Consider the following 56,352-nt stretch of genomic DNA (forward strand, 5'->3'; position numbering starts at 1 on the left):
ACATGGACCTTGGGACGCAACCCGATACCCTGCACGTAGAAAGTGCCCTCCGCCTGGACCGACAGAACCCCTCAGCAAGGTTCATCGTCCCAGGTCAGGAAGGCACTTTCGCGTTTCCGCCCCAAAGTCAGGCGTACCCAAGTGAAACGGCGAGGTTAGTCCTCGACCCAGATGTAGAGCGCATACTTGCTACCGTTCGGGGTGCAGTAGGCGGGTCCGGCGTAGGAGGCCGCCAGCGAGTAGCACGCCGCTTCGGAGTAGCTGCCGTCATACACCCAACGGCCCGCGGCCGCGGCAGTCGATGACGCGATGGTCTCGGAGGTCGCCGGAGCCGCCTGTGCAGTGGCGGCGCCGCCCGCCAGCACGGTGGCCCCCAGAGCTATGCCAGTGAGCAAGATACGAACGCGCATGTGCGTCCTTCCTTCGTCGTTTTCGGCGGGCCCGAGTGCCCATGTTCGGGTGTTGACATTCAGAATGCCGAGGACAACAGCATGCGTCCTTGTCATTCCCCGCAGGAGTGTTGCCGATTCACGCACGACTTGGACGGCAGTTTCCTGTAGTTCTGCGGCGATACCCCGTACGCAGTCCGGAAGAGGCAGCTGAAGTGTGTGGGGTTGGAGAAGCCACAGCGGGCGGCGATGGCCTGGATCGGGCGGGCGTTCAGTTGGGGATTGGCCAGGTCGAGGCGGCAGCGTTCCAATCGGCGGTGGCGTATCCAGACTGCCGGCGACGTATCGTTCTTGGCGAGCAGTCGCTGAAGGTGGCGCAGGGAGATGTGGTGGGCGTCCGCGATCGCCTGGGGAGTCATGGCCGGGTCGGCGAGGTGCTGCTCGACGAACGCACTGATCTGACCCCGCAGGGCACTCCGGCGGCCTCCGGGCTCAGCGCCTCCTCAGCCTCCAGACAGCGGCGAAGACGGACGCCAGGAGGTCTAGGTGAACCGCTCTGGGTTCGATGGAGGCTCTATGTGCTTGATGAGGCCAGCCGTCCGGATCACAAGATCGTCGACAGAAGCGACCGTTTGGTCAGCTGCAGGCCCTCGGCCTGGGCACGGCCCACCAGCACGTCGATCAGCTGATGGTCCACGGCCTTCGCCGACACAGCCTTCGCGGGCTCAACGGCCTCGGGCTCCTACACGTTCTCACTGGTCATCGATGCATCCTCCACGATCGGGAGTTACACCGAGCGATTTACAGTCTCCACTCATCGTCGCTGCCCTCCGGATGGCGACGGTGATCAAGTGGGGGTACTGGCGCAGACCCGCCGACGTGAAGCAGCTCCCCACGTCGACCCAGGGTGGGGAGCTGCTTCATGCCAGGGTGGCGGGGCCACCCCCGAGTACGCGGCGTTCGGCGGCCGGACGCGGCTCCGGTTCGCCAGGGTTGTCGGCGGGAGTGGGTCCGGTGCCCAGCGGGCGGCGGTCGGTCATCTACCCCGGCCGGGCGGTCCCCGGTCCGGTCCGGCCCAAGGTGCACGCGTAAACACGCGTGCGAGGGAGGCAAGCCTCGCCTCCCAGCGGTCCTGGCGGGGCGGGCGGTGGAGGGGTTCGGTCAGCCGGTCGGCTCAGCCCCCGCAGCCGCCGTACTCAAGGGAGCTCACTGCGTTGTCGTAGAGGAACAGTAGTTCCTGCTTCTCACCCGGCGGGATGGTGTAGTGGTAGCCGCGGTAGTCGGCATCAGTGTAGATGCAGACGAACCCCTCGCCACGGTTCCACACCGAGCTGGCTCGGTCGTTCCACGCCCAGCCGACGTTGGGGATGTCCACCCGATACTGGAGCTGCAGGTTGTCCCCGGTGAGGTTGTGGCCGTCGTAGAGGCAGATCTGGCCTTCTTCACAGCGGGTCACGGGTTCATCAGCCGATGCGATTCCCGGAGCCGCCAGTACGGCGGTGGAGGCGAGGACTGCTCCTACTGCCGAGGTCTTGAAAGCCAGGTTCATGACTACCCTTTCCCATTGTTGCGCGTTGGTATCTGTGGAAGCGCGGCCATGGTCCCGCCTCCTACTGCCCAGGGCTTGACCCGAGATCGTGGACACCGGTTCATGCGGCGGTAGTCAGCGTAACTGATCGTTGTTCGAAGGCGTTCGGGCTGATCTGGCCGATGCTGGAGTGCCTCCTCCTGGTGTTGTAGCGGGTGGCCCATCGGAAGACCGCGAGGCCGGCCGCACGGGAGTCTGGCCAGCGTTTCCTTCCCTGAAGCGTCTCGCGTTTCATGGTCGCGTTGAACGGCTCGGCGGCGGCGTTGTCCGCGCTCGTGCCCACCGCGCCGCGCGATCTGACCACGCCGAGGTCGGTGCAGACCTGGGCGAGCTCCTTCGAGGCGTATTGCGCCCCGTTGTCGCTGTGGAAGATCACTCCGCGCAGGCCGCCGGTACCCCGGGCCGCCGCCGCAGCCTTGATCGCGTCGGTGACCAGCCCGGTCCACATGTGGTCGGCGATCGACCAGCCCGCCAGGCGTTTCGAGCACAGGTCCAACACCGTCGACAAGTAGAGGAACTGGCCGTTCCCGTCGGGGAGATACGTGATGTCGCCCACGTACTTCGTGTTCGGCGTCTTCGCGGTGAAGTCACGCCGTAGCAGGTCGCGAACCGGCTTCGCCGATGGCTCGGGGATAGCAGTGCGGTCCTTCTTGCACAGGGGGAAGCCGACGATGCCTCGCGCACGCACGACCCGTGCGACGCGTTTGTGATGGACGCGTCCTCCGGCGTCGCGAAGCTCGGCGGTGACCCGCGGGGCGCCGTAAGTCCCGTCGGACTCGGCGTGGATGGCGGTGATCCGCTCGGCGAGGTCAGCATCCGCCCGGACCCGCCCGACCCGCGCGTCCGCACCGGTGATCCACCGGTAGAACCCGGACCGCGAGACGGCCAGGCTCCGGCACAGCCGCTTGACGCGGAAGGCGCCACGATGATCGTGACGAACTGCAGGCGCGTGGAGTGTTCGGAATTCACCCGTTGACGGACCCGGCACCACGGCGGACTCTCGGAACTGGCGGCCCACGCCGACGAGAAACCGCTTGGCCAGCGGCTGCAGCAGCCGCCACACGGTCGGTTCGTCGAGCGTTCGCCGGAGAGCCGACGAGACCCCAGCCGGCCCTCTCCGCCGTGGTGGCGAAAGCGAGCTCTCACCGATGCCGACCCTCCGGGACCGGTGAGAGGTGTTCGTCTAGGACGTCGGCAGAGAGAATCGATGCTCAATCAGCGTGCGTCCGGAGAGTTCAGGACAACCAGAGGTCACTTATTGTCCTTGATACTGCTGTTGGATTTCTTCTTCTTGAGCTTCTTCTGCTGGTCCTCGCTCATGAGCCAAACCTCCAATGGAAGTTGAGAAACCGGCGTGCGACCCGCTCAGCACATGTCCCCGTCGACCGAGTCGCGTAGATTTCACGGTAAGACGCGGGTTCGGCTTAGGGAAGGCCGACCCGTCAACGGGTGCCAGCCCCGGCGGCCTGCGGCCAAGGCCGCTGAGTGGAGCCTCGGGCCGGCGGGTAGAACCAAAGGAGCGTCAGTCCGAGATCTGATCGCCGCCCCGGGGAGGGCCTGCATGCTCGATGAAGCAGCACAGACCGCGCAGGAGATCACCCCTTTCGTCTTGGCCGCCATCACCGCCTACGGCAGCGCGGTGCTGACGCGGGCCGAGGAGCATGCGACGGATGCGACGCTCTCGTTCGGGCGCAGGCTCCTGCGCCGTCTCACTAGGCGCGACGGAGAGGAGGACGGGGACTCTGGTCCCGCACGGGAGGACTTCATCCGGGCGGTGATCGACGCTGCCGGGGCCCCTCAGAGTGCGGAGATGGCCTCCGTGGTGCGGACGCGCATCGAGCGCCTGCTACACGACGCCCCGGCCCTCGCGGCTGAGATCGCCACCTGGGAACTCCCCGTGGCCCCCGCGACGGTCGCCGTAACCTCGTCTGGCGAACGCTCCCCCGCCGTGCAGTACAACTTCGGCACCATCCACACCGGCGACACCCGCCCGTAATGGCACCGCAACCCCCGCTCCCCGGGGGCGAGGGACCGAGTACATCGGGCGCGCGCTCCCCCGCCGTGCAGTACAACTTCGGTGTCATCCACACCGGCGACGCGGTCGCCCCGCCCACTCCGACGCTCCCGCTACCGGAGTCCGTGCCGCCCAGGCCCGGTCTGCGCAATCTGCCACGTCCCGTGCCCCACACCTTCGTCGGGCGCGAGGAAGAATTGGAGCTGCTGGACGAGGCGGTGCGGCAGCACAGCGGGGGAAGCGCCCAGGTGGTTACCCAGGCCGTGTCAGGGCTGGGCGGCGTGGGCAAGTCCACGCTCGCGCTGCGCTGGGCCCACCGACGCCGCGCCAGCCATCCGGCGGTGTGGTGGATCAATGCCGAGACCCCGGACTCCCTAACCGAGTCCTTCGCCCAACTCACCCGGCGGCTCAACCCTGGCACCGAGCTGGGTGCCCTCTCCTCGCCCGTGCTCGCCGAGTGGGGCCTGGCCTGGGCCGAGACCCACCCCGGCGCTCTGCTGATCTTCGACAACGCCACAGGACCGGAGGAGCTGGCCGGTTCTCTGGCCCGCTTGGAGCGCAGCAACTGCCTCATCACCAGCCGCCGTACGCACGGCTGGCATGCGGTCACGGGCGTCTCGCCGCTCCATCTCGGTGTCCTCGCCCCCTGGGCGTCAGCCGAGCTGTTGCGTCGTGTCAGCGGGAGCGAGGATCCCGTCGTCGAGACCCTGGCCGAGGTGCTGGGGCACCTCCCCTTGGCGCTGGAGCACGCGGGTGCCCACATCCGACGCACCGCGATCTCGCACTCAACCTATATGGAGCGCTTCCACGCCCAGGCGGAGCACCTGCTCGACGTCAACGGGCACGGTGACCCGCACGGCATCACCGTCGCGCGTACCTGGCGCCTGACCCTCGACACCCTCGCAGACCGCTGTGCCGCGGCCCTCCCGCTGCTGCGGATGCTGGCCTGGCTCGCTCCCGTCGGTATCCCGCGTACACTCCCCGCCGCCGCGGTGCGAAACCCCGGCGAGGCGGACGAGGCGCTGGCGGCGCTGGCCGACTTCAGCATGATCACACTCACGGGTGAGAGTATCGCCGTACACCGGCTCGTCCAGGCGCTCTCCCGTACCCCCGGGCCCGGCGATCCCCACCGCTCGCCGACGGCCATCGCCGATGCCCGGAACAGGGCCGTCGCCACCCTCGTCGAGTCCTTCCCCGAGGGGGATCCCGTGGTGGACGTCGCCATCTGGCCGCGCTGTCGAGCCCTGGCACCGCACATTGAGGCGTTCATCGCGCACTGTGCTCCGGAGCGGGGCTCTCTGGCCGTCGCGGACCTGTGCTCGGTCGCCGCGCAATTCTTCCGCGGGCAGGGACAGTTCTCCCGGGCCGTAGCTCTGACCACGTGGGCGTACACGTCGTGCTTGGGCAACTTGGGGAGCGTTCACCCCGCCACCCTCGACGCCCGCCACGACCTGGCCAGGGCCCACCGGGAGGCCGGGGACCTGGAACACGCGGTGGCGCTGTACGAACGCAATCTCGCCGATCGCGAACGGGTCCTTGGCCCACACCACCCCGACACGATCTCCGCACGGCGCAATCTGGCCGGCGCCTACCGGGAGAACGGGGACCTCGCCCAAGCCATTCCCCTCAACGAACAAGTCCTCGCGGACCGCGAACGGCTCCTGGGGCCTGAACACGCACAGACGCTCGTCGCCCGGAATAGCCTGGCCCTGGCCTACCAGGCGGCCGGGGAGCCGCTCCGCGCCGTCCCGCTCCACGAACGGAACCTCACCGTCTGCGAGCGGTCCTTCGGGCCGCGTCATCCCGAGACCCTCAACTCTCTCAGCAACCTCGCCGACGCCTACCAGGAAGCCGGGGATCCGGAACGCGCCCTCCCCCTTCATGAACAGACCCTCGCAGCCAGCGAGGAGGTCCTCGGCCCTCGCCACCCCCGCACCATCCTCTACCGCAGTAGCCTTGCCCTCGCCTACCAGGCGGCGGGGGACCTGGAACGCGCCCTCCCCCTGTTCGAAAGGACACTCACCGACCGTGAACAGGTCCTGGGCCCTGACCATCCCCGCACGGCCATCGCCCGCGCCAACCTGGCGACCGCCTGCCGCGACGCGGTTACAGGTGAGACACCGTCACCTCGAACGCCTTAGCTTGGCGGTTATCCTCGGCGCGCTTGGTGTTCCTTGACAGACCCGGCGCGTTTGACCGTCTTGCCGACGTCGTGGCGTGTGGCCCGGTGCTTGTTCTTCGAGCCGGGAGGCCGTCCCGGACCCGGCTTGGAGGGTTTCGGTGCGGCCACCGGACGGTCCGTGGTCGCGCCTACGTTGCGAAGCCCCCGGCGGACGCGGGCCGGGGTGAGGCGCCGGGGTGCGGCGGGTCGCTCCCTGGCGATCAATAACCGACCCCGCAAGATCCTCGGCTGGAAGACCCCGACCGAGGTCTTCGAGGAGCAGCTACGCTCACTACTGCAGCCCGGTGTTGCAACGACCGGTTGAACTCGCCCCATACACATCCATCAAGCTCACAACGTGCCTGGTCAGAGCAGGGTTACAAGCGTCCATGGGCTCGGTCGGCGACTCTTTCGACAATGCCCTGGCGGAGAACCTGTGGATGCTGATCAAGACCGAGTGGATCCGCGGCCGCGTCTTGCAACCCGGGCCGAGGCGAATCTCGCGCTCTTCGAGCACATCGACGGCTTCTGCAATCCCCGCCGCATCCACAAGCGGCTCGGCTACCTCAGCCCCATCGAGCTCGAAGAAAAGCACTACGCCGACCAGGCAATGGCCGAACGAGTGAACCTGAAACGACGTCAACCCACCCTGGGCCGGATCGGAATACACGTAAGCTCTCGATCACAGACAGAGCGGGGGTGCGAGATGTCGTGGAAGCGGCACCAAGACGAGAGCCCGGCGATGCCGTTGCCGACGGCATGGAATGAACCTGGCCTGCTGCCGCCGGAGCAGCGGGTCCGGGCTGTAGTCGACGCGATCACCGACGGCACCACAGCCCGCCTCGATCAGCTTCATGGTCTGCCGGCCGAGGCCGTCCTGGCGGTAGAGCGTGATCAACAGGCTCCGTTGGCAGATGCCTACCGAGAGTTCCTTTCCCTGATCGGCGGTGGTGCGGGGCGCTTCATGCAGGGGACGGACGTTTACCACCCTCGCATTCTTGGCCTGGGGACGGCTGCCCGCGAGCTTCTCGAAGAGAACGAATCACCCTTCCACTTCGAGGTCACCGACCGCGTCTTCTCCATGCACCAGGGCTATCAGTTCGACTTCATGCGAGGCTCCGGCCCCGATCCCGAGGTCTGGTCGTACTCCGAAGGCGAGCACGCAGACACTCCCGTCCGCAGTTGCGCATCCTTCACGGACTGGCTCCGCGTGACTGCCGAGCGAGAGATGCCAGTCTGGAAGCATCACGCCGAGACGGTCCGCGAGGAGACCGCCGCCGACGGCGGCATTACGTGGCACTGGTAGCCATTCCCTGAATCAGGTGCTCGTCGCTTCCCTGACTTGGTCGCTCGGCTGGGGTTTGCCAGCCGAGCGTGCTGGACCGGCGGGTGATCGCGCGGGAGGAACTGATCGAGGCCCTGGCAGTCTCTGCGGCCGGGTCCACTGCCGTGACCACGACCGAGGCGGGGGAGGAGGCTGTGCCGTCGCTCGCGCCGGTGCCGGGCTCGACGGTGCTGCCCCGGCGGGAAGGGCTGCGGGTGACGGCTTTGGCGCCGGACTGTCAGCGGATTGTGGGCGTGCTGGAACAGCAGCGCTCTATGGGTCACGGGCCGCCGCTTCGAGCCAAGGAGATCGCGGTGGAGCTGGGCCTGGGGGCGACGCCGGCGAAGGTCGAGGGGTTGCGGTCGAAAGCCCGGCGCCTGGCGGAGCGCGGGTGGCTCGCCCTGGATGCGTCGGGGGTCTTCAGTGCCGGCCGGCGGCCCGTGGCCGTGCCAGACACCGGCTCATCCGCGTGACCATCGACCACAGGGTCAGCGCCTCGCTGGTGGCGGGCAGGGTCTCGTAGTTTCGGGCCAGACGGCGGAAGTTCATCAACCAGGCGAACGTGCGCTCTGCCACCCACCGCCTCGGCAGCACCACGAACCCTGTCATGTCGTCGGTGCTCTTGACGATCTCCAACGTCAGGGCGAGTTTGTTCCGGCACCAGCCGACGAGGGAGCCGGTGTAGCCGCCTGCGGCCCAGACGAGGGTGATATCGCGGTGCAGGCGGCGCAGCCGGGCCAGCAGGTCCGCCGCGGCGTCCCGGTCGCCGATGTTCGCGGCAGTGACCGCGACGACCAGGAGCCGACCGAGGGTGTCGGTCACAGTGTGCCGCTTGCGGCCCGGCACCTTCTTTCCGCCGTCGTAGCCGCGTGAGGCGGTCGGCACCATCGCGGCGGCACGCACCGACTGCGCGTCGGTGATCCCCGCCGTGGGCTCGGCCTCGCGGCCCTCGCGTATGACCTATGTGGAGCTGATTGGCTTCGACACGGCCAAGGCCCTGCTCGACGCTCCGGACACAACGCCACAGCGGCCGCCGCCCTGTCGGGCTTCTCCAGCTACGAGAGCCTGCACCGGTCTTTCGCACGTCATCTCGGCATCTCTCCCACCCGGTACCAGCACCGTTTCTCCACCACCTCACCGGTCGGTCGCGCGCCAGCCACCACCGACTGAGACGGCCACACAGATTCATGGCCGCTTTCGACGCACTGATGGCCATCCAGTACCGGACGTCGGCGATCCGTTGCACGCAGAGTGGAAGGACACACGACGAACACCCTCCGGGAGGCAGTCATGGCAGAAGAAATCGCCGGCATCGAGATCCCCGACAGCAAGCTGGCGCGCGAGGCCACCGACCTCATTCGCGACACGACCCCGCCCTTGCTCTTCCACCACTCGCGCCGGGTCTACCTCTTCGGCAGTCTTCAGGCTGTCACTCTGGGCATCCGTCCCGACCGAGAGCTGCTGTACGTCGCCGCGCTCTTCCACGACACCGGTCTGGTGCCGCCCTACCGCAGCGACGACCAGCGCTTCGAGATGGACGGCGCCGACCAGGCGCGGGCGTTCCTGCTCACCCACGGTATCGCCGAGGCCGACGCGGACACCGTGTGGACGGCCATCGCCCTGCACACCACGCCGGAGGTGCCGTACAAGATGGCGCCCGAAGTCGCGGCCACCACGGCCGGTGTCGAGACGGATGTGCTTGGTCTGAATCTGGCCAACATCACCCAGGCACAGATCGATGCGGTCACCGCCGCGCATCCCCGCCCCGACTTCAAGAAGCAGATCCTCCAGGCGTTCACGGACGGCTTCAAGCACCGTCCGGACACCACCTTCGGCACGGTGAACGCGGACGTACTGGAACACTTCGTTCCCGGCTTCCGACGCACCGACTTCGTGGACGTCATCGAGAACTCCGCCTGGCCCGAGTAAGCGCGCGATCCGTCACCCCTGCCGGGCCACGAGCACCACGAGGTCGCCCCGTGCCACCCGGCAGGGCCATTCCCGTCCGCCCACCTGAGACGGATCGCCATGGCCGCAGTCGACGTCCCAGCCGCTGTCGGCGCGTTCATCAACGCCACGAACCGCGGCGACAGTGAAGCCTTCGCCGCCTCCTTCGCCCAGGACGCCCACCTGTATGACTCGGGGCGCGGATTTCAGGGCCGCGACTCCATACGCGACGGGGACCGTACCGACAACACAGGTGTCGACGCACACTTCGAACCGCTCGAAGCAACAGCACCCACCGGATCGTCCTGGCTCAACCCTGGTCGAGCGGTGGTTCGCCGAGCTGACCAACAAGCGGATACGACGAGGCGTCCACAAAAGCGGCCAGGCCCCGCAGAAGGACATCCGTGCCTGGATCGCTGCAGGGAACACCGACCCGAAGCCCCAGGAGCACGGCGAGCGTCTCGTGGTCACTCGCCCCCACCGCTTCATGCACCGGTGTCCACGGCTCTGCCCGGCGTTCTGGGAGCTGGGTCAACACAGTTCTCCCGGCTCGGGAAGGGCTTGTTCGACGGAAGCGATACGGTATCGGCCGTGCTCGCAGAGGCCGCCGTCCCTCCCGCGGACCGACCGGGCTTTCGCTGCCGCGTCGTCGAGTGTTGCGGCCATCAGGTGCACGGTAGGTGACTACAGGCCGGGAAGGGGGCCGTCGGAGGTGGGCTGGGCCACGATCCGGTAGACGCGATACCGGCAGATCACAGGAGCCGCGATCCCCGACCGCTCGGCCTGAACTACATCGCGCATCAGCCGCTGCAGACGCTGCTCTTCGTAGCAGACCGCACGAAGTCGTGAGAGGGCACGTACGCGGCCACCTCCTCCCTGGCCATGAGCTGGGCGATCCGTTCCCACTGAAGACGCCGCAGCTCCGCGATGAACAGCTCGCTCAAATGATGCGGTTCCGCCGGGCCCAGCCGCGCACGCCCGACGCGTTCCTGCGCTAGGCGTACCTGCACGGACGCCTGGCGGGCGAGACGGAGATCGGACAGGTCCTCGCGCAGATCGGCCGGGAACCGAACCGGCCACGCCGCAACCCTGCCGAGGAGGACCGATGAGCACGGCGGACCTGCGCGACGGCAGATCCTGTCCGACCGGCTGAAACCGGATGAGCGGGTGCCCGCGGTGCGCAGCCTGCAGCAGCAGTACGCCATCGCCGGCATGACGGCGCGGGCTGCCCTGCACGTGCTGCGCGCCGAGGACCTGGTCCATGTCGTGCAGGGCAGGGGCAGCTTCGTCGCCGATCCCCTGCCCCTCGACTCGGTGAGCGAGCGAAACCGCGACGAGGTCCTGGAGGAGGCACTGCGCGATGCCCTGAGGCACATCCGGCCACAGGGGCACCCACCCCAGCCGGGAGCTCGACACCTGCCTCATCCCCTGTGAGCGTGCCGTACGTCCTGGGCTCCGGCCGGCGCGAACTCCCCCGTACCGGCCCGGTGCGGTGCGGCTGTCCCAAGGTCATAGAGCCGGTGGCACGGGGCCGCAATCGGGGTCCCTTCGCAGCTCCCGGCAGGCGGACCGGATCTCTTGCAGGAGGGTCCGGTAGTCCTCGCCGTAGGCGGTCACGGCCGCGTACACCGCGTCCAGGGCCGCCTGAAGCGGGTCGGCTTCGGCGGCGCCGAGCAGCGCGGTCAGGGCCATGTGGGGCTGGGACATCCGCAGGGACAAGTCCGGCTCGCCGAACGTGACCCTCATCGTGTACGGCATCACTCCCCCGGACCGCGGTGCCGGTGGTGCGGCACGGTCCGGCGACTTCACCAGGGCGGCCGCGGGACCTGTGATCCGCGGGAGCGCGGTGGGCTTGGGCATCGGCCTGTGCGCGTCGCTGCGGGCGGGTGGCTGGAAGGGGGGCCGCTCGGGCGGAACGGCCTGGCCGACGGTCCTGTCGGGGACCCGCGGGTCCGCTTCCAGAGCCCGCCACACCTGGGCCGGGTCGTCGAGGGGCGGCGGCAGCGGGCGGCCCTCGGCCAAGGCGGTGAGCCCTGCGACGATCCAGTCGAGGCCGGTGAGCCCAGCCGCCTCACAGGCGCGGCGCGCGGCCAGCAGCGCCGCTGCCCGCTGGATTTCGGGGCCGGCGGCGTCGATGGCGTGGACGAGGGCCGGATCGAAGGCGCGCAGACCGCGCACGTTGCCACCGACCTCGCGCAGGGCCTGGCTCGGCGATCGTCCGCCCCACTGCCACCGCTCGTGGGCGAGCCGACGTTCTTCTTCGTTTTGTTCCTGCGCGAGGCGGGCCTGGCGTTCGGCTTCGGCACGTTCGGCCGGTGTGGGCGGAGTGGACTGCCGACGGGCGTAGTTGTGCCAGTACGCGGCAGTCGCCGAGGCCTGTTTCAGGACACGGTCCGGTGCGGGCGGAGCAGGCCAGAACTGCAGCAGATAGCAGTCCAGTTGCGGCTCATCGTCCAGCCGGGTGTCCTGGCGATGCGCCTCGTCCATGCCCCGGGCGCAGTAGCGCACCCGGTAGTCCGTCTCCTCCAGGTCGAGGTCCCAGGAGGCCTCCCCCGCCCACTGCACGAGAGCGCTGCCGGCCGAGACGGGGCGGAAGGACGTCTCCACGACGTCCTCCCACGCCGGATCCAGCGGTGGGGCCTGGTCGTGCACCTCGACGGTGAAGCCGACGCTGCCCGTGTGCAGCCCGGTCGACAACCACAGCGCGCCCGGTACCGCGGCCCCGCACAGCCCGGCACTCTGCCCGGCAAAAGACTCCGCGAGGTCCGGGCCGAAGCCGTCCGGATCACTCTGGACGTAGATCTGGCCGTAGTGAACGTGGACTTCGCCCTCAACTGGCCTGCGCACCCTCATCCCCTCGTCGCCGGGAACGCCTGATACCCGGCAACCTACGGCACGGCACTGACACGGCTCCGTGCCGTTCCCGGCGTCACTGATTCCCCATCAGGTCTGTCAAGGGCTGCGGTAGTGGACGGTGACCGTGTTTTGCCGCTGCGAGACCGCGTTGAGGTGGATCGAGCGTCCGTCGCGCGGGTACCAGCCCGTCTCATCGCGGCGGACGGGCCCGTGTCCGAGCCGCTTCAGCAGATGGTGGCGCCTGCAGCTCCTCGCCGAGAAGCTCAACCCCCACATGGGCCAGAACCAAGCTGCGCGGGGCCACCCGGGACCAGATCGGCGCCCTGCTGGGCATGACCGGGGACCCCGCGCGCAAGAAGTTCTCCCTGCCCGCCCGCCGCACCGGCCACCGCTAGGTGCCCGCCGTGCCGCGACCCACGCTGGCAGGCCCGGCCTCGGCAGGACCCGGCTCCCGCGGCCGGCACCGCCGACCCCACGGCCCCGGACGGTGCCGTGGGGCCGGCGAGGACAGCACAGGCAGCCACTCATCCCCCACCCCCGCACCGGCCCCGGTGCCCTGCGCGCTGCCCGCCACCGGCGGCCGCGACCTGGCCACCGTCCTCAGCAGCCTCCAGCGCGCCTCCGGCCTCAGCCTGCGCACGCGGGCCGGCAGCACCGAGCTCTCCCCCAGCTTCCTCTCCCGCGTCATGTCCGGCGAACGCTTCCCCTCCTGGAGGCACGCCTGCTCGATCGCCCGCGCCTGCGGCGCCGACCCCGAGGTCTTACGCAGGGTCTGGGAATCGTCCAACGCCCGCCGCGACAACCAGCCCCCGCCCTCACACCCTCGCCTCCGCGCTGCGCTTCCTGCACCTCGCGCCGGCAGCCCCACCCTCTGGGCCATCTCCGTCACGACCGGCATCGCCGTCTCGCCCACCGTCCACGCATCATCGCCGCTCCCACCCAGGCCACCGCCCGGAAGCTGGAGAAACTGTCCGGCGAGCAAGCCGTTGACACGGCCCTGACGCCGGGCAACGGAATCGGGACCGCGGACTGCACGAGCCCGACGTGGGGCGTCCAGGCAAGTGCACGCGTCAGACCATCCGCAAGAGGGTGCAGCCCGATGACGTCTTCCACGTCCTCAAACGGTGTTTCCGTGCCCCCGTCGCCAGCGGACCCACGATCATCTCCGTGCACGTGCCCGCCTAGCTAGGGACGAGTCCACCCTGCCCGCGCGGGCCGCCTCAGCGATCAGGCCCTCCAGCAGGGCGGTGAAGACAGCGGCATTCCGCCAGACCCGGAAGCGTCCATAGACGGTCGGCCACGGCCCGAACTCGGCCGGCATCTCCTCCCCGCGCGCTGGTCCTGAACCTCCAGATCACCCCCTCGAACTGCTCCCGCAGCCACTCGGGGTACGGGCCGTACTCGCCTACCGGCAGGAACGGCTCGATCAACTTCCACTGCTCGTCCGTGAGTTGCCTGCGTCCTCGCCCTCACCTGCTCGACCAGCCCCTGCTCGCGGGCATCCTGTCCCGCTGTCCTCCTCGGCCGGGTGTCCTTTGACAGCGAAGATAGTCGGGCGCAGGATGCTGACCCGCGGCGACTAAGTTGGGTGTCAACGAGTCATCTCGTGGTTAGGAAGTCGCCGACGAGCTGTGCTGCATCCGGGGAGAACATCCGCCGCCTTCCCGCGAAGGACGCCAAGCGGATTCTGGCCGCCGGCTCCACCGGTGGTCTGGGCCAGCTCACCGTCGCCCATCTCCTGGCGCGAGGACACCGGGTCGTCGCCCACGCACGCAATGACCAGCGGGCGGCGGACGTACGCGGGACCGGTCGGGGCTGGAGGCCGTGGTCACCAGGGACCCGAAGAACCTGGACGAGACGCGCAGGCTCGCCGCCCGGATCAACAAGCTGGGGGCGTTCGACGTCATCGGCCACAACGCCGGGGAGTACGGCGTGTCGAACACGGAGAAGCTGAACGTCAACGCGCTTCGTGTCAACGCGGTGGCCCCCGGCTGGGTGCCGACCAAGATGGGGTTCGTCAACGGCCCGTACACCCCCGACGACCTCCGTGCCGGCTACCAGACCCGGATTGGGCTGGCCGAGAGCCTGCGAGCCGAGGATCCGGCGAGTTCTTCTTCCACCGCGAACCGGAGGGCGACGTCCACCCTGCGATGGGGCTGCGTGGCGCTGAAGGCCACACAGCCCTGACAGGGGCAGACGAGTCATGCGCCGACGGCGCCGAACTCCACAGGGTCCGGCGTCATGGACACTCAGCTGGTCATCGACCGTTCGGTGTCCGTGTCGGCTTCCTGGGTGGCGGCCCAGGTGGCGAGCAGGTGCAGTCCCTCCTCGGAGGGTGAGCCGGGTTCGGCGGTGTAGATGGTGAGGGTGAGACCGGGGGCGGCGGCCATCTCCAGGCCCTCGAAGGCGAGGGTGAGGTCGCCGACGGCATGGTGGTGGAAGTGCTTGGTGCCGGTTCCGTGGTGGCGGACGTTGTGCGCGCCCCACCGGGTGCGGAAGGCGTCACTGCGGGTGCACAGCTCCCCGACCAGGTCGTGCAGGTCCTTGTCGTGCGCGTTGCGGCCGGCTTCCGCCCGCACGATGGCGACGGTGACGTCGGCGAAGGCGTCCCAGTCCGGGTAGAAGCGGCGGGCGGCGGGGTCGAGGAAGGTGAAGCGGGCCAGGTTCTGCTGGTTGCCGACCGTGGCGTAGAGGTCGGTGTAGAAGGCGCGGAAGAGCTGGTTGGAGGCGAGGACGTCCATGCGACCGTTGCGGACGAACGCGGGCCCGGCGGTGATTGCGTCCAGAGCCCATTGGAGGCTGCGGTGCGGCTTCCACTGGTCCTTCGTGCGCCGACGACGGGGACGGGTGAGGGCGTCGGAGCCGTCAGCGGCCTGGGCGAGATTCACCAGGTGGGCGCGCTCGGCATCATCGAGCCGAAGGGCGCGGGCGAGGGCCTCGAGAACGGACGGGGAGACGCCGACGAGGTTGCCGCGCTCCAGTTTCGAGTAGTACTCCACGCTCATGTCCGCCAGCGCCGCGACCTCGCTGCGGCGCAGGCCCGGCACGCGGCGCCGGGAGCCTGGGGGCAGTCCGGCCTGGTCGGGGGTGATCTTTGCGCGCCGCGAGGTCAGGAACTCGCGGACCTCCTCACGGTTGTCCATGTCCTCGACGGTACGTCCCGCACGCCGCCACAGGGATGTACTGCCAGTACACCCTTTGCCAGTGACTCGCTGTGCGCGTGAAGAGGGGGTTACCTGGAAGGCGTGGTGCTCCTCCACCCGGCCTTCGGGTGCGGGAAGGCGGGGCTCCGCACCCGGCTGTGGCGGTCCGCCGCCCGAGCCTCTTCCCGAGCGGGACCGGCCACCCCGTGCCGCGTTCCGCACCTCTTTCAGCCCAAGGACTCACGATGACCACGTTCGCGCTGGTAGGCGCAGGCCCCGGTCTGGGCCTGGCCGCAGCTCGCCGCTTCGGCAAGGCGGGCCACAGCGTCGCACTCCTCGCGCGCGACGCCGATCGCCTCGACGATCTGGTGGCAGCACTGGACAGCGACGGGATCCAGGCCCGCGGCTACACCGCCGACGTCCTCGACCCCGACACGCTGACCCAGGCCCTGATCGCGGCGGCCGGGGATCTGGGGCCCGTGGAGATCCTGCAGTACAGCCCGGTGCCGCGGGCCGACTTCATGAAGCCGGTGCTGGAGACCACCGCGGCCGACCTGGACGCCCCGCTGGCGTTCTCGGTGAAGGCTCCTGTCACCTGCGTGAACGCGGTTCTGCCCGGGATGCGGGAGCTGGGCCGGGGCACGCTGCTGTTCGTCAACGGGGGCAGCGCCGTCCGTTCGAAGCCCAGCGTGGCCGGGACCTCCATCGCGTTCGCCGGCGAGAGCGCGTACGCGGAGATGCTGCACACCGCGCTCGCACCGGAAGACATCCACGCCGCCCAGCTCATCGTCCCCGGCGCGATCCACCCCGACTCCGCCACCTCCAGCCCCGAGGTGCTGGCCGAACGGCTGTACGCCCTGCACACCGACCGCGACGGCTTCAGGCACTACGCCGAGCCGATGCCCGACTGACCGGGGACGGCACGCATGACCTTCCCCCTCCGCCGGGCCGTGGTCGGCACCGCCGCCACCGGCGCTCTTCTGCTGGCCACGACCGCCTGCTCCGACTCGTCGCAGCAGAACCCCTCGACCGCACCCGCTTCCTCCACGTCGCCGGCGGCGCCGCAGCAGCCCGCGGCGTCCGCCAGTCCCTCCGGCTCGAACAGGAACACATCGATGGACATCCGCGTCACCCTCGACGGCCGGCCCGTCGACGCGACCTTGAACGACAGCCCCGCCGCCCGCGACCTGGCCTCCCTGCTCCCGCTCACCCTGGACCTGGAGGACTTCCACGGAACCGAGCGGATCGCCGACCCGCCGCGCAAGCTGACCACCGAAGACGCCCCCGAACCGCAAGCCGCCAAGACCGGGGATCTCACCTACTACGCGCCCTGGGGCAACCTCGCCGTCTTTTACAAGGGCGGCCCTTCTGCCTCCTCCGACCTGCTGATCCTCGGCCACATCGACGCCGACGCCGACCAGCTGTCCAAGGCCGAACGGATCACCATCGAAGCGGCCTCCTGACCCCGCCCACCCCCTCCTCGTACGGGAAGAAGTATGCGCATGTCCTCCGCCACCAGGTCCGCCACCGGGCCCGCTTCCAGCCGACTGCCCTTCGTCGTCTGGGTGCTCGCCGCCGGCACGTTCCTGCTGGGCACCACCGAGTTCGTCATCGCCGGTCTGCTGCCCGAGATGGCCACCGACCTGAACGTGAGCGTGTCGCACGCCGGACTGCTGATCACCGCGTTCGCCGTCGGCATGATCGTCGGCGGGCCCACGATGGCCATGGCCACCCTGCGCCTGCCTCAGCGCCACACCCTCATCGGCGCACTCGCCGTCTTCGCCCTCGGCCACGTCGTAGCCGCACTCAGTACCTCCTTCACCGTGGTCCTCGCGGCCCGGGTCGTGACCGCGCTGGCCACCGGCGCGTTCTGGGCCGTCGGCTTCGTCATCGCCACCGCCGCCGCGGGCCCAGCAAGCTCCACCCGCGCGGTCGGCGTGATGATGGGCGGCCTCACGCTGGCCAACGTGGTCGGAGTTCCGATCGGCTCGTTCGTCGGCCAGTACACCGGCTGGCGCGGCCCGTTCTGGGCGCTGGCCGTCCTCGCCGCCCTGGCAGCCGTCTTCGTCGGCCGGTTCATCCCCCGCACCGACCAGCGGGCCGAGGTGTCGGTACGGGCCGAGGTCCGCGCCCTTCGGCAGAGTCGGCTGTGGCTGGCGCTCGCCGCCGCCGTGCTGATCATGGGCGGAGTCCTGGCGACCTACACGTACATCACGCCGCTGCTGACCGACCGTGCGGGCATCCCGGCCGGGGCCGTGCCGCTGGTGCTGATCGCCTTTGGTATCGGCGCGCTGGGCGGCACCGCCATCGGCGGCCGTCTGGGGGACCGCCGCCCGGTGGCCACGGCGATCACCGCAGCCGCTGCCTCCGCCGTGACCCTCCTGGCGCTGATCCCGGCCTCGAACAGCCCGGTGCCCGCCGTGATCCTGGTCTTCCTGATGGCGCTGACCGGGTTCACCGTCAACCCGGTCGTCACCTCCCTCGCCGTGCGCTTCGCCGGCGACGCCCCCACCCTCACCTCGGCACTGACCACCTCCGCCTACAACACCGGCATCGCCGCGGGCTCCCTCGCTGCGGGCCGGGCTCTGGACTCCTCCCTCGGCCTGACCGGTCCGGCCCTGGTCGGCGCCGCCTTCGCCGCGCTCACCCTGCTGCCGCTGGCCGCCCTCGCCCTCAGCAACGCGACCGGCTCCTCCCGCATCGTCGCCCAGCACACCACCGGCGCCGGCACCGGCGAGCAGCAGGCCGCGAACGCCACCATGACCTCCGCGCGCTGAACTTCCCTGCCTTTGCAACTTCGTTGGGAGCAACCGTCATGAACCCCACCTACGACTTCACCGGCCAGGTTGCCTTCGTCACCGGCGCCAGCTCCGGCATGGGTCTGGCCACCGCCCGCGCCTTCGCCGAAGCCGGGGCGGCCGTCGCGCTCGCCGACATCAACGAGGACGCCGTGAACGCCGCGGCCAAGCAGCTCGCCGACGACGGCCACAAGGCCCTCGCCCTGGTCTGCGACGTCAGCGACGAGGACCAGGTCGCCGCCGCTGTCGACCGCACCGTGGAGACCTTCGGCCGCCTCGACATGGCCTACAACAACGCCGGGATCATGCCCCCGCCCACCGACGCCGCCGACGAGAGCGCGGAGCAGTTCGACCGCGTCCAGAACATCAACTTGCGCGGCATCTGGGCGAGCGTGAAGCACGAGCTGCGCCACATGCGCACCCAGGGCAGTGGAGCGATCGTCAACTGCTCATCCCTCGGCGGACTCGTCGGCAACCCTGGTCGCGCCGCCTACCACGCCACCAAGCACGGTGTGATCGGCCTGACCAAGAGCGCCGCCCTCGAGTACGGCTCCCGAGGTGTTCGTATCAACGCCGTCTGCCCCGGCACCATCAGCACCCCCATGGTCGACGCCATGGTCGAAGGCGGAGAACTCGCCCGCAGCGAGGCCGAAGCGGGGCAGGCCATCGACCGGCTCGGCACCGCCGACGAGATCGCACAGGCCGTCCTGTGGCTGTGCAGCGACGGCGCCAGCTACGTCACCGGCATCGCCCTCCCCGTGGACGGCGGCTACACCGCCCAGTGACCGCTCCCGGCGACGGGAACTGCATACGCGCTGAACTGCTCACGTCGGGAGTGTCTCATCAACGGCGGATCTGTGATCAAGGAGACGCCGGAGATGACCGACACCGTCGTTGAGCCTGAGCCCGCTGAGAGCCGGTGCAGGCGCCGTCGAGTACGGCGACGGATGAGCAGTTGATCGCAATGCTGGTGAACCGCGCCCGTACGGAGGGACTGCATCTGACTGGCGAGGGCAGGCTGCTGCAGATGCTGACGAAGCGGGTGCTGGAGTCTGGCCTGGAGGGCGAGATCATCGGTCACCTCGGCCACGAGAAGCACGATCCGGCCGGGAAGAACAACGGCAACAGCCGCAAACGGCACCCGGGTGAAGACCGTGCTGACCGACGTCGGCCCCGTCGAGGTCAGGGTGCCCCGGGATGTGTCCGGCAGCTTCGAGCCGCAGATCGTCAAGAAGCGGCAGCGGCGTCTGACCGGCGTCGACTAGATGGTGCATCACCGACAGGGTGATGGACGGCATGGCCGAATAGCAGAGCCGGCCGCTGGACCGTGTCTGTCCGGTCCTGTTCGTGGACGCCATCAACGTCGAGATCAGGGACGGGCAGGTCGCGAGCCCTCCGATGTACGTGCTGATGGCGGTGCCCGTGGAGGGCACCCGCCACATTCTCGTCGGTTGGCAGGTCGATCGCCGGCGCTGTCATTGAGCGAGAGCACTCTGTAGCGGTGGCATCAGGCGACGGCCGGGCACTGACGAGCAGAGCCGAGCGAGGCGGGCCTCACGCAGCCCCTCCCACGACGTGCAGTCCTTCACCGAGGGCAGGCCGTCGGTGGCGATGTCCTCCAAGACGATGGCGAGCCGGTCGGCGTTCTCGAGGCGCTGGGCCCCTGGCTTGCGGACAGTACCGGCCCGGTTCCGCCGGCTCCCGGTGCTCCGCTCGGGCCCGGCCGGCGCCCGCTGTCAGGAGCACCATTGGGCGCTCGCCGAAGTCCACCGCCTCCCACGCGCGCGACCCGTGCGCGGCTTGGGCCGGGCTCCGGCGTCGACGTGTCAGAGGTGAGAGACGGCGGTGCTTCCCGGTCGAAGGCCGCGCACCCGCCCTGCTCCTTCAGAGGTGCTGGACGGGCCACGGTGGTGAGCGACGCCGGTGCCGGCTTACGCGCGGTGGAGTTTCCAGTCGCCGACGTTCTGGGCCCGGTTGTAGTAGGCGTTGGTGCACACGTCGTACTTGCCGCCGCCAGGTCCGCCTCCGTTCGTCTCCAGGAAACCGCCGTTGTCGCCGTAGGTGTTCCACAAGTGGATCACGTCGCCAGGCCGGACATGCTGATCACCGGGACTGGACGCCTGGGCGAAAAGACGCCAGCGGCCCGTACCGGGGGCGCGGTCCTGGTCCTTGGACGTCGAGACGTTGTACTTGCCGCCGCTGTTCTTCTGGTCGGCGGTCGCGTGCCCGTTGGTGTCGAGGTAGCCGCCGTCACCGCCGTAGAGGTTCCGCAGGTAAACCAGGTCCCCACTGACCACGTCGGCACCAACGGCTTTGCCGGCGGCGGAGAGGATCTGCCAGGTTCCAGTGCCCTCTCCCCGCGTGGGCGAGTCCGCCGTCGACACCGCGTACTTCGCACCGCCGTCGCTGCTGTGGCCGTTGGTGTCCAGGTAACCACCCGCCCAGCTGTTGTAGCCGTTCTGCAGGTGGACCTGGTCGCCGTACTTCAGCTCGTTCGCCACGCTTCTCCCTTGGTCGACTGAAAGCATGCGGACGGCTCCCGCCCCGATGGTCAGGTCATCCCCCGCAGCCACCCGAGTGTCACAGCCCCCGACAGGCATTGACCTGCTCTGGACGCCAAACCGCCCCTGAGGGGGGCGATCGAAGCGCAACCGGAACGGCCTTCACCGACCCGAGCCACCTCGTACGCCGGGGCTCCGACACGGCCTCCGCCAGATCCAGTACCGCAGCGACATCATCGACGGATGCCTCACCGGAACAGGGCTCACACCGACGACACCACGACGACAACCTCAGGTAACGATCAACTACTGGCGCAGGACACTAGCTTTGTGGGCCGCGCATGAACGACGGCGGTCCCGGGCGGTCGCCGTGTCCGGGCGGGGGCCGGGGCCTCAGGCCGACGTCTGGCCGCCGGGTGCACCCGCCGGGCCGCGCGGACGCGGGCGGGGGGGGCGGCCCCTCGGCCCTGGCGGCGAAGCGGGGGGTCAGCGGCGTCTGGTGGCGCGGGTCCCGGCCGTAGGGTCAGGTTGCTGGGTTCGGGACCCTGTTGATGTTGGCGGCTGAAGCCGCTTGACTCAATCTCGGCGTGCGCGTTCGCACGCCGTACCGAGCGACGAAGGAGTGGACCGTGGATCGACGAAGGCTGCTGGGCACGGCGGCGGCCGCGGCCGGTGTGGCACTGTTACCGGCCAAGGCCATGGCGGCCGGAGGGGGCTTGGCCGCGCAGGTGCGGCCCTACCTCGACCGCGCGCTGGCTGCCGGCGCCCCGAGCGCGGTATTCGGTGTCATCCGCGGTGACCGGCGGTATGTGGCTGGTGCCAGCCAGGAGGGTCTCGCCCCCGATGGCAGGACCGTGTTCCAGCTTGGCTCGATCGGCAAGACGCTCACCGCCACGGCGCTGGCGCGCGCGGTGGGTGCGGGTACGGTGCGCCTTGACACTCCGCTCAGCCTGCCGTCCGGGTTCACCGTCCCCCGCGGGAAAACCCGGCGGATCACCTTGCGCGACCTGGCGACCCACTCCTCCGGTCTGCCCACCCTTCCCGCTAACCTCCTGGCCGAGGCGGACCCGTACAACCCGTACGCGCACTACACGTTGGAGGACCTGGCCGCCGGCCTGCGCCAGACCCCCTTGGACAACGAGCCGGGCAGCGCGTACGCGTACTCCAACCTGGGCTTCGGGCTGCTCGGCCAGGCGCTGGCCTTCAACGGCGTGGACTCGATGCTGCAGCGCCGGGTGGCCGCACCGCTGGACCTGTGGGACACCACCACGGCCCTGCGGCCGGACATGGCTTCCCGCAAGGCCGCCGGCCATATGGGCGGGGAGGCCGTTCCCGACTGGCGCGACGGTGTCCTCAGCGGCGCGGGCACCTCGATGTACAGCACCGTCGACGACATGCTCCGCTACCTGGATGCCCAGCTGCGCCCGGAACGCTCGCCGCTGCGGAACGCCATCGAGCTGACGCAGCGACACCACTTCACCGACCCCGCCACGGGCCGGCGGCTGGGGCTGGGCTGGCACTTCGGCGCGCTGTCCGACGGCCGGACGATGACCTGGCACAACGGTGGCACCTACGGCTTCAGCACCTGCGCGGCGTTCGACCGGGAGAACGGAACGGCAGTGATGATGATGGTGAACACTTACAGCGATATCGCACGTCCATTCGACACGCTGGTCTTTTCTCTGCTCGACGAACTCGTCGGCTCCTGAGCCCACCGCCGGATCGGGGACTGCACATCGCTCGGCTCCGTCGGCGAGGCTGGAATAGCGGTTCTGGCTCACATTTCAGCCGTCGCCGTCAGCGACTTCCGTCCCGGTCCCGCCGTCGGGCTGACGGCGGTTCGGGGCGCTCACGGTGCCCGGGTGCCGGGGACCCGGGCCGGGCCGGCGTCAGGCCGCCGGGCGCCTCCCGCCGGGCCGGGCGGGAGCGGCCACGTGGGCCCACGGACCCGGCGCGGCCGACGGGCGCGCAGGGTCAGTGGTGGCTGGTGGCACGAGTCCCGGCGAGCGGCATCAGGCTGGTGGGTCCAGGGACCGGGGTGAAGCCGAACGGGTCGACGCTGAGGTGGATGATCCAGTGGTCGGGGCCGGTGACCTTGATGATGTCGCCGACCGAGACCGAGCGGATGTCGGCAGGCCAGCTCTGGCCGGTGTGGTCGGGCCCTGGTGGTTACCGACGGTGAACGCGGCGTCGGCAGCAGCCTCGTGGCTGCGGATCCGGTCGGTGGCGCGGAAGACAAGCCGCTGCAGCGTGCCGTCGGAGTGGGTGGCTAGGGCGAGGGGGTGGTGGGGCTGGTAGCCGTCGAAGCTGTGGGGGGGCGGTGTTCATGTGGACGGTGACGATGTACACACCCGGCCCGTCCATCACACCGACGCCGGCGTCGGCGGTCGCGGTGTCGACGGCGGTGGGGGTGTCGACGGCGCTGGGGGTGGTGATGCGAGTGGTCACGGGGCGGAGGTAGGTCACAGCAGTCGTCACAGTCGAACTCCCAACCACGGCAGGTCACAGCGCCGCGTGGGGAGTCAGTTGACGACCTGAACCTCCCCGACCCGGACACCGAGGATGCTGGTGCGGATCTCGGTGAACTGGCCGGAGTCCGCGCCGCCGCCCGTGACCTCCCAGTCCACGGTCCAAGTGGACGTGGCGGTCAGCGCGAACCGCTCGCCTGGCCCGCCGCTGACCAGCTACGACGTCGTTGTCCAGTCCATCGCCGCGACCTGGACGCGCAGCGGGCTGCAGGTCGACGCAGAGCTCGACACCCGCCGCTACCCTCTGGGCATCGCTGTCAGTAAGGCCCAGCTGAAGAGCTTGCCGATCGAGTACCACGACACGCACGGCGCCTGGAACTACACCGTCCGCCCCGAAGGTTGCCGCGGTGAGGATCCCGTGCAGGCCACGGACCGGGACACGGCCCGCCGTCGGGTGCTCGACCTGCTGGCCGATCCGATGCTGACGGGGATGGACCGCGGCGACCGCGCGGCCTTGACCGCGAAGACCGCGCCCGAATGCACGTCCTGTCGGACACGAACGGACTGCCCCTCCTGGTCGGTGTCTCGGTCGACAACACCCACGACAGTGAAGGACTGAAGCCGATGGTGGAGGGTCGCCAAACGAGACACGAACCCCACCGCGGCCGGTACTTCAAGCCCCAGCATCTGCATGCGGACAACGCCTACGACTGGGCTGTCCTGCGCATATGGCTCCGCGGTAAGCGCATCGGAGTGCGCATCGCCCGCAAGGGCATCGAGTCCGGCGAACGATTAAGGGCGCCGCCGATGGGTCATCGAGCGCACTATGTCATGGCTGTCCGGATACCGTCGGCTCAGCCTCCGCTGCGAACGCGATCCCGGCAACTACCTGGCCTTTCTTGGACTCGCCCGCCGCCCTGTGCTGCTACAGACGACTCGTCCGCCTCACCACATAGGACACGACCTTACGCTTCATCAGCCGAATGTGACGCCGGTCCGGCCAGCCCGTGCAACAGCAGATCCGTGAGGGTGTCGATGACGCGCTGGTCGTCTTCGCCGCCGGGGGACGCGAGCACAGCGTAGTTGAGGGTGACGAGCATCGCGCCTATCGCCGCCGCGATGAACTCGGGGTCGCCGGGCAGCTGGTGTCCGCGCTCGACCAGGTACTCCAGATGCTCCCGAATGGTTTCCGTCTGCTCGCGCAGGTCGCGCCAGGCCCGGCCCGTGCCGGGGTCGTCGGCCACCATCGCCTGAAACAGTGCGAGCGTGACCGGGCGATTCTGCCGCATCACCGTCCACGCGACACCGAGGTGGTCGCGCAGCTGGTCGCGGTCGGTCAGGTCGTGGTCGCGGGGGTGCTCCAGGCCGACCATGCGCTCGTCGATCGCATCCTCCATTTCGGCGAGGAGCGCCTGGAGCAGCTCGTCCTTGCCGGCGAAGTGTTCGTAGAACGAGCCGGTCGAGCGTCCGGCCGCGGCGGTGATGTCGGTGATCTTCGTATTGAGGTAGCCGCGATCGTTGAACAGCCCCCGCGCCGCGTCCAGCAGCGCGGCACGAGTCTGGGCCGCCCGGACTTTTCGACTGGCGGTACTCGACTGCGGCATGTCGTCCTCCATCGGCTGTTGACAGATGCCAGCGTATCGGAACAGACTGATGCCGAATCAACATTCAGTGAAACTCAATTCAGGGAGGCGTTTGTGCGAACGATCGTGATCGGTGGCGGGATAGCCGGGCCTGCCATCGCCCTTGCACTGCAGAAGATCGGTCACGACGTGACCGTCTACGAGGCGTACGACGTTCCGCCCGAGGACGTCGGCGCCCACTTCAGCCTGGCGGTCAACGGCCTGCGCGCGCTGGAGAAGCTGGGCTGCCTACGCGACGTACAGGCGGCCGGATACCCCATCGAACGGATGCGGTTCTACACGGAGGGCGGCCACCTCTTGGGCGACGTGCCACGCCTTCGGCGCGAAGCCGACTCGATGCGCAGCATCTCGCTCCAGCGCGGACGGCTCGTGGCAATCCTGCGGCGCGCGGCGCTCGACGCGGGCGCGCAGATCGTCACCGGCGAACGCCTGGTGGGCGGGACGGAGTTAGCGGACAGCGTGGTGGCCGAATTCGCCTCCGGCCGGCGCGACACCGCGGAGCTGCTCGTGGGCGCCGACGGCGTCTGGTCAACCGTGCGCGGGCTGATCGACTCGTCCGCGCCGCGCGCAGAGTACGCGGGGCTCTACGGGGTCGCCGGAATCGCCACCATGACGGGTCTCGAGCCCGGCGTCTGGAACCTCGCCTACACGCGCAACGGTGCCTTCGTATACACCAGCATCGACGAACAGACCCAGTGGTGGACGGCTCAGATCGGGGATCCGGTCAAGCCCGACCTACGTGGCATCGACGCCGCGCAATGGCTACGGCGCGTCACCGAGCTGTTTCCGGAGGCAATGCCGAGGGCCATCGTTGGAGCCGCGACATCGATAGTCGCGTCCGGCTACCTGAACGTCTGCGATCCGGTCCGGACGTGGCACAGTGGGCGCATGGTCCTGGCCGGCGACGCCGCCCACCCTGTCGGCGTCGGACACGGCGCCTCGATGTGCATCGAGGACGCTTTGGAACTCGCGGCGGCACTGAACAGCGCCCCGACCGTCCCGGCGGCACTCAAGGCCTACGACGCGGCACGTCGCCCGCGCATCGACAAGCTGCTCAAGCACGGGCACAACGCCCGTGAGAGCAAGCGGCCCGGTGCCGTGAAGCGACAGGTCAACGCGGCGAAGATGCGCGTACTCCTCCCGTTCTTCGAACGGGCGCAGGGATACCTGTACGACTATGAGCCGCCTTCCCTGTCCGCCGTAGACGGATCACAGTCCGCCACGCGCTAGACGGCCTGTGGGCCCCTACGCCTCGCTCGTGAAGATGGACGCGGGTTGCCGACGATGAGTGTCGGCAGGGCCTCATGCACTACTGACCGACCGTTGACCGACCCGGACGGATGACAACCCGGTGCGGCGCCGCATCGAGGACGATGCGGCGCCGCACCCATCGACAAGGAGAAGCAGTTGCTGAAATCGCGGGTGAGGAAGAATCTGGCCATCGGGCTGGTGATCACGGCCGTCATCGCGTCGCTGTCGGTGGTTGTTGCGGACGACGGCAGCAAGGTGGAGGAGCTCAGGAAGTCGCTGATAATAGGCTTATCGGTGACGGGAGTAGTGACAGGCGGTACCTGGTTGCTGCAGCGGAGGCGTTCGGCACCGTGACCGGCGTCCGAGCACCGGCCCTGTGGTTACCGGCGCTGCAACGGCATCACCTCGTCAGTAGGCGCGCCTCGGTGGCCGGACCAACACGGGGCGGCGGGGTGGCCCGGCGACTCCTCGGCGTCTGGGTTCGTGTTTCAACGACGGCCTGACGTGGGCCTGGAGAGGGGCCGACGCGAAGTCGTACTTCCACACGGCGTGACCTCGCCCCAGCGGACGTCCCTGCCGGCGGCGGACTCGACGAGCGGGTGCTACTGCGCGTCGAGGTTGCGGAGTAGTGAGGCGACCTTGGCCGGTCCCAGCATGCCGACGGCTTCTCGAGCCAAGTCCCCGACGGGTCCACAGCCGCACCGGCAGTCGGACCGGGTCGTCGCGCCCGGCTCAGCGCGAAAGACCCCGATGTCCTCATCGGTGTCCTCGCAAGACGCCCACACGTTAGTACTCCAGCAGGACCTCTGTATTTGTCCTGCTCAGCGGCCTGGTGGTGGGGGCTGAAGCAGGGGTTGGGCATCGCGACGGCTGGCTGTGGCGCTACGGCGTGTAGTGACTGGCCTGTGCTCCCAGGACGTTCAGCAGGGCCAGGGCCTCGGCGCTGGGAGATCCCGGCGGCGCGGTGTAGAGCACGAGGTACTGGTCTCGGTCGGTGAGAGTGAGGGTGTCGCAGTCGACAGTGACCGCCCCGACGGCTGGGTGGCGGAAGGTCTTCGTGAGCATCGGCGTGGTCTGTACGTCGCGCCGTTCCCAGAGGCGGGCGAAGTCGGGGCTGGCATCGCGGAGTTCGCCGACGAGTCCGGTCACCGCGGGATCGGTGGGGTAGCGGGCGAGGGTGGCGCGGAGCTGCATCACGACACCCAGCCGGAACTCGGCGGCATCGGAGAGCCCGTAGAGCGTCGCATCGGCGCGCTGCGGCCCGGGGAAGGCCCGGCGCGCGAGGTTGCGGCCCTCGGGGGCGAGAGGGGCGAAGTCCTCCATGAGCGCGGCCGCGAGGTCGTTCCATGCGAGGACCTCGAACGCGGCGGACATCACGAAGCCGGCCGTTTGCGGCAGTCGTTCCAGGAGCGCGAGGATGCTCGGGCGAACGTCGCGCCGGTGCAGTCCGGTGCGGTTCGGCGCGGTGCCCGCGAGGACGTGGAGGTGGTCGGACTCCGCGTCGGTGAGCCGCAGCGCGCCGGCGATCGCGGCCAGGACGTCGCCCGAGGGGCGTGGCGCCCTGCCCTGTTCGAGGCGGATGTAGTACTCGGTGGAGATGTGCGCGAGGACCGCTACTTCCTCGCGGCGAAGACCTGGTGTGCGCCGGCGCGGGCCGGAGGGGAGGCCGACGTCCTGTGGGCGGAGCCGCTCGCGGCGGCTGCGGAGGAATGCCCCGAGCTCCTGCTTGTCCATACGGCAAGTGTGCGCGCAGCCCGGCGGCGGATCCTGGTACAACCTGTGCCTGTATCCGGTCGGCGGCCGGCCGGACGCTGTTGCCATGACGAACAACACGAACACCACCGGCGGCGCACCCATCGGCCTGCTCACCGGCAAGATCATCTTCATCACCGGCGCCAGCCGCGGCATCGGAGCGGCCGCGGCCCGGCTCTTCGCCTCGGAGGGCGCCGCTGTCGTGCTCGCCGCCCGCAGCACCGACGCCCTCGACCGCATCGTGAAGGAGATCCGCGCCGACGGCGGCGTCGCCGGCGCCGTCACCTTGGACCTCGCCGACCCCGCGAGCGTCCGCGCCGCTGTTGACCACGTCGAAACGCTTCACGGACGGCTGGATGGCGCCTTCAACAACGGCGCGGTTCCCCAGCGGCAGTTCGGCGCGGTCGAGACCACCAGCGACGAGGACATCGACGAGCAGTTCGCCGTGAACTTCCGTTCGCACTGGACTGCCATGACCGCCGAGGCCGCGCTCATGCGGCGGGGCGGCGGCGGGGCGATCGTCAACACCTCCAGCATCGGCAGCCGCCGCGCGAACCCCGCCCTGCCCGCCTACGGCGCCATGAAGCGCGCGCTCAACAGCCTCACCGAAACCGCCGCGGTGAACTGGGCCGGTGACCGCATCCGGGTCAACGCCATCACCCCCGGCGGCACCGCCACCGAGATGATCGACACCTGGGAGGCGGCGACTCCCGGCATCGTCGAGCAAATGGCCAAGTCGATCCCGCTCGGTCAGATGGCGGAGCCCCGGCAGATCGCCGAGGCGGCCGCGTGGCTGCTCAGCGACCGCGCCTCGTACGTGACCGGCGCGATCCTGCCGGTCGACGGCGGCGCCGGCGCCTGACAAGAGTGCCCGGGTCCTGATCCGCGCTCCAGGCCCTGTCGACAACACCCAGACCGCGTGGACAGCGCCTGCCTGAGCCGCGTCCGCGCCAGGAGCTGTCCGGGCGGTCACATGAGCGCCCGGACAGCCGACCGCCTCCGGCGGCCGGGGATGCGGAGAGGGGCGTGGCGGTCAGGTGGGTTCGGCGAGCCGAGCTTCGAGGTCGGCGATGAGGCGGTCCTGGAAGCGGTTGCCACAGCACCGATGAGTGGCTTCCCATGCTTCACCGTCCCCGGATGAGCGGGATGCTGCGGATCACGGACTTCGTGCCCCGCACGCATTGAGTCGAGACGCTTCGTCTTGTTATGGTGGGGCCATGGCTTTCCTGTTCTTCGTCTGAGTCCGGGCACGGCCCCTACCGCCGTTTCTGCTGCCCGTAGACCCTTCGTATGCCCAGGGAAAGTTCTGTGCGCGACCGCGCTCATACCGCCCGGCCCGCCACCGCCCGCGCTGTGGCGCAGCTGTCTGTCAGGTCCGTCACCAAGTCGTATGGCACCCGGACCATCCTCGACCAGGTCTCCTTCACCGTCCGGCCGGGCGAGAAGGCCGCCGTCATTGGTGAGAACGGCTCCGGCAAGTCCACCTTGCTGCGGCTGCTCGGCACGGCCGAGATGCCCGACGCCGGGGAGGTCACCGTCCGCTTCCCCGGCGGAACTGGCCACCTCGCCCAGACCCTCGACCTCGATGCGGACTGCACTGTGCAGGACGCCGTCGACCTTGCTCTGACCGAACTGCGCGATATGGAGCGAAGGCTCCGTGCGGCAGAGGAGTCCCTCGCCGACGCGTCGGACGAAGAGCTTGCCGCGTACGGCGAGCTGTTGATCGCTTACGAGGAACGCGGCGGATACGAGGCGGACGCCCGTGTGGATGCCGCCATGCACGGGCTCGGGCTGGCCCGGATCACCCGGGAGCGCCTGCTCGGCTCACTGTCCGGCGGTGAGCAGTCACGCCTCGCGCTCGCCTGCGCCCTGGCCGCCGCACCCGAACTGCTGCTCCTGGACGAACCGACGAACCACCTCGACGCGGCCGCTGTGCGCTGGCTGGAGGAAAACCTGCGTGCACACTGCGGCACCGTCATCGCGGTCACTCACGACCGCAGCTTCCTGGAGCGCATCGCCACCACGATCCTCGAGGTCGACCGGGATGAGTGCACCGTGCGCCGGTACGGCGACGGTTGGGCCGGCTACCGCGCCGCGAAGGCCGCCGCCCGGCGCGAAGCGGAGCAGCGGTACGCGGACTGGGTCGAGGAGGTGGCCCGCACGGAGGGACTGCTGGAGGCCGCTGGCAGGCGGCTGGCCGCCACCGGCCGCGACCCGAAGCAGGGCTTCGGCAAGCACCGCCGCTCCAGCGAGGCGAAACTCGGCGGCCAGGAGCGCTCGGTGCGAGAGCGCCTGGACCGGCTGCGGCGCAACCCGGTGGCAAAGCCGCCGGTTCCGCTCCGGTTCACGACGGCGCTGCCGGTGGCCGTCGGCGGCCCAGTCCAGGGCACGCTCGCCGAGCTCGACAACGTACGGGTCGGGGAACGGCTGCGCCTGGACGGGCTCCTGGCGATCGAGTCCGGAGGGCGTCTCCTTGTCACGGGCGAGAACGGCGCGGGCAAGTCGACTCTGCTTCGCGTTCTGGCGGGCGATCTGCATCCGGACGCGGGCACGGCGCGCCGCCCTGCCCGGATCGGCTATCTCGCTCAGGAACTGCCCGCGCACGCCACGCGGCTGCCGCTGCTCGCCGCGTTCGCCGCCGGGCGGCCCGGGTTGCCGGACGAGTACGTGGAACAGCTCCTGTCCCTTGGCTTGTTCCGCGAACAGGATCTGCGCGTCCCGGTCGCCGCCCTGTCCGTGGGACAGCAGCGGCGGCTGCAGATCGCGACCCTGGTGACCCGGCCCGCGGACCTCCTCGTCCTCGACGAGCCGACCAACCACATCGCTCTCGACCTGGTCGAGGACCTTCAGGCGGCGCTCGCGGCGTACCCAGGGGCGGTGGTAGCGGTCTCGCACGATCGCGACTTCCGTGCGCACTTCGAAGCCGAGCAGCTGGAACTGCACGCCGGACGCAGGTGCTGACCCGGTTCGGCCTGCCCCGCCCCGAATCGCTTGACATCCATCAATCCACTGAAACAAGGGATCCATGACCACTTTCCTGACACCACAACAGCGCGCCGACCGCACCGCCGCCGCCGTCGAGGCAGCCGTCGCCACCGGGCGCGGGCTCGGCCTGCCCGTCGCCGAGCCCACGGTGCTCCACGACCTCTTCTCGGTCGTCGTCCACCTGGCCCCCTTGCCGGTCGTGGTCCGGATTCCCACCGTCCTGCCCCGCCCGGACGACATGGCCGCCATCGCGCGCCGCCAGCAGGACGAGCTTGATGTCACGCGGTGGCTGGCCGACCGGGGAATCCCCGTGATCGCGCCCAGCCCGCTCGTGCCGCGCGAGCCCGTGCAGCGCGACGGGTTCTCGATGACGTTCTGGCCGTTCGTCGAGGAGGCTCGGGACAAGGAACCCGACTACGTGGCGAACGCCGAGAGTACCGCCGATCTGCACGCGGCACTGCGCGCATACCCGGGCCGTCGCCTGGAGTTCCTGTCCGCGGCCGACCCGGGGTTCATCGCGGACAGCCTCGCCGGGCTCGGCCAGCATCCCGACCTGATCGGAGCGGCCGAGCTCGACCGCGCCCGCCGCGAATGGCAGATCCTCGAACCCCTCGTACGCTCACGCAGCGCCTTCGAGAACCGGTTCCCCGGCGTCGACCTCCAGCCCATCCACGGCGACTGCCCGCCCGCGAACATCTTCCGCGCAGTGGACGGCGACCTCTACGCCGACTTCGAGCTGGTCACACTGGGGCCCGTCGAGTGGGACCTGGCCGCTCTCGGACCCGAACACGAAGCCGCCTACAACCGTGGCGCACGACGCAACGGCACGAGGCCGCTCGATGAGGAGGTCCTCGCCTTCGTCAACGCCCTGGGCGCGCTGCGGTTCATCGCCACCCTCGCCCTGGTCCCGCAGCTTCCCGAACTGATGGGATACCTCAAGCCCGCGGTCGACCGCTGGCAGGCGACGCCCTTCGCGGCCGACATGAGCAGCTGATACCGACCGACTGATAGCTGAGCCTGATACTCACAGCCCGTCGTTGGGTGGCGAGGCTGTCGGGAGATCCGCCGGGGCGTTCCGTAGGTCGATGCTCCGCGAACACGACAAGCAGGCCGCCACATCACACACCCGCAGGACGCTCAGGGTGTCCGGCAAGCCCGCAATCTCCCTCGACTTGAGCACTTGGTGGTGCAACGCAGCATCGTCCTCGCGCAGTGCGGCGTGGAGGGACAGCCAGAAGGACGGCGGTCGGCCGACAGCGCAACGAACGATACGGTCGTAGAGCGGAAGCAGTCTGGTGCGCTTGCGGGCCCGAAGCTTCCCGGCGATGACCCAGTTGGCTCCGTACTGGTCGCAGAGGAGGTGCCCGGCACGGTCCGCGGGTGAGCCGTCGGCCAGGACCGATGCATCGGCAACAGCCATGTCGGCATCTCTGGGAATCGCGTGCAGCAGATCGGACAACTGCGTGCCGAGAGGCCCTCGAGACTGGCCAGCGCAACAGGCGCCGGAACGGTGACGGACAAGGTCTGCACCGAGACCAGTTCCTCTGCCGTGGTCTGATTGGCTGTGTCCGGCCGGTCTCCCCCGCCGGCCAGATGCTCGAACCGGCTGCCGGTGAACGGGACCTCGCCGGGCGGCAGGCCGATACCGAAGTAACGCCGCAGATCCACGACGGCCTGAGGAACAGCGATGAAGGCATCCAACCGTTCCACGAAGGGCTTCGCAGGATCGACGAAAGGCACCACCTCCTCCTCTCTGTGCCGGTTTCCGACGGGGGAGTGCTCGCCGCCGTGCTATCCGAGATGGCCCTCTACGCCACTTTCTCCCGGAGATATTGGATGGTGCTGAAAGGGCAGGAATCGCGGCGGACAGGGACCGTACGACGTGAATGGGGAGTCGAGCACGAGGTACTGGCTGCTAACCCCTTGGCCGGGCGCTTCGGTACCCCGGTCGACGTAGCGTTCGTTTGACACGTCGAGAACGGCAGCCATCGCGCCGATCAAAGAGGAGGTGTGCAGCAGGCCGGAGACGGCGCCTTGGATGGAAGTCGTGCAGGAAGGACTCGGTGACCACCTGGATGGGAACGGAGTCGATCTGCTCGTAGGCCGAACGTGTCCCTGAAGGGCGGGCCTTGCCGGCATCGCCTCTATGGGGGTCCAGTCGCTGCGCACGGCGGCGATGGTGCCGTTGCCGCTGCCGCTCGTGGAAACGGTCTGCGGGTCGGCCGGCTGACGCGGTCGCCTCAGTGGACGGGGGCCCGCCAGGTCACCAGTCCTGGCCGGTCCGCCTCCGCGAAACCCACCGCGAACGGCTTGTCGTCGTCGTCCGTCACCAGGTGGATGCTGCACTCCGTCACGCTGTCACCCGGCGGGATCGTCCGGGCGACCCAGTCGGACGGACAGCTGGGGATCTTCGTGTCGAGGGCGAAGGGGGTCTTCCCCCGTATCTGCCGACCGCCCTCGGTGAGCAGGCGGACGCTGTCGGCCTGATCGGCGTAGAGGTCTTTCGACCCGGCGTTGGTGTAGGTGACCGACACGTAGTACGGGACGCCGCGTCGCTCGTTCTCGTTGAGGTCGAGGTCCAGGCCCGCGAGGTCGGCCGCGCTGCCCCGGCGTACGGACACCAGCGTGGCCGGCAGTTCGAGGACGCCGTTTTCGCGGGCGTCCCACCGGACGGGGACGATGTCGCCCGGCTCCGCCAGCCCTGCGGACGCCGCCTCGAGGCCGCCCTCGACGGGCCAGGTGGCGACCGCGCCGCCCTCGTCGAGGTAGCCGTCGGCGTTGTGTGTCAGCGACAGCACGCCGACGCCCTCGGGCAGCGCGTAGGTCAGGCAGGTGGTGTACGAGTCGCCGGGCGTCAGCGTCTCCGGCGCGGTGTCCGCGCAGGGCAGGTCGTCCCCGCCCGGCCTGCCGCCGCTGACGTAGACCTCCTCCCCGCGCGTCCAGTCGGTGCCGTTCAGGGCGAGGTTGCTGTCCGCCATGTAGGCGGTGGGGATCTCCTTCCGGCCGGTGTTGGTGACCTCGAAGGTGAGGTAGTGGGGGACCATGCCCTTCAGCTCCTCGTCCACACGCGCCCCCCGCATGTCTTCCTCCGAGCCCCGGACCAGACTCTTGACCGTGATCCTGACCTGGTACGACCGGTGGTCGGTGTCCGTGTGGACGACGTCCCGTGCGCCGGTCCGCACCGGCAGGTCCGTCCAGGAGGCAGGCCTCTCCGCGGCTCGCTCCACGGCCCCGCCCGCGCCCTGTCCCCCCCTGCACCCGGCGAGGAGGGAGATCGACGCCGCTCCCATGGCGGCCTTTTTGACGTAGCTGGACAGGCGCATGATTCCCTTTGCCGCACGATGATCCGGACCCACCGGAGGACCGACGCATCGTAGGACGTCACAGCGGAGGCCGAGGCGGCGGGTAGGGCCCGGCTTCCACGCCGCCCTGAAACGCGAGACGCTCCAGGGCGCCCACGACTACGGCGAGGCCATCACCTGCAGAAGAACTGTCTTCACCCGGCTTTCTTCCGCCAGTATGCGTTGAGCGCCACTCGGCGCCTGGCAGCCAGGTGCCCCGCTCAGGATGCGAGCACTGGGGGCAAGGGGTGCAACAGTCGTGTTGCACTGAGAAGAGTGACTGAATGTGACTTCTTCAGCGACCCAGAGTCATACTCCACCAGCCGAGGGGCTTGGTAGGAGTGCCTGCCGTCTTCTGCTGGAAGCCCGCCCTTGTCAGACCGCCGGGCGCTGTCGCCGCTGTTCTGGACGGACGTGAATCCGTACAGCCGGTTCGAGCTGGACATGAACAGTCGTCTCGATCTGGGCCTGTCCGTCCGGGCGCGGGAATCGTCCGGTCCGGCCGGGGACCGCTTGCCGCGCACGGTCCCTGGCCGGGGCTCACACGGTGAGGTGCCGCTTGGTGCCGGAGCCGTCGGCAGCCGCCTCGGGGGCGATGCCGTGCTGTTCTTCTTCGGGGCGGCCCTTCTTGGGCAGCAGGAAGGTGATCGCGAGGAAGACCACCAGCAGACATGCCTGGACGATCAGCGCGTGGTGGAAGCCGCCGGTGAAGTCACCGGTCTCGGCCCGGGCGAAGAACACCGAGCCGAAGACCGCGACGCCGATGGAGCCGCCGACCGCCTGGACCGCCGACAGGACACCGGAGGCGGATCCGATCTCGTCGTCGTCGACCGCGGCCAGGATGAAGCTGAACAGGGCGGCGATCACCATGCCGGCGCCGACGCCCGCCACCGCCACGCCGGGAGCGATGTCCCGGATCGAGAACGAGGCCGCGTCAAGGCCGTCGAGCTGGAACCACAGCACGGTCGCGCCGGCCAGTTGGACCAGCGGTCCGATCTGGAGCACCTTGCGGCCGATCCTGTCGGCGAGGAACGCGCCGCTGATGGCGCCGCCGATCGCGGTTCCGACGGCGAGGGGCAGGTTGCCCAGTCCCGCGTCACCTGCGGTGAAGTGATGGCCGATCTGGAGGAACAGGGTCAGCACGAGCTGGGTGCCGATCAGTCCGCCGAAGAACAGGGCGATGCCGCCGAGGCCGACGGTGAAGGCCGGCTTGCGCAGCAGGCCCGGGGTCACCAGCGGCTCACGGCCCGCGGCGGCCGTGCGGCGCTGCTGGAGGGCGAAGAGGGCGAACCCGATCACCGAGGCGGCCATGGACAGCCACGTCCACAGCGGCCAGCCGTTCTCCTGTCCCTGGTTCAGCGGCAGTACCAGCAGGGCGCAGGACATCACGACCAGGGCGGCGCCGGTCATGTCGACCCGTACCGTGCGGTCGCCGGCCTTCTTGGGTACGAACTTCGCGGCGACGATCAGTGCCGCGATTCCGATGGGCAGGTTGACCAGGAACACCGAACGCCAGCCCAGGCCGAAGATGTCGCCCTCGATGAGGAAGCCGCCCAGGACCGGGCCGATGATGCCGCCCAGGCCGAGGACGGGTCCGAAGATCGCGAAGACCTTGGTGAGCTCGGGGCCGGAGAAGTTCTCCCGCAGTAGGCCCAGGCCCTGGGGCAGCAGCATCGCTCCGGCGGTGCCCTGCAGCAGGCGGAAGGCGATCAGCGACTCGATGTTCGGCGCGATCGCGCACAACAGCGAGGTCGCGGTGAAGGCCGCAAGTCCGATCAGGAACATCCGGCGCCGGCCATAACGGTCGCCGAGCCGGCCGCCGAGTACGAGCCCGGCGCCCAGGGTGAGGGCGTAGCCGCCGATCACCCACTGCAGTCCGACGGAACCGGCACCGAGGGACTTCTCCAGGTCCGGCCCGGCGACATTGACGATCGAGGCGTCCAGGAGATCCATGATCTCCGCGACGATCATTACCGCCAGGATCAGCCATCGCCACCGGTAGGGCCCGGTCGTCTTGTCAGGGATGAGGGACGGATCACACACGCCAGCTACCTCCATGGTGAAGTAATTTTATGATGAAGGTAAAATCGGCACAGGTAGGTTGTCAAAACGGGCCGCGTAGACCGCACGGCAGGTGAGAAGGGTGGAGGATCGGCATGGAGGAAACCGTGCGCGACGGTGTCGCGGAGCAGCGTGAGCGGCTGATGGAGTCGCTGAGGATCTACGGCAGCCATTACGCCGAGCTCAGCCGTCGCTTCGCCGCCTGGCTGGGCCTGCACTCCACCGACGCGACCGCGGTCCTGGAGATCGCCGCCGCCGAGGAGCGCGGCACCCCCCTGTCACCAGCGCGGCTGAGCGAGCGAATCTCCCTGTCCACGGGCGCTACTACCGCGCTGTTGAACCGTCTCGAAGCGGCGGGGCACATCACCCGCGCTCGCGAGCACTCCGACCGGCGTATCGTCACTCTGCGCAGCGGCGGGCACATCCAGGAGCGGGCGGACGAGTTCTTCGGCCCGCTCGCCCACCGCCTCGATGCCGCGATGTCGCACTACCCACCGCAGTTCCTGGAACGGTTCGAAGCGTTCATGGCCGACCTGAACACCACCATGGACAGCCACCTCTCGGAACAGGACCCGGTGACATCGCGCTCCCTTCGCACCCCTGATGACCGGACTCCCTGACCGGCCCGCTCCCAGCCGCCCAGCCAGCTTCCCCTCACCACCCCGCTCATACTCGTCGCCGGGATGTCGGCCCGGACCGGTTCGGCGGTTCCCGCCCGCAGGGCGGCGAGGTGTTTGCGGACGACCCGGCGGCTGCCGACCGGCGTGAGGAGTGCCTCCCGAACGGCTGGGTTCCGGTCGACGACGCGATTGCGGCCGGAGCCGGGCCGACGGACGCGCGCCGACGGGGCCTCGCCGGAGGCGAGTTCCCACACTCCGACAGACACAGTGGCTGCACGAACACCGGCGGCAAGGGCGACGGCTCTGATCCCGCCGTGGCCGAGAGACTGGGCCGCTGCCTGTGTCAGCAGGCGACGCTGGCGCTCGTCAAGGTGCGGCGACACCGCCTGGACCTTGGCTGCCAGCGCGGCCCGTTTCCCTTCCAACCCGCTCACGGCAGACCAACGAATAACCGAGCGAAAAGCCACGAGTTAATGATCTGCACGCCCTGAGTAGGCGCCCCAGCCGATTCGTTGGCCGCGGTTCGGCCAAGGCAGGGGTCTCGTGCTCAGGTGCACGTCTCACGCTGCCCGCCCTCGCGGGCCGGCAGCGTGAGAGACCCCGGACGCTGCGGTCGGTCATTGAACCGCCCCCGTCCCGGTTGGAGTGGGCGTGGTACCGCCCAGGCCGTCTGCTGTTCACCTACGCCAGCTGCCCCGGGACACTTCGGCGGCGAGGTGGTCCCGGGGCGATGCGTCACTGGGCGGTCCAGCCTTCGTCGGCGGCCAGGAGAGCACCGGTGATGAAGGACGCCGCATCGGATACCAGGAAGGCGATGGACTCCGCGACCTCTTCCGGGCGGCCGATGCGTCCGAGGGGGTGGGCTGCGCAGAAGGAGGCGAGCATCTCGCGGCCGTTGTCGACGACGCCTTCCCTGGACAACCGGCTTGGCCGCTGAGCCCGTATCCCGATGCGGACTGCTTCATCTTCCTCGCGGAGGACTTCCACTTCGGCAGTTCTGGCCACCCCGGGAAGGGTCTCTCTGCTGTTCGGTGAGGAACTCCTCGATGTCGCGGCCACGGAAGTCGACAAGGTTCTTGGGCCGCCGATCCGCAGGTCTGGCAAGGCGGTGGGCCCGGCCAGAGCCTGGGCCGAGCCGGGCTCAGGGTCCCGCGAGAGTGCTTCGCCGGCGTCCGGGTTCCATGCCCGACCTCGTCCAGGCCGTCGGCCGCGCGCTGCGTATCCAGCCCGCGAGAGCAAGGTCGTCTCCTCGTCGTACCGGTCCTTTTGGGCGGCGACAGTTCCCCGGGAAGACGCCGACGCATCGGCCGGTTTGGCAGACCTGCTTGGGGCCGCGTCCCGTGTGCTCGCTCTTCGCCCCGGTCACGGGCTCTCAGCCGCCGTCGGCACATGGTCGCCGGGTCCTCGGATCGGCGGGCAGCAGGTCCACCTCCTCGGCGGTGAGTTCCCGGTCGCCGATGACGTCGCACAGATCGCGGTACCAGCGGCGGGGCGAGAGATGGAGAGGGCCACCAGTGCGGTCGGGGCCCCAGTAGAGCACGGTGCTGCCGTCTACGGAGGCGCCCCTGAAAGCGTGCTGCACATGGGGTGTTCTGTCGCTCGGGCGGATAAGGGAGTAGAACGTTTCGTAACCGGGCTCGCCGATCCGGTAGATGCGAACGGCGTTGTTCGCAGCAACAAGGTAGCGGCCCTCGCCTTCCAGGAAACTTGCCACATACGGTGTGCCGTCCACCTCGGAAAGGCTGCGCAGGGGGCCGAGTTCCTTGTGGGGCGGGTCGCCGCGGCGCCACAGCTCGAAGATGGAGCCTCGGCGCAGGGTGGCGAAGTACTTTCCGCTGGGATCGAATTGGGCGGCGAGGATGTCGTCGCCGGTTTTCACCGTCTCGACGGTCCGTCCGGTGGCGACGTCGACGACCTGAATGCCGGGCCGGTCCAGGACGATGACGCTGACCCGGTTCGCCGCAGGGTAGGGGCCGATCCACAGTCGCGCGTCCTTGACGCCCCCCGCACGGGAACGGACCGCTACGGCGTCGAAGCGCGCGAGTCGCCTACCGGTGCGCGGGTCCCACTGCTCGACGACGGTTCCCGAAACGGTGACCAGTTTCCCCCCGCCATTGAAGAAGTACGTGAAGTCGTAGTCCGGCCTTGCGGAGCCGCCCTCGCCGTCAGGCAACTGCGGGGGTTCGGCTGTGGTGATCGTGGCGGTGCGGCGCAGGGTCGTCGCGTCGCGGACGGTAACGATGTTGGCGCCCTCGCGGGCGGCCACGAGTCGCCCCGTACGGTCGAGGGAGAGAGATTCACTGGCTTCGGGCACCCAATAGGGCTTGCGGCGCGGCACATCGGCGAGCACACGGGCGCTGAGCTTGCGCGTGTGGTGCACCTGCATACGGGAGCCGTCCGCCAGGACGGTGATCATGTGTTTGCCGTCACGAGTGAGGAGTTGCTGGCCGACCTCAATGAACCAGTTGCCGGGGCGCAGTTGGATGAACCCGATCTTCGACTCGTCGTGGCGGACGTAATAGAGCCTGCCGCCGGACTCCACGAGCCATGGGCGGCTCTCGCCCCACGCGTTGGACGAGGTGGGCAGGCCGTTGCGGGAGAGGACTTTGCCGTCCCGCACGTCCACGACTGTGAGGCCGTGGGAAGAGCGGAGGGCAACCCGGAAGCCGGAACTGTCGACAGACTCCACTTCGCAGGTCTGGGACGCGAAGTCGCTGTCCTTCTCATGGTAGGCGATGCCCTCACGAGCGCCGTCCGAAAGCCGGTGGACGCTGACCTCCGCGGTCTTTCCCCGCTCGTGACACACGACTACTCGCGTCCGGTCACCGGAGACACGGATCTCGTCGGCACGTACCGCGACCCGACTCCTGCCCGTAGCAAGGTCGAGCGTGAGCAAGCCGCTCTTCTCGCCCTGTCCTGGCGCTTTGAGGACGGACACCAGTAGTGTCCGGTTGTCGGGCGCCGGCCACACGTCGAACGTGTCCTTGGGGGCCAAGAGGTTCCCCGCGAGAGTGCCGTGCGGCCCACTCTCCAGGTTCCACCAGACGATGTTCTTGCCGACGCGGGCGAGGAGCTTCGTACCGTCGGGGGACAGCTCCGGGTCGAAGGCGCTCCGGCCCGTGCTGGTGCCCGGGGCTCGAGGGAGCCGGTGCAGCGCTCCGGCGGGCCGCTCCGCGTCCGGGCGCACCTCGAACCAGACTGCTTTGCCATCGTCCTGGACGTAGGCGGCCCGCTTTCCGTCGGCGGACACCGAGACTCCCGTGACCTCCCCGGTGGATGGCAACCGCACCGTGCGGAGCGGTCCGGTGAGGGCCCGCACGAACAGCGTCGCCCCGGAGCGCCTGGATGCGGCGAGTACCACGTCGCCGTCGCGGCTCATGTCGAAGAGCCTGTCTTTGAGGTTGCCCGAGAGCACCCGGTCGTAGAACGTGTACTGGAGGTACTGGCGCAGCAGTTCGTTCTCGGCTTCCTGCGTCGGAGAGGTGTCGTACGCGGCGAGGGAGAGGAGCGCGGCGCGGGCCGGGTCGGTGACCGTGTACTCCTGTGCGGCCACCTGGGCGAGGGCGCGGGATGCGCCGAGAGCGGCGCGTTCCTGGCTGCTGCGGCGTTCGACGACGTAGAGCATGCCGAGCACCAGGGCGAGGGCCAGGGCGGTGGTGAGTCCGGAGTGCAGGGCGCGGCGTCCGCGGGCGCGGGTGCGGCGGTAGGTCCGGCCGGTGGTCAGGTAGTCCCGCTCGGCCTGGCTGAGGGCCGCGTCGCGGTCGGGGAGCCACTGCTCGGCGCCCGCCAGCGTGGCGGTGGTCGGCAGGTGTGCGAAGGCGTGTTCCGCCTCCTGCCAGCGGTCCATCTCATGTCGTACGGTCTCCCGCCAGCCGAGGAAGGACCGGTCCTCGGCCACCCAGGTGGAGAGTTTCTCCCACTGGGTGATCAGCGCCTCGTGCGTGAGCTCGACGGTCTCGGTGCCCTCGGCTCCGCGGTCGGTGACGAGGAGGCGGGTGTGCGCGGCGAGCCGCTGGGCGATGCCCCACTGGTCCTCGTTGAGGTCGCCGCGGCGAGCGAGGCGCCGGGTGGCCACCGCTGCGCCGAGCGGCAGCCGGACCAACTGGGCGAACAGCCGACGGGCGTTCGCCTCGTCGTCCGGCGGCACGTGTTCGGCCCAGATCCGGTCCGCGTGGTTGCCGAGCGCGCCGGTGACACCGCCGAGTTCGTCGTACGCGCGGTGGGTGAGGACGCCGTCCACCTGCCGCTGCCACAGCAGGTCGAGGGTGAGGGCGAGGAGCGGCAGAGCGCCGGGTTCGGTGCCGGTGTCGGCGAGGATGCGTTCGGCGAGACGGGGCTCGTAGGAGACACCGGGGAGGGCGTCGACGGGGGCGGTGACGATCTCGCGCAGGCCGTCCGCGCCGAGCGGGCCGAGGGCGTGCAGGTGCCGGCCCGTGACCGGGCCGAGGTGCGGGTGGCTGAGGACGGGTTCGAGGAAGTCGGCTCGCAGGGTGGCGAGTACGTGGACGGTCGGCGGCAGGGCGTCGGCCCTGAACAGTACGTCGGCCAGTTCACGCACGGCGTCCGCGGGCTGCTGGAGAAGTTCCTCCAGTTGGTCGACAACAAGCAGGAGATGATCGCAGTCCTGGCGTGTGAGCAGGCGGTTCGTCGTCTCGGACAGGCCGTGGTGGCGCAGTTCGTCGGACAGTTCGGGGATGCGGGCCAGTCGGCGGGTCTCGGGCAGGCCGGGTTCCAGGAGCGGCAGCAGCGCGGAGGCGAGGGCCGCGAGGGGACTGCTTCCGGACGCGGGCCGCATGACGACGACGCGGGCTCCGCGCGCCCGCAGCCGGGGCGCCACACCGGCCAGCACGAGCGACGACTTGCCGGAGCCCGACGGGCCCACGACGGTGACCCACTGCTGCTGTGCGAGCGCTCGGGCGACCTTGTCGCTCTCGTTGCGTCTGCCATGGAAGACCGCCGCGTCGGCCTCCTCGAAGGCCTGGAGTCCGCGGAACGGCGAGGGTGGCAGCACGAGGGGGCCCAGTTCGGGCCAGGCGGCCGCCAGACCGTCCGTGGGGATCAGGTAACTGACGGGCGGCTGCCCCGACTCGGCCACCGTGACCATGCCGACCACACCCGCCAGGCGGTCGTCCCACACCGGCCCGCCGCTGAACCCACGCGACACCGGGTAGCCGCTGCCCACGAGATCTGCCTGCACCCAGCCGTCGGCCTGCCGCCCCCGCAGCACCCCCGCATGCCACACCCCACCGGGACGCCCTGCAGGCAGGCCGAATGCCCGTACCCGATGACCCCACAGCCGGTCCGTCGACTCGTCAACGTCGACCAACCGCACCGGCCCCGCCCCCGGCAACGGAGCCTTGAACCGCAGCACCGCCACATCCGCAGCACCGGAGTGCTCATCATCCGGCCCTCGAGGCGGCAGCCACAGCTCGACGACGGCGTCCGCCTGCGGCCCTCCGGCCACGAGAGGCAGGTCGACCGGGACACGTGCATCGGGCTCCGGTGGAGTGTCGGCCGGCGTGCCGAGAGCGGCCGAAACCACGTGCGCACAGGTCAGAGCTACCGTGTCGGACACCAGGAAGCCCAGGCCGACAGGTTCGCCCCGGCCGTCGCGGATCCGCAGCAGCGCCCGCTCCAGGGCCTTGGGCCCGATGCCCGCCGACCGCCGCTCCGACGCCGACCCCTGTTCCTCACCCGACGTCACTGCGCCCCCCGGACCGACGGCCGCCGCCAGGTCAGGGTCACCGTGAAGTTCGCCTGCCCGGTCGTCCGGGAGATCACCAGGTCGGCGTCGGCCGAGAGGGCCAGGCCGAACTCGACGCCGATCTCGTCAGGACCGTCCGGCATGTCGCGGAAGGCGTTGACGAAGTTCTCAGCGACGGGCCGGATCCCGGCGAGCATGTCGTTCAGTGACCGGGCTGCGCGCGCCGCGACCCGCCCCGGCCCGGCGACCCGGACCAGTCCGTCGGTCACCTCCTCGATCTGCACCCGGACCATGTCCGACATGCCCGTGGACATGGGTAGTTCGACCAGATATGCCATGCGTGCGTCCTCCTTCACTCGGGCCCTCGTCGTCAGCGCCCGCAGCAAGCACCCGGCCGCCGGTGCTACGGGCACGGTCGCCGTGTCCTCGCCTCCGCCGGCAGGTCGTCGCGTTCGTCGGCCGTGAACGCGCGGTGGCCGATGATGCGGCACAGTTCCCGTCTCCACAGGCCCGGATCGAGGGCGAGAGCGCTGCCCGGCTCCCCGAACGTCCAGAGGACCACGGTGCCCCCGTCGACGGACGCGTCCAGGAACTTGTACTCCTCCGATGCGCCGAGCACGTACGAGTCCTCGTAGCCCCGCTCGCCGAGCTGGTAGGTGTGTACCGCGTTGTCGGCGGCGACCAGGTAGCGGCCGTCGTCGAGGAAGGTGGCCCGGTAATGGGTGATGACTCCGTCGCCGATGGTGCTCAGCGGGCCGATCACCGTGCGCGGGTGGTCTCCGCGCCGCCGAACCTCGAGTCCCGTGTCGCGGCGCAGGACCGCGAAGTACCGGCCGTCGGAGGAGAATTGCACGGAAAGGACATCGCCCTCGGTGCGCACGCGGCCGGTGACCTCTCCGTTTGTGATGTCGACGATGCGGATGCCCGGCTTTTCCTGCACGAGCACGGACACCTTGTTCCCGTCCGGGTACGGGGCGATGGTCATGACCGCGTCCGGCTCGCCGTCGGGGCGCAGTTCACCGGCATCGAAGCGGGCGGTCTGTCGGCCCGTGCGCGGGTCCCACTGCTGGACGACGGTGCCGGAGACGGTCAGCAGGTGGCCGGTGTGGTCGGAGAAGTAGCGGAACTCGTAGTCCTGGTGGTAATTGCTGAGCGCCCCGCTGACGTCCAGGTCCCGGACCTCTCGGGTGTCGGGGCGGGTCGCCGGGGGCCGGACGGCGGTCACGGTGGTCACCTTCCGCAGCGTCGACGCGTCGCGGACGACCACGACGTTCCGCGCCTCACGGTCGGCGACGAGCGCGCCGTCGCCGTCGAAGACGGGCAGGTCGGTCCTCTCGGGCACCCAGTACGGCTTGGCGCGCGCGGCCTGCGCGAGGACCTGCCCGCTCCTCCCGGGGTCGGCTGGGTGGAGTTCGGTCCGGGATCCGTCCTCATGGACGATGACCGACCGCTTCCCGTCGGGAGTGAGCCGGTGCTGGCCGGCTTTCAGGAGCCGTCTGCCCGGCGTCATGTCCACGAAGGCGATCAGCGAGTCGTTCCGACCCATGTAATAGAGCTTGCCGTGCGACTCGGCGAGGCGGCCGATGGAGTGGAATTGCGTGGAGTCATACCCGAGCAAGGGCGCTCTGGAGATCACCTCCCCCCTGTCCAGGTCCAGGACGCGCAGTTCTTCACCCCATCTGAGCGCGACGCGCCGCCCGGTCTCGTCGACGGCGTCCAGCGTGCACCTGTCCGTGGTGTACGCCTCGTCCCGCTCGCGATAGGAACGGCCGGTCTCGGCGCCGTCGGAGATCCGGTGGCGGCTGATGACGGACTGCTCGTTCTCCTCGCGGCACACGACGGCGGTGCGGCGGTCTCCGGACAGGTAGATGTCCTGCACCCCGTACAGGAGCTGCGTGGCACGGCCGGTGCCCATGTCGACGGACGTCAGGGCCGGAGCGCCCGACGCCGTGTAGACCTTCATCAGCAGCGTCCGCCCGTCCGGGCCGAACGCGAGCGTGCCCATCATGTCCTGGGGCGCGGGCGCGTCACCGGCAAGTGTGCCGCTGTCCAGGTTCCACCACTTCAGATGATTTCGGACGCGTGAGGCGAGGGTGCGACCGTCCGCCGACATCGCGGGAACCACGTCAGGGTCCAGTCTCACGCCGGGCGCTTCGCTCAGTCGGCGCATCGGCCCGAGCAGACCTGCGGCATCCGTGTTCACGTCGAACCACACCGCCTTGCCGTCCGCCTGGACATAGGCGACGCGCTTCCCGTCCGCGGCCACCATGCCGTGCATGACCTGCCCGGTCGCGGGCACCTGGGCGCTGCGCACCCGCCCGGATGCGGCGCCGACATACAGGGTGGCCCGGCCGAGCTGGGAGACGCCGAGTACCACGTCGCCATCCGCACTGGCTCTGAACTCCCTGACGGTGCCCAGCACGCCGGACAGCACCCGGTCGTAGCCCTGGTGGCGCAGGTACTGCTTGAGGAGTTCGTTGCGCGCTTCCTGCGTCGGAGCGGTCTGGTGGGCGGCCAGCGCCTTCAGCACACCGAGGGCCGGTTCGGTGCGCGTGTCGTCCGCCGCGGCAACCGCCAGCGCGCGGGACGCGGCCTCCGCGGCACGTTCCCGGCTCTCCTCCCGAGTGGCGTAGAACGACAACGAGGCGACCACGACCAGCAACACGACGAGACCGATCGCCGAGAGCATTGCTCGTCGCCTGCGGACCCTCGCTCGGCGGTGGGTGTGGGCGGCATCCAGGTAGTGCCGTTCGGCGTCGGAGAGCTCCTCACCGCGTTCGTCCAGCCACTGTTCGGACCGGGCGAGTTGCAGGGGCGTCGGCAGCAGTTGCGGGGCGCGTTCCGCCTGCTCCCAGCGGTCCATGTCCTGTTGCAGTTCGGCACGCCACTCCAGGAAGGCGCGGTCACTGGTGGTCCAGTCGGACAGCTTCTCCCACTCGGCGATCAGGGCCTCGTGGGCGAGTTCCACGGTCTCGGTGCCCTCGGCGTTCCGGCCGGTCACCAACAGCCGTGTCCCGGCCAGCCGTTGCGCGACGCGCCACTCCCCGGCGCCCAGTTCGGTGCGCAGTGCCGTCCGCCGGGTGGGCGCGGGAAGGCCAGCCGGGACCCGGACGAGCCGGGTGAACAGCCGCCTGGCGGTCTCCTCGTCCTCCGGAGGTACGCACACGTCCCAGACCCGGTCGGCGTGCTTGCCCAGGGCGCCGCTGACACGGCCGAGTTCCTCGTACGCGCGGTGGGTCAGCAGGCCGCCCTCCTGCCGCTGCCACAACAGGTCGAGGGTGAGGCCGAGGAGCGGCAGCTCGCCCGGTCCCGGGCCGGTGTCGGCGATGATGCGCTCGGCGAGATGCGGCTCGTAGGACACCACGGGTACGGCGTCGACGGGGGCGGTCACGATCTCGCGCAGGCGTCCAGGGTCCAGCGGGGCGAGCGCGTGCAGGTGTCCGCCGATCTCCGGGCCCAGCCGCGGGTGGGCCAGCACCGGCTCCAGGAAGTCGGCGCGCAGCGTGATCAGTACGCGGACGGTGTCGGGCAGCGTGTCACCCGTGAGCAGGCCGGCGAACTCGTCCACGGCGGGCGGGGCGAGGCCGAGGATCTCCTCGAACTGGTCGACCACGACGAGCAGTCGACTGCCGCGCCGCAGGTGGAGCAGCCGGGCCACCGTGTCCGCCGGGCCGTGGCGGCGGAGCACATCGGCGAGTTCCGCGATCCGGTCGGGCCGCTCGGCCTCGGCCAGGTCGGATTCCAGCAGCGGCAGCAACGCCGCCGCGAAGACAGTGAGCGGGGCGCTGCCGGGCATCGGCCGCAGAACCACCACCTGGGCGCCGTGCGCGCGCAGCCGGGGCGCCACTCCGGCCAGAGCCAGCGACGACTTGCCGGATCCCGACGGCCCCACGACGGTGACGCGGCGCTCGGCGGCCAGCGCCCGCGCCACCTCGTCGCTCTCCGCCTGCCGACCGTGGAAGAGCGCCGCGTCGACCTCCTCGAACGCCGAGAGGCCCCGGAACGGCGACGGAGGCAGCGCGACCGCGCGCAGTTCGGGACAGGCGGCCAGCAGACCGCTCGTGGGGATCACGTAACTGACGGGCGGCTGCCCGGACTCGGCCACCGCCACCATGCCGACCACGCCCGACAGCCGGTCGTCCCACACCGGGCCGCCACTGAAGCCCCGCGAAACCGGATAGCCGTCACCGGCGAGATCGGCCTGCACCCAGCCGTCCGCCTGCCGCCCCCGCAGCACACCCGCATGCCAGACCCCACCGGGACGACCGGCGGGCAGCCCGAACGCCCGCACCGGGTGCTCCCACAGCTCGTCCGCCTCCACCAACTGCACCGGTCCCGCTCCCGGAAGCGGCGCCTCCAACCGAAGCACGGCGACATCGCCCACGACGACATCGTCGCGGCCGGGGAAAGACTCGCGCGCGGCGGGCACCGAGGACCCCCGGTCGGGTGCCCGCGGCGGCACCCAGTCCTCGACACCGGCCGTTGTCACAAGCACGCCGCCGTCGCGCTGCGGGGCGGGCACGAGGGGCAGGTCGACCTGGATCCGGGCGGAAGCGGGAGGTGCTGCGTCCCCCGTCGTGCCCAGGGCCGCATGGACCACGTGCGCGCAGGTCAGGGCGAGCGTGTCGGAGACCAGGAAGGCAACACCGACGGGCTGCCCGCGGCCGTCACGGACACGCAGTACGGCCGCGTCCAGGGACTGCGGGCCCGGGTCTACCGTACGCTCGGGCGGTAACCCGGGCACCGTCATTCCGCCGCGTCCGCTGCTGGTTCACCGGACGACGGATCGCGCCAGGTCAGGGTGACCTTGAAGTTGGCCTGACCGGTGGTCCGGGAGATCACCACGTCTGCCTCAGCCGACAGGGACAGGCCGAACTCCACGCCGATCTCGTCGGGTTGCCGTGCCATGCCACGGAATCCCTCCACGAAGTTCTCCGCGACCGGGCGAATCCCGGCGAGCATGTCCTTCAGCGACCGGGTCGCCCGCGCCACGACCTGCCCGGGACGAGCGACCTGGACCAGCCCGTCCGCGGCTTCGTCGATCTGGACCTTGACGATGCCGGTCGCGTCCGACGGACCGCGTCCGGCCCCCTCGCCACCCGTTCTGTTACCGCCAGCCCCGGACACGGGCAACTCGACCAGGTATGCCATGCTTCCCCCTTCGCGACACCTGCCACGCTGGCCCCGTACCCTAGCGATTTCGACGGCACGTCGGGGCCGAACCGTCTCGAACCATCCCCGCACCGTGCCGATCTGGCAGTACGTCGACGAAGCATCGCGGCGCTGGCCCCGCTCGCGCCCACCTTGGAGGAGGCGATCCCGGGTTGGGCCGCCGCCTGCTGATCGACGGCACACGCGTCCCACAGCGCTGCGCCGGCCTGGCTACGGAGACGGACTCCTACCCTCTGCGCAGCAGCAGGTCCCAAGCCGCGTCATAGGGTACGGAACCGCAGCGGGGGCCAGGAATACGACGGGACCACGAGCGACCGAAGCGACCGAGTGTCCCTGTCGGCCCAGACCCTGCTGCGGTTCTCCACGACCCGTGACCCCGCGCAGCCGGCGGCCTTCATCAACCTCCGCGTCCTCGACCCCCACACGCCCGCCGGCAACGCGGCATCGAGGCCGCCCGTCATCCACAACCGGATGCACCGCGCCCTGAAGATGCCCGTCACCTACCGGGTGTCCAGGCAGCGTCCGGCTGCGGCAAGGGCGAGGGCCTCCTCGACGAGGACCCGCACCTGGGGGTCTAGCCCGTACTGCGCACCTCGGCTGGAGCCTGCTACCTGAGGAAGCGCCCCCACCAACCACGGCATCGTCTCCGGGCGGCCACGGGCAGGGTGGCCGACGAGTAGAACGGCTGAGTTGACATTCCCGCCCTCAGGTCTTCCGCGAAAGCCATGCCGCTTGAGAATGCCGTGGGGCAACGTTCTCAAACGACATGGCACGCCAGCCGGTCACCAGCCATCCACTCGCCGGATGAACTGCGACAGGACAGCGAGGCGCCGGCAGCGCGGACGCCGCCCTGGCGATGGTCTTCAAGCTCGTCGAGTCCGCGCGGGCCCGCTGGCGGGCGGTGCACGCTCCCCGTCTCGTCGCTCTTGCCCGCGCCGGAGCCCGCTTCGTGGGCGGTCACCTTGACGAATGCGCCGAGCCCCTCGCGGAGTGATCGAAGCCGCGAGGATCGGAGCGTCCGTCAGGCATGGGACTACTGCACGCGGGGCTGCGGGGTGTGCGCGCGCAGGGCTTCCGTGAACCACGTGAACACCGGTGCCAGGCTGGGCGGGACGGGCCATCCGTTGATGACGGCCAGCAGGTGCCAGTAGCGTTCCGCGCGGGGGTCGCCGGCGATCTCCAGGCGTGTCAGCAGCCAGTGGCGCAAGTCGGCGTCGTCGGCGCGGCTGAAGGTTTGCGCGTAACGGGCGGTAAGGGCGTCGATGATGGGTGCGGCCTCGGCCGAGGCCGGAGCGATGCCGGCATCGAGCGCGTGGCCGACGCTGTCGCGGACGGTCTCGGTGAGGTCGTGGTGCAAGCCGGTGACGTCGCCTTGGGCACGCTCGGCTGCCTGGTACTCCGCCATGCGGCGGACGGCGGCGCGGAAGTCGGGGTCCTGAGTGAGTTCGGCGAGTTCCACCCAGGCGTCGACCTGATGGGGTTCGGGGTCATCCGGCAGCTCGGGCATGGCCGAGCGCATCATGTCGACGAAGTCGGCGTTGGCGTCGAACCCGCCGAAGGTGTCGTCGATGAAGTCGGTGATGAGGCGTCGGCGTTCGTTGTCGGAGAGCTTGGCAAGCTTGTGCATGAGATCCATTTCGTCGGGGGTGGAGCCCCGTTTGGCCACCGCTCGCAGCACCGCGCGCCGGAGTCTGAGGGTGCGGATCTGCACCTCCAGGGCGTCGGCGTGCGCGGCCGCGACCTCGGGCACGGAGACCTCCCGGTCCAGCACCTGCCGGATGACAGCAAGGTCGAGCCCCAGGTCACGCAGGGTGCGTACCAGATCCAGACGCGCCAGTGCGCCGATGCCATAGAGACGGTAGCCAGCCGGGCTGCGGTCCGTCGGCGGCACGATTCCGGTGTCGGAGTAGAACCGAATGGTCTTGACCGTCAGGCCGGTCCGCCGGGCCAGGGCCCCGATCGTGAAGAGCGTGTCGCCGTCCATGCCTGCACCTTCGTGCCTCCCCCTACGGGAGACTCAAGCCCAGTCTCCCCGCTGGCGCTTCCGCCCCACTGGGGGCGCCGATCCACAGGTCTCGGCAATTACTCGAGCGGTGCCCCGACGCGGTACAACAGGTCGTACCAGTACCCGATTGGGCCCGCTCCAGTGCACGCCGCTGCCGGCGGCGTCCGGCACAGTGAGCTCGACGAATCCCATCGATTACGCAGCACGTAGCACCAGGGCCAGACCGGTCCGGATGAGTGGGAGATCACCGACTGGCGCACTGGGGAACCCTTGCCCGTGGGAACGGCGGTCTCCACGCCCACGACGCCGCCGGGCGGCGTCTCGACCAAATCCCTCCATCTCTTGCGAGGGCGGTCGATGCGCCGGTACCGTCCGGTTACCAGTTGGGGGGCACGTCGGATCCGAAGCCACCACCGGCCGGGCGCTTCTCGAAGTGGAGATGAGGGCCGTTGGCGTTCCCGGTGGAGCCGACTTCGCCGACCTTCTGGCCGGCCTTGACGGACCCCCCGGTCACGGTCCGCTCGGAGAGGTGGCAGTAGTAGTAGTCGAATCCGCCGGAACGCAGCACGAGGAAGTCACCGAAACTCTTGTCGTGTCCGATGCGGACTGTGCCGCCGAGTACGGCGACGCACGGCTTGCCCTGCGGAGCGGCGTAGTCCGCGCCGGTGTGGTACCCTAGACTCCAACGAGAACGAGGTCCCTTCATGCGATGGGGCGTAGTGACACCGTGTCCGGGGACGGGAGATGCGACGTTTCTGCCGACAGGCGCGGTCGTGGTAGCGGGAACGTGCAGCCTGTCCCAAGAGGTCTTGCCGGGAATGCCGTCGGCGTCGGCACCTTCGAACTTGAGCTTGCGCTGCCATGCGGCGAACGACTGTTGATCGACATCGGTCCACTCGGGACCAGGACCTGTCCGGTACTTCCCGCATCCTTCCGCCACCAGGCGCCTGCCCATGGCGGTGATCACGGGGCTCTTCTGTCCCTTGTGAAAGAATGCCCTTCCGGGGAAAGGCGCCTGCGTCGCCATAACCTAGCCTCCTTTCAGTAAGGGGCCGGATCAAGATGCGGATTCGCCTGTTGTACGCGCGCGATGTCGCCGTACCGGCGCCAGATGTAGTTGATGGACGCCGCGACGTTGGCCACCGGATCGTAGATTCGGTCGGACGTGCCCACCTGGTGGTTCTCAGCGAACGTATCGGGGATCAACTGGGCGTAGCCGCGTGAGCAGTTGAGCCTGGCGCCGTCCGCCTGCACCGGGCCTGTCGCGTTTATGTCGTCCTCGTTTACAGCGTTCGATTTGAAGGACGACTCGCGAAACATGAGAGTGAGCAGGTTCGCTCCGTTGCCGACCCCCGTAACCCAACTCCTCGGCGCACCGGTCCTGTCGCATGCCTCCTCGGCGAACGCCCGAGCCGTATCATCATCGACGGCCACTCCCGAGTTCATCGAGAAGCGCACGGAATTTCTGGGGATGGCCCCGGGATGTCGGCAGTCCACAGTGAATCCGGATCTGGCGCCAAGCTTGGACAGTGAGGAGCAGCCAGGAAACCCGTCGGCAGCCGATCCGGTGAATCCCAGCATGCGCTGCCACGCCGCGTAGGCCGATCTCGTCTCCTCGCCGAAGACCCCGGTGGCACCCGCGGGGATACTCACCCCTGCTGCGATCAACGCCAATTGGGTGGCCTTGACGTCATCGTTGCGTTTACCGAACCGTACGTTGGAAAGGGAAACCATGATACCTCCCTCGACCGCTGGAGGTGAGGGTGTACTGGTTGGCTCGGCAGCGCATCCGCACGAAAGCTGTACTTCCACCATGCGCCTCACGGAAACCGCTCGCAACCGGTAGGCGACGGGGAACGCGGAAGCAGGCCATTTCACTACGATCGCGGAATGTTTGAGTACCACGGGTCGATCGCGGTCAGGGATACCGCAGCAGATGACGACGATGAGCCTCGGCTGCAGCAGATCGTCGATGAGCTTCGCTTACACATCGCCCAGCCGGACAGCCCCTACCTGCTGGACCTCGGATGGATTCACGGCGAGCCGTTCGTCCACCTCGGCGGTATTTCCCCATCACCGCTCGTCACCTGCCATCGTCGAACTGGAGGATCTGTGCGACGAAGGGCGCGGCGCCGTCGGACAGCTGGGCACTGTTGCCGACGGTGACCCCGCCCGTCGGGCCGGAAGCGCGGTGGCAGCACGGCGAGGCTCTCCTCGCTCACGCCGGTGCGTGGGCAGCCGTCACCGCCGTACCGGAGGTCGGCGGTGTTCTCGGCGGCCGGACCGACGCAGATGTAGGGATCGGGGAGGCCGCCTTGCTCTCGCGGATCGCTCCAGGGGCCCCGCCCCTGGGCCAGAGCGTCGAACGGTGCGCTGGCCGGCCTTCTTACTGACTTCGGCTCTTCAGGGTGAAGCTGGGTCGTCCGGGCCGGGCCGGTTCCGGCTATGAAGCCGTCGAGGGTGTGCGGCCGGCGCTGAAGGCGTTTGAGCCGGTTGCGTACGAGGGCTCGCCCCGCCCGCTCGCTCGCCCCCTCAGGCACACAGGTCTCACCCCTGGGGCGCCTCCCCGAAGTCGGGGATGCGCAACCGGGTGCCGCCCTGCCGCGCGGACTCGTGCGCCACAATGCCCGGCAGCGTGTAGCGAGCGGCCACCCACGCATTCACCGGCGGCAGCGTCCGGGTGAGCACCGCGGTCACGAAGTCGTCCACCAGGAAGTGGTGGCTGCCCTCATGGCCGTTGTGAAGCTGGTCGAACTCCCTGGGCAGTCGGGCCCGGTCGTGCACCGGTGCCGACCCCGAAGTGAAGGCGGCCCGCAGCTCCGGCGCTATGTGTTCCAAGGACTGGTCGTCCGGGGACAGCGTCGGCTTGGGCTCGAGGAGTCCGCTGATGTCCACGACACCGTTCTTGTCCTGCCACAGCGCAACGGTCGCCAGCTGCTCCATGCTGGCCTCCGTACCGAAGAAGCGGAAGCGTGATTCGCGGATGTGCGAGGGGTAGCCGACTCGCCGGAACTCGTTCGTCCTGAACGATCCGCCGCCGGCCACCTCGAACAGGGCGGTCGCGTTGGACACGTCGTTGTCGAAGTCGCTGACCGCCCGGTCGAAGACCCCGTCGCCGCGCTCGTCACGCACGCCGATGGCCGAGACGCTGACCGCGTACGTCTGCCAGGCGCCGAGGACGCCGCCGACCGAGTGCGTCGGGTACAGCAGCGGCGGATAGCTGGCCGTGGCCTTCCACTTCTCGCCGCCGCTGTACTGGTACGCCTCGTAGAACCCCAGGTCCATGTCGTGGACGTAGTCGCCCTCGGCGTAGAAGAGCCGCCCGAAGGCGCCCCTGGCGATCTGGTTGCGGGCGTGCACCGTCGCCGGGTTGTACTGGCTGGTCTCGCCCATCATGTACGTCAGTCCGGTGACCTTGACCGCCTCGATGATCGCGGTGATCTCCTCCACCGTGATCGCCATGGGCACCGCCGAGTACACGTGCTTGCCCGCCTGAAGCCCCTGGAGCACCAGCGGGCCATGGGTCCAGCGCTGCGTGAAGATCGCGACGGCGTCGACCGCCTTCGACTCCAGCATCGCCTTGTACGACGGGAAGGTACCGGCGAGTTGCTGGGTCGCCGCCAGGTGTTCGGCCCGCTCGGCCAGGAGGTCGGTGACGTAGACGTCACCGACACCGGGGTGGGCCTGGAAGAGCGTGGCGAACTGGCCGGCGAACTGGCCGGCTCCGACGATACCGAGGGAGAATGTCATGGAACGGCGCCTTTCACTGGCCGAGGAGGAAGTTGATCTGCTTGTTCGTCTTCGTCAGGTCGGACACCGGAGCGCCATTGGTGTAGATGTCCTGCATGGTGGGGCGCATCAGTGCCAGCACGTCCGCCGCGTAGTTCGTGATCGGGAAAGAGAACGTGGTGAAGTGCTGCCTGTCGGTGACCGGTCGGGTGAAGGCCGTGACGTCGATGCCCTTCTTCGCGTAGGCGCCGACGGCGGTTCGGGTGCCGGCCCGCGTGGCCGGGAGGACGATCCCGTACCGGCCGACTGTCTCCTGACAGGCATCGGAGGCGAGGTACTTGACCCATGCGCGGGCGCCTTCCTTGTTGCGGGCGTCCTTGGTGATCGAGTCGGCGAGCCCGTTCATCATGGTCGCCCGGCGCCCGGTGGGCCCGGTGGGTGTGAAGGCGGTACCGACCTCGACGTCTTTGAGACCGGCGTACGTCGAGAGCATCCACGCCCCGTCGAACGCGAGCGCGGCCCGTCCCGACGCGATCTGGGCATTGGGCGGATTGGCGCTGTCCCCGTAGTCGGTGAAGGGTGCCAGATATCCCTTCTCCGCCAGGCCGAAGTACCACTTGATCACTGACTGGAAGGTCTTGCTGTCGTATTGGTACTCGGTTCCCCAGCGCTCGCGGTCGGTGTAAGTCCAGCCGATCGAGGCGGTGAAGGGACTCCAGGTCGTCTGGCCGTCGGCGTCGCCCGCCCCACCGGTGGCGAGGCCGTACGTCACGACGTGGCGCTTGTCGAAGCCCGGTTCGTCGCCACGACGTCCCTTGCTGTCGACCGTCAGACGGGCGACCGCCTTCTCGAAGCTGCCGCCGTCCCTCGGGTTCCAGGACAGGCTGTTCAGGTCCGCCGCGGACAGGCCGGCCTGCTCCGTCCTCTTCTTGTCGTAGAACAGCGCGACGGTGTCCCAGTCCTTGGGTGTGCCGTAGCGACGGCCGTCCTGGCCCGTCCAGTTGGCGGCGAGACCGCTCTGGTACGCGGAGTCGTCCAGGCCCAGGCCGTCGAGCGGTTCCAGGACGTCCAGGTCCGCCAGCTGGCCGAACTTCTGGATGTGGTCGGTGAACACGTCCGGCTGCGTGCCGGCGATGAAACCGGCGGTCAGCTTGGTCCAGTAGTCGTTCCAGCCCATCTGGGAGATCCTCACCCGCAGCCCGGGGTGCTGCTTCTCGAAGCCCTTGGCGCACGCCTGGTACGCGGGAAGCTGGTTGGGGTCCCACAGCCAGTACGTCACGGTGTCCGACGAACCTCCCGCGCCGGCGCCCTGCGCGCAGCCGGTCACCAAGGTCAGCGCCAGGCCCAGCGTCCCGGCGCACGCGCCGCGCCACAACGCTCTCGTACGAAATCGCATGCGACGTCCTCTACTTGATCCCGGTGAAGCCGATGGAGCCGACGATGCGGCGTGCGAACAGGCCGAACAGCACGAGCATCGGAAGTGCGGCGATGAGCGTCGCCGCCATCAGACCGGACCAGTCGGTGCCGGTCTGCGGCGTCTGCGCGCGGAAGACGGCGAGCGCCACGGACAGCAGGCGTGAGCTGTCGCTGTAGGACACCAACAGCGGCCAGAAGTAGTCGTTCCACGACGTGATGTACGTCAGGATGCCCAACGTCAGGACCGGCGTGGACGCCATGGGCAGCAGCACCCGGAAGAAGATCCGCACCTTGCCCGCGCCGTCGAGCAGCGCCGCCTCCTCGACCTCGCGGGGCACGTTCATGAAGAACTGCCGCAGGAAGAACACCGCGAAGGGCGTCATGAACATCGTCGGCAGCGCGATCCCCAACAAGCTGTCCACCAGACCGAGTTCCTTGATGAGTACGAAGTTCGGCAGCAGCGTGAAGAGGGCGGGGACCATCAGCCCCGCGAGGAACAGCCCGAACACCGCGTCCCTCCCCTTCCACCTCAACCGTGAGAAGGCGTATGCGGCCATCGCGGAGAAGAACACCTGGCACACCGTGATCAAGGACGAGACGATCAACGAGTTCAGCAGATAGCGCCAGAAGGCGAGCCCGCCGCCCGAACCGCCCTGGGCGATGGCCTCTTCCGTGGACTGCAGGCCCAGCGCCCGCTCGAACCCGCCGAGGGTGAAGTCCACGGGCAGCGGATCGGCGGGGTGGGCCGCGAGCCCGGAGTTCGTGGACAGTGCGGTGCGCAGGATCCAGTAGAAGGGCAGCAGCGTGATGAGGGCGATGACGCCCATCACGGCCCACGCCACGACGCGTCCCGGCGACAGCCTGCGCCCCGGTGCCGTCCTGGCCGGCGCCGCCGTTGCGGTTGATGTCATTTCAGCCATGTCTCGTCGCTCCCGTCAGCCGAGGTCGGTCCGGCCGGCCCGGGTGATCCTGTACTGGACGAAGGTGATCAGGCTCAGCACGACCAGCAGGGCCACCGACATCGCGGACGCGTAGCCGAACTGGAAGCGGCCGAACGCGGAGCCGTAGATGTAGAACTGCAGGACGTTCGTCGCGTTGGCCGGTCCCCCCGCGGTCGTCACCGCGACCGTGTCGAAGACCTGGAACGAGCCGATCACCGTGATGATCAGGACCACCGCGAGAACCGGCCGCAGCAAAGGCATGGTGATGCGCCAGAACATGCGCCACTCCCCCGCGCCGTCGATCCGACCCGCTTCGTACATGTCGTCGGGGATGGCCTGCAGCCCGGCGAACAGGAGCAGCGCGGTGTAGCCCGCGTGCCGCCACACGTTGATGAGTGCGATGGTGGGGATCGACCACGTCTTGTCGTTCAGGAACGGGATGTGGTCGAAGCCCAGTGCGCCGATGACCTGGTTGCCGATGCCGAGCTGGGTGTCGAGGATCCAGAGCCAGACGATGCCGGCGACCACGTTCGACATCAGGTA

General features: G+C 69.4%; 49 protein-coding genes and 13 pseudogenes (1 of these 62 only partly in view). 29 read left to right on the forward strand and 33 right to left on the reverse strand.

Annotation, left to right across the window (positions count from 1 at the left end; genetic code table 11):
- Positions 1–155 precede the first annotated feature (155 nt).
- From RM812_RS17940 to RM812_RS17950, 4 genes are all read right to left on the reverse strand, one after another.
- Complete coding sequence (locus tag RM812_RS17940; RefSeq protein WP_311573586.1) at positions 156–410, reverse strand: hypothetical protein; 255 nt, start codon at positions 408–410, stop codon at positions 156–158.
- 92 nt (positions 411–502) lie between these two features.
- Positions 503–808 carry a helix-turn-helix transcriptional regulator gene (locus RM812_RS43050; RefSeq protein ID WP_394816467.1) on the reverse strand — a complete coding sequence of 102 codons (306 nt, stop codon included), beginning with the start codon at positions 806–808 and terminating at the stop codon, positions 503–505.
- A 755-nt stretch (positions 809–1,563) separates the two neighbouring features.
- On the reverse strand, positions 1,564–1,845 hold the full coding sequence (locus tag RM812_RS17945; RefSeq protein ID WP_311573587.1) for a peptidase inhibitor family I36 protein: 282 nt from the start codon (positions 1,843–1,845) through the stop codon (positions 1,564–1,566).
- A 193-nt stretch (positions 1,846–2,038) separates the two neighbouring features.
- Positions 2,039–3,040 (reverse strand): IS3 family transposase, encoded by a 1,002-nt coding sequence (locus tag RM812_RS17950; RefSeq protein ID WP_394816468.1) that lies wholly within the window; start codon positions 3,038–3,040, stop codon positions 2,039–2,041.
- A gap of 498 nt (positions 3,041–3,538) precedes the next feature.
- Here RM812_RS17950 and RM812_RS17955 point away from each other — a divergent pair, with 498 nt between their 5' ends.
- Together RM812_RS17955 and RM812_RS17960 are read left to right on the forward strand one after the other, a co-directional pair.
- Positions 3,539–3,973 (forward strand): hypothetical protein, encoded by a 435-nt coding sequence (locus RM812_RS17955; protein WP_311573588.1) that lies wholly within the window; start codon positions 3,539–3,541, stop codon positions 3,971–3,973.
- A 65-nt stretch (positions 3,974–4,038) separates the two neighbouring features.
- Positions 4,039–6,132 (forward strand): tetratricopeptide repeat protein, encoded by a 2,094-nt coding sequence (locus RM812_RS17960; protein ID WP_311573589.1) that lies wholly within the window; start codon positions 4,039–4,041, stop codon positions 6,130–6,132.
- A gap of 8 nt (positions 6,133–6,140) precedes the next feature.
- Here the strand turns inward: RM812_RS17960 and RM812_RS17965 are convergent.
- A pseudogene (locus RM812_RS17965) lies at positions 6,141–6,365 on the reverse strand (NF041680 family putative transposase); the annotation flags it as partial.
- 223 nt (positions 6,366–6,588) lie between these two features.
- Between RM812_RS17965 and RM812_RS17970 the strand changes: the two are divergent.
- Complete coding sequence (locus RM812_RS17970) at positions 6,589–7,458, forward strand: SMI1/KNR4 family protein (protein ID WP_311573754.1); 870 nt, start codon at positions 6,589–6,591, stop codon at positions 7,456–7,458.
- A gap of 68 nt (positions 7,459–7,526) precedes the next feature.
- On the forward strand, positions 7,527–7,949 hold the full coding sequence (locus tag RM812_RS17975) for a hypothetical protein (protein ID WP_311573590.1): 423 nt from the start codon (positions 7,527–7,529) through the stop codon (positions 7,947–7,949).
- On the opposite strand, the gene RM812_RS17980 is transcribed toward RM812_RS17975, so the two are convergent.
- Positions 7,897–8,379, reverse strand: coding sequence for a transposase (locus RM812_RS17980; RefSeq protein ID WP_394816469.1), 483 nt, complete (start codon positions 8,377–8,379; stop codon positions 7,897–7,899). The two genes, RM812_RS17975 and RM812_RS17980, sit on opposite strands and share 53 nt — an antisense overlap.
- Positions 8,380–8,431: 52 nt before the next feature.
- On the opposite strand from RM812_RS17980, the pseudogene RM812_RS17985 reads away from it, so the two are divergent.
- The 3 genes and pseudogenes from RM812_RS17985 to RM812_RS43055 all read left to right on the forward strand — a co-directional run.
- Positions 8,432–8,646 (forward strand): annotated as a pseudogene (locus RM812_RS17985) (helix-turn-helix domain-containing protein); the annotation flags it as partial.
- Positions 8,647–8,766: 120 nt separating this feature from the next.
- Entirely contained in the window at positions 8,767–9,405 is a 639-nt protein-coding gene (locus RM812_RS17990) for an HD domain-containing protein (protein ID WP_311573591.1), read from the forward strand.
- Between the two features lie 309 nt (positions 9,406–9,714).
- Positions 9,715–9,865: pseudogene (locus RM812_RS43055) on the forward strand (IS630 family transposase); the annotation flags it as partial.
- A gap of 358 nt (positions 9,866–10,223) precedes the next feature.
- On the opposite strand, the gene RM812_RS17995 reads toward RM812_RS43055, so the two are convergent.
- Positions 10,224–10,367 carry a hypothetical protein gene (locus tag RM812_RS17995; protein WP_311573592.1) on the reverse strand — a complete coding sequence of 48 codons (144 nt, stop codon included), beginning with the start codon at positions 10,365–10,367 and terminating at the stop codon, positions 10,224–10,226.
- Positions 10,368–10,560: 193 nt separating this feature from the next.
- Here RM812_RS17995 and RM812_RS18000 point away from each other — a divergent pair, with 193 nt between their 5' ends.
- Entirely contained in the window at positions 10,561–10,857 is a 297-nt protein-coding gene (locus RM812_RS18000; protein WP_311573747.1) for a GntR family transcriptional regulator, read from the forward strand.
- 75 nt (positions 10,858–10,932) lie between these two features.
- On the opposite strand, the gene RM812_RS18005 is transcribed toward RM812_RS18000, so the two are convergent.
- Positions 10,933–12,276: a hypothetical protein gene (locus RM812_RS18005; RefSeq protein WP_311573593.1), complete on the reverse strand. Its 1,344-nt coding sequence runs from the start codon at positions 12,274–12,276 to the stop codon at positions 10,933–10,935.
- Positions 12,277–12,830: 554 nt separating this feature from the next.
- On the opposite strand from RM812_RS18005, the gene RM812_RS43060 reads away from it, so the two are divergent.
- A complete protein-coding gene (locus RM812_RS43060; RefSeq protein WP_394816470.1) occupies positions 12,831–13,280 on the forward strand; it encodes a helix-turn-helix domain-containing protein in 450 nt (149 codons plus the stop codon).
- A 185-nt stretch (positions 13,281–13,465) separates the two neighbouring features.
- Here the strand turns inward: RM812_RS43060 and RM812_RS18010 are convergent.
- A pseudogene (locus tag RM812_RS18010) lies at positions 13,466–13,709 on the reverse strand (transposase); the annotation flags it as partial.
- 394 nt (positions 13,710–14,103) lie between these two features.
- Here RM812_RS18010 and RM812_RS18015 point away from each other — a divergent pair.
- Positions 14,104–14,466 carry a Rossmann-fold NAD(P)-binding domain-containing protein gene (locus RM812_RS18015; RefSeq protein ID WP_311573594.1) on the forward strand — a complete coding sequence of 121 codons (363 nt, stop codon included), beginning with the start codon at positions 14,104–14,106 and terminating at the stop codon, positions 14,464–14,466.
- A gap of 62 nt (positions 14,467–14,528) precedes the next feature.
- Here RM812_RS18015 and RM812_RS18020 read toward each other — a convergent pair whose 3' ends face one another.
- Entirely contained in the window at positions 14,529–15,422 is an 894-nt protein-coding gene (locus RM812_RS18020; RefSeq protein WP_311573595.1) for a helix-turn-helix transcriptional regulator, read from the reverse strand.
- Positions 15,423–15,667: 245 nt separating this feature from the next.
- On the opposite strand from RM812_RS18020, the gene RM812_RS18025 reads away from it, so the two are divergent.
- Complete coding sequence (locus RM812_RS18025; protein WP_311573596.1) at positions 15,668–16,333, forward strand: SDR family NAD(P)-dependent oxidoreductase; 666 nt, start codon at positions 15,668–15,670, stop codon at positions 16,331–16,333.
- Here RM812_RS18025 and RM812_RS18030 read toward each other — a convergent pair.
- Entirely contained in the window at positions 16,309–16,545 is a 237-nt protein-coding gene (locus RM812_RS18030; RefSeq protein ID WP_311573597.1) for a hypothetical protein, read from the reverse strand. The genes RM812_RS18025 and RM812_RS18030 overlap by 25 nt on opposite strands.
- On the opposite strand from RM812_RS18030, the gene RM812_RS18035 reads away from it, so the two are divergent.
- The 5 genes and pseudogenes from RM812_RS18035 to RM812_RS43345 form a co-directional block, all read left to right on the forward strand.
- Positions 16,538–16,885 (forward strand): cyclophilin-like fold protein, encoded by a 348-nt coding sequence (locus RM812_RS18035; RefSeq protein ID WP_311573598.1) that lies wholly within the window; start codon positions 16,538–16,540, stop codon positions 16,883–16,885. The two genes, RM812_RS18030 and RM812_RS18035, sit on opposite strands and share 8 nt — an antisense overlap.
- 39 nt (positions 16,886–16,924) lie before the next feature.
- Positions 16,925–18,199, forward strand: a complete 1,275-nt coding sequence (locus RM812_RS18040) for an MFS transporter (protein ID WP_311573599.1) — start codon at positions 16,925–16,927, stop codon at positions 18,197–18,199.
- Between the two features lie 38 nt (positions 18,200–18,237).
- A complete protein-coding gene (locus RM812_RS18045) occupies positions 18,238–19,005 on the forward strand; it encodes an SDR family NAD(P)-dependent oxidoreductase (RefSeq protein ID WP_311573600.1) in 768 nt (255 codons plus the stop codon).
- 179 nt (positions 19,006–19,184) lie between these two features.
- A pseudogene (locus RM812_RS43340) lies at positions 19,185–19,482 on the forward strand (transposase); the annotation flags it as partial.
- Between the two features lie 7 nt (positions 19,483–19,489).
- Positions 19,490–19,684 (forward strand): annotated as a pseudogene (locus RM812_RS43345) (transposase); the annotation flags it as partial.
- 467 nt (positions 19,685–20,151) lie between these two features.
- On the opposite strand, the gene RM812_RS18055 reads toward RM812_RS43345, so the two are convergent.
- Positions 20,152–20,721, reverse strand: coding sequence for a hypothetical protein (locus RM812_RS18055; protein WP_311573601.1), 570 nt, complete (start codon positions 20,719–20,721; stop codon positions 20,152–20,154).
- A 629-nt stretch (positions 20,722–21,350) separates the two neighbouring features.
- Between RM812_RS18055 and RM812_RS18060 the strand changes: the two genes are divergently transcribed.
- From RM812_RS18060 to RM812_RS43065, 3 genes and pseudogenes are all read left to right on the forward strand, one after another.
- Complete coding sequence (locus tag RM812_RS18060; protein ID WP_311573602.1) at positions 21,351–22,430, forward strand: serine hydrolase domain-containing protein; 1,080 nt, start codon at positions 21,351–21,353, stop codon at positions 22,428–22,430.
- Between the two features lie 958 nt (positions 22,431–23,388).
- A pseudogene (locus RM812_RS18065) lies at positions 23,389–23,727 on the forward strand (ISAzo13-like element transposase-related protein); the annotation flags it as partial.
- Positions 23,727–24,145: pseudogene (locus tag RM812_RS43065) on the forward strand (transposase); the annotation flags it as partial. The pseudogenes RM812_RS18065 and RM812_RS43065, both read left to right, overlap by 1 nt.
- A gap of 9 nt (positions 24,146–24,154) precedes the next feature.
- Here RM812_RS43065 and RM812_RS18075 read toward each other — a convergent pair.
- Positions 24,155–24,805, reverse strand: coding sequence for a TetR/AcrR family transcriptional regulator (locus RM812_RS18075; RefSeq protein WP_311573604.1), 651 nt, complete (start codon positions 24,803–24,805; stop codon positions 24,155–24,157).
- Between the two features lie 6 nt (positions 24,806–24,811).
- Between RM812_RS18075 and RM812_RS18080 the strand changes: the two genes are divergently transcribed.
- Together RM812_RS18080 and RM812_RS18085 are read left to right on the forward strand one after the other, a co-directional pair.
- Positions 24,812–26,062 (forward strand): FAD-dependent oxidoreductase, encoded by a 1,251-nt coding sequence (locus tag RM812_RS18080; protein WP_311573605.1) that lies wholly within the window; start codon positions 24,812–24,814, stop codon positions 26,060–26,062.
- A gap of 177 nt (positions 26,063–26,239) precedes the next feature.
- Positions 26,240–26,437, forward strand: a complete 198-nt coding sequence (locus tag RM812_RS18085) for a hypothetical protein (RefSeq protein ID WP_311573606.1) — start codon at positions 26,240–26,242, stop codon at positions 26,435–26,437.
- Positions 26,438–26,965: 528 nt separating this feature from the next.
- Here the strand turns inward: RM812_RS18085 and RM812_RS18090 are convergent.
- Positions 26,966–27,817: a helix-turn-helix transcriptional regulator gene (locus tag RM812_RS18090; protein ID WP_311573607.1), complete on the reverse strand. Its 852-nt coding sequence runs from the start codon at positions 27,815–27,817 to the stop codon at positions 26,966–26,968.
- An 85-nt stretch (positions 27,818–27,902) separates the two neighbouring features.
- Here RM812_RS18090 and RM812_RS18095 point away from each other — a divergent pair, with 85 nt between their 5' ends.
- The 3 genes from RM812_RS18095 (at position 27,903) to RM812_RS18105 (ending at position 31,814) form a co-directional block, all read left to right on the forward strand.
- A complete protein-coding gene (locus RM812_RS18095) occupies positions 27,903–28,697 on the forward strand; it encodes an SDR family NAD(P)-dependent oxidoreductase (RefSeq protein WP_311573608.1) in 795 nt (264 codons plus the stop codon).
- Between the two features lie 428 nt (positions 28,698–29,125).
- Entirely contained in the window at positions 29,126–30,796 is a 1,671-nt protein-coding gene (locus tag RM812_RS18100; protein ID WP_311573609.1) for an ABC-F family ATP-binding cassette domain-containing protein, read from the forward strand.
- A 64-nt stretch (positions 30,797–30,860) separates the two neighbouring features.
- Positions 30,861–31,814, forward strand: coding sequence for an aminoglycoside phosphotransferase/kinase family protein (locus RM812_RS18105; RefSeq protein WP_311573610.1), 954 nt, complete (start codon positions 30,861–30,863; stop codon positions 31,812–31,814).
- Between the two features lie 30 nt (positions 31,815–31,844).
- Here RM812_RS18105 and RM812_RS18110 read toward each other — a convergent pair whose 3' ends face one another.
- Both RM812_RS18110 and RM812_RS18115 read right to left on the reverse strand, forming a co-directional pair.
- The gene (locus tag RM812_RS18110; protein ID WP_311573749.1) at positions 31,845–32,240 is read right to left on the reverse strand and encodes a DUF6308 family protein; all 396 of its coding nucleotides are present in this window, start codon (positions 32,238–32,240) and stop codon (positions 31,845–31,847) included.
- Positions 32,241–32,350: 110 nt separating this feature from the next.
- Positions 32,351–32,464, reverse strand: a pseudogene (locus tag RM812_RS18115) (DUF6308 family protein); the annotation flags it as partial.
- Between RM812_RS18115 and RM812_RS18120 the strand changes: the two are divergent.
- Positions 32,414–32,788, forward strand: a complete 375-nt coding sequence (locus RM812_RS18120) for a hypothetical protein (protein ID WP_311573611.1) — start codon at positions 32,414–32,416, stop codon at positions 32,786–32,788. The pseudogene RM812_RS18115 and the gene RM812_RS18120 overlap by 51 nt on opposite strands.
- Positions 32,789–33,060: 272 nt before the next feature.
- On the opposite strand, the gene RM812_RS18125 is transcribed toward RM812_RS18120, so the two are convergent.
- Together RM812_RS18125 and RM812_RS18130 are read right to left on the reverse strand one after the other, a co-directional pair.
- Entirely contained in the window at positions 33,061–34,143 is a 1,083-nt protein-coding gene (locus tag RM812_RS18125) for a hypothetical protein (protein ID WP_311573612.1), read from the reverse strand.
- A gap of 558 nt (positions 34,144–34,701) precedes the next feature.
- Complete coding sequence (locus tag RM812_RS18130) at positions 34,702–36,219, reverse strand: MFS transporter (RefSeq protein ID WP_311573613.1); 1,518 nt, start codon at positions 36,217–36,219, stop codon at positions 34,702–34,704.
- A gap of 98 nt (positions 36,220–36,317) precedes the next feature.
- Between RM812_RS18130 and RM812_RS18135 the strand changes: the two genes are divergently transcribed.
- Complete coding sequence (locus RM812_RS18135) at positions 36,318–36,842, forward strand: MarR family winged helix-turn-helix transcriptional regulator (RefSeq protein WP_311573614.1); 525 nt, start codon at positions 36,318–36,320, stop codon at positions 36,840–36,842.
- Positions 36,843–36,979: 137 nt separating this feature from the next.
- Here the strand turns inward: RM812_RS18135 and RM812_RS18140 are convergent.
- Together RM812_RS18140 and RM812_RS18145 are read right to left on the reverse strand one after the other, a co-directional pair.
- Positions 36,980–37,276, reverse strand: a pseudogene (locus tag RM812_RS18140) (ISAzo13 family transposase); the annotation flags it as partial.
- 301 nt (positions 37,277–37,577) lie between these two features.
- Positions 37,578–37,763, reverse strand: coding sequence for an SDR family oxidoreductase (locus RM812_RS18145; protein WP_394816471.1), 186 nt, complete (start codon positions 37,761–37,763; stop codon positions 37,578–37,580).
- Here RM812_RS18145 and RM812_RS18150 point away from each other — a divergent pair.
- The gene (locus RM812_RS18150) at positions 37,701–37,877 is read left to right on the forward strand and encodes a DUF2716 domain-containing protein (protein ID WP_311573615.1); all 177 of its coding nucleotides are present in this window, start codon (positions 37,701–37,703) and stop codon (positions 37,875–37,877) included. The two genes, RM812_RS18145 and RM812_RS18150, sit on opposite strands and share 63 nt — an antisense overlap.
- Before the next feature lie 337 nt (positions 37,878–38,214).
- Here RM812_RS18150 and RM812_RS18155 read toward each other — a convergent pair whose 3' ends face one another.
- From RM812_RS18155 to RM812_RS18170, 4 genes are all read right to left on the reverse strand, one after another.
- Positions 38,215–42,546 carry a serine protease gene (locus RM812_RS18155; protein ID WP_311573616.1) on the reverse strand — a complete coding sequence of 1,444 codons (4,332 nt, stop codon included), beginning with the start codon at positions 42,544–42,546 and terminating at the stop codon, positions 38,215–38,217.
- The gene (locus RM812_RS18160) at positions 42,543–42,884 is read right to left on the reverse strand and encodes a CU044_2847 family protein (protein ID WP_311573617.1); all 342 of its coding nucleotides are present in this window, start codon (positions 42,882–42,884) and stop codon (positions 42,543–42,545) included. The genes RM812_RS18155 and RM812_RS18160 overlap by 4 nt, the downstream gene beginning before the upstream one ends.
- Positions 42,885–42,949: 65 nt before the next feature.
- Positions 42,950–47,290, reverse strand: a complete 4,341-nt coding sequence (locus RM812_RS18165; RefSeq protein ID WP_311573618.1) for an nSTAND1 domain-containing NTPase — start codon at positions 47,288–47,290, stop codon at positions 42,950–42,952.
- 2 nt (positions 47,291–47,292) lie between these two features.
- Entirely contained in the window at positions 47,293–47,697 is a 405-nt protein-coding gene (locus RM812_RS18170) for a CU044_2847 family protein (RefSeq protein WP_311573620.1), read from the reverse strand.
- Between the two features lie 844 nt (positions 47,698–48,541).
- Here RM812_RS18170 and RM812_RS18175 point away from each other — a divergent pair.
- A pseudogene (locus RM812_RS18175) lies at positions 48,542–48,712 on the forward strand (IS256 family transposase); the annotation flags it as partial.
- Positions 48,713–48,751: 39 nt separating this feature from the next.
- On the opposite strand, the gene RM812_RS18180 reads toward RM812_RS18175, so the two are convergent.
- The 4 genes and pseudogenes from RM812_RS18180 to RM812_RS18195 form a co-directional block, all read right to left on the reverse strand.
- Positions 48,752–49,702, reverse strand: a complete 951-nt coding sequence (locus RM812_RS18180) for a MerR family transcriptional regulator (protein WP_311573621.1) — start codon at positions 49,700–49,702, stop codon at positions 48,752–48,754.
- A gap of 397 nt (positions 49,703–50,099) precedes the next feature.
- A complete protein-coding gene (locus RM812_RS18185; RefSeq protein WP_311573751.1) occupies positions 50,100–50,429 on the reverse strand; it encodes a M23 family metallopeptidase in 330 nt (109 codons plus the stop codon).
- 75 nt (positions 50,430–50,504) lie between these two features.
- A pseudogene (locus RM812_RS18190) lies at positions 50,505–50,735 on the reverse strand (peptidoglycan-binding protein); the annotation flags it as partial.
- 29 nt (positions 50,736–50,764) lie between these two features.
- Positions 50,765–51,457 carry a transglycosylase SLT domain-containing protein gene (locus RM812_RS18195; RefSeq protein WP_311573622.1) on the reverse strand — a complete coding sequence of 231 codons (693 nt, stop codon included), beginning with the start codon at positions 51,455–51,457 and terminating at the stop codon, positions 50,765–50,767.
- Positions 51,458–51,613: 156 nt separating this feature from the next.
- Here RM812_RS18195 and RM812_RS18200 point away from each other — a divergent pair, with 156 nt between their 5' ends.
- Positions 51,614–51,889 (forward strand): Imm7 family immunity protein, encoded by a 276-nt coding sequence (locus tag RM812_RS18200; RefSeq protein WP_311573624.1) that lies wholly within the window; start codon positions 51,614–51,616, stop codon positions 51,887–51,889.
- Between the two features lie 266 nt (positions 51,890–52,155).
- On the opposite strand, the pseudogene RM812_RS43350 reads toward RM812_RS18200, so the two are convergent.
- The 5 genes and pseudogenes from RM812_RS43350 to RM812_RS18220 form a co-directional block, all read right to left on the reverse strand.
- Positions 52,156–52,227 (reverse strand): annotated as a pseudogene (locus RM812_RS43350) (transposase); the annotation flags it as partial.
- Positions 52,228–52,270: 43 nt separating this feature from the next.
- Entirely contained in the window at positions 52,271–53,473 is a 1,203-nt protein-coding gene (locus RM812_RS18205) for a Gfo/Idh/MocA family protein (protein WP_311573625.1), read from the reverse strand.
- 13 nt (positions 53,474–53,486) lie between these two features.
- Positions 53,487–54,848 (reverse strand): ABC transporter substrate-binding protein, encoded by a 1,362-nt coding sequence (locus RM812_RS18210; protein WP_311573626.1) that lies wholly within the window; start codon positions 54,846–54,848, stop codon positions 53,487–53,489.
- 10 nt (positions 54,849–54,858) lie between these two features.
- Positions 54,859–55,788, reverse strand: coding sequence for a carbohydrate ABC transporter permease (locus RM812_RS18215; protein WP_394816472.1), 930 nt, complete (start codon positions 55,786–55,788; stop codon positions 54,859–54,861).
- Positions 55,789–55,803: 15 nt separating this feature from the next.
- A protein-coding gene (locus RM812_RS18220) for a carbohydrate ABC transporter permease (protein WP_311573630.1) crosses the window boundary here: on the reverse strand, positions 55,804–56,352 show its 3' portion. 369 nt of this gene lie beyond the right edge of the window; only the last 549 of its 918 coding nucleotides appear in the window; its start codon lies off the right edge, out of view; it ends in the stop codon at positions 55,804–55,806.

It is taken from the genome of Streptomyces lancefieldiae, from assembly GCF_031845825.1.
Classification (GTDB): Bacteria; Actinomycetota; Actinomycetes; order Streptomycetales; family Streptomycetaceae; genus Streptomyces; species Streptomyces lancefieldiae.

Coding starts and splice junctions, on each gene's coding strand:
- RM812_RS17940 (WP_311573586.1), bottom strand. CDS start 410: ATGCGCGTTCGTATCTTGCTCACTGGCATAGCTCTGGGGGCCACCGTG.
- RM812_RS43050 (WP_394816467.1), bottom strand. CDS start 808: ATGACTCCCCAGGCGATCGCGGACGCCCACCACATCTCCCTGCGCCAC.
- RM812_RS17955 (WP_311573588.1), top strand. CDS start 3,539: ATGCTCGATGAAGCAGCACAGACCGCGCAGGAGATCACCCCTTTCGTC.
- RM812_RS17990 (WP_311573591.1), top strand. CDS start 8,767: ATGGCAGAAGAAATCGCCGGCATCGAGATCCCCGACAGCAAGCTGGCG.
- RM812_RS18005 (WP_311573593.1), bottom strand. CDS start 12,276: ATGAGGGTGCGCAGGCCAGTTGAGGGCGAAGTCCACGTTCACTACGGC.
- RM812_RS18020 (WP_311573595.1), bottom strand. CDS start 15,422: ATGGACAACCGTGAGGAGGTCCGCGAGTTCCTGACCTCGCGGCGCGCA.
- RM812_RS18025 (WP_311573596.1), top strand. CDS start 15,668: ATGACCACGTTCGCGCTGGTAGGCGCAGGCCCCGGTCTGGGCCTGGCC.
- RM812_RS18035 (WP_311573598.1), top strand. CDS start 16,538: ATGGACATCCGCGTCACCCTCGACGGCCGGCCCGTCGACGCGACCTTG.
- RM812_RS18030 (WP_311573597.1), bottom strand. CDS start 16,545: ATGTCCATCGATGTGTTCCTGTTCGAGCCGGAGGGACTGGCGGACGCC.
- RM812_RS18040 (WP_311573599.1), top strand. CDS start 16,925: ATGTCCTCCGCCACCAGGTCCGCCACCGGGCCCGCTTCCAGCCGACTG.
- RM812_RS18045 (WP_311573600.1), top strand. CDS start 18,238: ATGAACCCCACCTACGACTTCACCGGCCAGGTTGCCTTCGTCACCGGC.
- RM812_RS18075 (WP_311573604.1), bottom strand. CDS start 24,805: ATGGAGGACGACATGCCGCAGTCGAGTACCGCCAGTCGAAAAGTCCGG.
- RM812_RS18090 (WP_311573607.1), bottom strand. CDS start 27,817: ATGGACAAGCAGGAGCTCGGGGCATTCCTCCGCAGCCGCCGCGAGCGG.
- RM812_RS18095 (WP_311573608.1), top strand. CDS start 27,903: ATGACGAACAACACGAACACCACCGGCGGCGCACCCATCGGCCTGCTC.
- RM812_RS18100 (WP_311573609.1), top strand. CDS start 29,126: ATGCCCAGGGAAAGTTCTGTGCGCGACCGCGCTCATACCGCCCGGCCC.
- RM812_RS18105 (WP_311573610.1), top strand. CDS start 30,861: ATGACCACTTTCCTGACACCACAACAGCGCGCCGACCGCACCGCCGCC.
- RM812_RS18110 (WP_311573749.1), bottom strand. CDS start 32,240: ATGGCTGTTGCCGATGCATCGGTCCTGGCCGACGGCTCACCCGCGGAC.
- RM812_RS18120 (WP_311573611.1), top strand. CDS start 32,414: ATGCTCGAACCGGCTGCCGGTGAACGGGACCTCGCCGGGCGGCAGGCC.
- RM812_RS18125 (WP_311573612.1), bottom strand. CDS start 34,143: ATGCGCCTGTCCAGCTACGTCAAAAAGGCCGCCATGGGAGCGGCGTCG.
- RM812_RS18130 (WP_311573613.1), bottom strand. CDS start 36,219: ATGGAGGTAGCTGGCGTGTGTGATCCGTCCCTCATCCCTGACAAGACG.
- RM812_RS18135 (WP_311573614.1), top strand. CDS start 36,318: ATGGAGGAAACCGTGCGCGACGGTGTCGCGGAGCAGCGTGAGCGGCTG.
- RM812_RS18160 (WP_311573617.1), bottom strand. CDS start 42,884: ATGGCATATCTGGTCGAACTACCCATGTCCACGGGCATGTCGGACATG.
- RM812_RS18170 (WP_311573620.1), bottom strand. CDS start 47,697: ATGGCATACCTGGTCGAGTTGCCCGTGTCCGGGGCTGGCGGTAACAGA.
- RM812_RS18180 (WP_311573621.1), bottom strand. CDS start 49,702: ATGGACGGCGACACGCTCTTCACGATCGGGGCCCTGGCCCGGCGGACC.
- RM812_RS18185 (WP_311573751.1), bottom strand. CDS start 50,429: ATGAAGGGACCTCGTTCTCGTTGGAGTCTAGGGTACCACACCGGCGCG.
- RM812_RS18195 (WP_311573622.1), bottom strand. CDS start 51,457: ATGGTTTCCCTTTCCAACGTACGGTTCGGTAAACGCAACGATGACGTC.
- RM812_RS18200 (WP_311573624.1), top strand. CDS start 51,614: ATGTTTGAGTACCACGGGTCGATCGCGGTCAGGGATACCGCAGCAGAT.
- RM812_RS18205 (WP_311573625.1), bottom strand. CDS start 53,473: ATGACATTCTCCCTCGGTATCGTCGGAGCCGGCCAGTTCGCCGGCCAG.
- RM812_RS18210 (WP_311573626.1), bottom strand. CDS start 54,848: ATGCGATTTCGTACGAGAGCGTTGTGGCGCGGCGCGTGCGCCGGGACG.
- RM812_RS18215 (WP_394816472.1), bottom strand. CDS start 55,788: ATGGCTGAAATGACATCAACCGCAACGGCGGCGCCGGCCAGGACGGCA.